The following is a 56,992-nucleotide window of genomic DNA, read 5'->3' as shown; positions in this document are numbered from 1 at the left end:
GCCTGCCGTCGCGCACTATGCACGCGACGTCGGCGCGCAACGGTCGTGAGGTGGCCATGAGCGAGCGGACATTCCCGGACGATGATCTGCAGACAGTCTCCAAATGCTAGCGAAGCAGGGCCGCCGGCCTACTGCAGACCGAGCGGGAAGGTCGTAGCTCACCATCATCTGACCGGATCTGGTACGAAAGAGGCGACCTCTACGCAATCAGGAGAGTGCCCCGACGTGCCCGCCCCTCCTTCGGTGACGGACCCGTCCCCGCCCCAGCACACTCGCACCGGTATCCCGAAGTGGATCCGCACCTTCGCCATCCCGATCATCATCGGCTGGATCGCACTGGTCGCGCTGCTCAGCGTGACGGTGCCACCGCTGGAAGTCGTCGGGCAGATGCGCTCGGTGTCGATGAGTCCGTCGGCCGCGCCGTCGGTGATCGCGATGAAGCGGGTCGGTCAGGTCTTCGACGAGTTCAAGTCCGACAGCTCGGTGATGATCGTGCTCGAAGGCGAGCAGAAGCTCGGCGCCGACGCCCACATCTACTACAACGACATGGTCGCCCGGCTGAAGGCCGACACCAAACACGTCGAGCATGTTCAGGACTTCTGGGGCGACCCGCTCACCGAAGCGGGGGCGCAGAGTCCCGACGGCAAGGCCGCCTACGTGCAGGTCTATCTCGCCGGGAACATGGGCGAGACGCTCGCCAACGAGTCGGTGGAGGGCGCCCAGAAGCTGGTCCGGGCGGTGCCGCCACCACCGGGCGTCAAGGTCTTCGTCACCGGGCCGTCCGCGCTTGCCGCCGACCAACAGATCGCCGGTGATCGCAGCGTCCGGATGATCGAGATGGTCACGTTCGTCGTCATCATCACGATGATGCTGCTGGTGTACCGCTCCATCACGACGGTGCTCATCGTCTTGCTGATGGTGGTGCTGGAGCTTTCGGCCGCCCGCGGTGTGGTGGCATTCCTCGGTTATCACAACCTGATCGGGCTCTCGACCTTCGCGACACAGTTGCTGGTGACCTTGGCGATCGCGGCATCGACGGACTACGCCATCTTCCTGATCGGCCGGTATCAGGAAGCCCGCAGCCTGGGCGAGGACAAGGAATCGGCGTACTACACGATGTTCCACGGCACGGCGCATGTGGTGCTGGCTTCCGGCCTGACCATCGCCGGGGCCATGCTGTGCCTGCATTTCACCAAGCTGCCCTACTTCCAGACCCTGGGCATCCCGATGGCGGTCGGCATGGTGGTCGCCGTCCTAGCCGCTCTGACGCTGGGCCCTGCGGTGATCACCGTGGCCAGCCGGTTCCGCAAGCTGCTCGAGCCCAAACGCACCATGCGGATCCGGGGCTGGCGCCGCCTCGGGGCGATCGTGGTGCGCTGGCCCGGTCCGGTGCTGATGGCGACGATCGCGCTGTCCCTCGTCGGTCTGCTCACCCTCCCGGGCTATCGCACCAACTACAACGACCGCAACTACCTGCCCACGGACCTGCCTGCCAACGAGGGTTACGCGGCCGCCGAACGTCATTTCTCGGTGGCCCGGATGAACCCCGAGTTGCTGCTCATCGAGTCCGACCACGACCTGCGCAATTCGGCGGACTTCCTGGTGATCGACAAGATCGCCAAGGCGATCTTCCGGGTACCAGGGATCGGCAGCGTGCAGGCGATCACCCGGCCCGACGGAAAGCCACTGAAATTCAGCACCATTCCCGCTCAGATGAGCATGGGCGGGACATCGCAGCAGATGAACGAGAAGTACATGGAAGACATGTTCGCCGACATGCTTAAGCAGGCCGGCGACATGGGCACCACCATCAACACGATGAACCGGATGATCGCGCTGATGACGGAGATGAGCGCGACCACCCACAGCATGGTGGGCAAGAGCACCGACATGGCCGTCGACATCGCCGAATTGCGGGACCACATCGCCGATTTCGATGACTTCCTGCGACCCATCCGTAATTATCTGTACTGGGAGCCGCACTGCTTCGACATCCCGGTGTGCTCGTCCATGCGCTCGGTGTTCGATGCCCTGGACGGGATCGACACGACCACGGATGCGTTCCAGAATCTGCTGCCCGATCTGCAGCGGCTCGATCAGCTGATGCCGCAGATGCTGGAGACGCTGCCCGCGCAGATCTCCACGATGGAATCCTCGCGCGACATGATGCTGCGGATGTACCAGACCCAGAAGGGCATCCAGGACCAGACCAACGAGATGCAGGCCAACCAGTCCGCCATGGGTGACGCCTTCAACGACTCGAAGAACGACGACACCTTCTATCTGCCGCCGGACACCTTCAACAACGCCGACTTCAAACGCGGGATGAAGAGCTTCATCTCCCCCGACGGGAAGTCGGTGCGGTTCATCATCTCTCATGACGGTGACCCGCTGACCGCCGACGGGATCAAACTGGTCGACGACATCAAGGCGGCCGCCAAGGAGGCCGTCAAGGGCACCCCGCTCGAGGGTTCCAAGATCTACCTCGGCGGTATCGCGGCGGCGTTCAAAGACATGCAGGAAGGCAACAACTACGACCTGTTGATCGCCGGCATCGCCGCGTTGACCCTCATCTTCGTCATCATGCTGATCATCACTCGCAGCCTCATCGCCGCGGCAGTCATCGTCGGCACCGTGGTGATATCGCTCGGCACATCATTCGGGCTGTCAATCCTGTTGTGGCAGCACATCCTCGGCATCGAACTGCACTTCATGGTGATGGCCATGACGGTGATCGTGCTGCTCGCCGTCGGTGCGGACTACAACCTGCTGCTGGTGGCGCGGATGAAGGAGGAACTGCACGGCGGGGTCAAGACGGGCATCATCCGGGCCATGGGCGGCAGCGGTTCGGTGGTGACCGCCGCGGGTTTGGTGTTCGCGTTCACCATGATGTCGATGGTGGCCAGCGAAATGACGGTGGTGGCTCAGATCGGTTCGACGATCGGCTTGGGCCTGCTCTTCGACACGTTGGTGATCCGCGCATTCATGACGCCGTCCATCGCCGCCCTGATGGGCAAGTGGTTCTGGTGGCCACAGGTGGTGCGGCAACGCCCGGCGCGCAGCATGCCGGCGTGGAAGAACCGCCACGATCGGGAATCCGAGTCGGTGTGAGCCTCAGGCGTGTTCGGCGATGCGTTTGATCGCCGCGAGCGTGGCCGGGATTCCGGCGGTGGCCGCCGCGACCTGTTCCTCGATCAAGGCGTCGGCGTGTTTCCCGAAACGCTCACGAAAGCCCTCGATGCCCGCCGGCCGGAACTCCCACGATTCGGTCAGCCGGGTGCCGTCGCCCTCGGGTTCCAGCGTGTACTGCCAGAACACCCAGCCGTTGTTCACCTCCCAGGCGAAAGCGCGCCCGGGATCGGCGGCCACCACCTGACTTCGCGTCTCCCAGGCGCGTTCTGGCGTTTCGTTGCGCCCGGTGAACCATGCACCGGCCTGCGGCCCGCCGCCCTCGTCCCACCAGCAGCCGCGGCACACCGGACTCCATTCGCCGGTGCGGGTCACGTCGGACACCAGCGCGTAGACCGCGGCGGGAGCGGCAGCGATCTCGATCGAGTCGGTGAACGTCAGATCTGACACGAAAGTCAGTGTGCCATGGAGTTCCGCGTTGATCGCCCGAGTCTCGTGGGTAGGACCGCCACCTCGGCAAGTGGCCAAAAGCGCGCGGTAAGCGTCCGTCGGGCCCACAATGAGCACTGCCGACCCTCATACGCATGTGGGACTGCCCCAACAGAAGGAGCGCGCCATGAGCCGACGGACCACCTCGCTGCTGTTCGCGGCGGGTCTCGCCACGGCAGCCACCCTCACACCGCTGCTCACCGCGCCCGTCTCCGGTGCCGACGTCTGCGCCGGTGCCGATGGCAGGCATTTCGCGGCGGGCGGCTGCACCGATATCGCCGGTGATGTCGCAACCGGCGCGGCAATCGCCGCGATGCATGTCCCCTACGTCCCCGGCGAGGTGCCCTGTTACACCGTCGAGGGCGTGCCGTACTTCACCCCGCCCGGGGACCCGTGCTGACGAAGACCCCGTCCAGCACGCGCCGTCGACCGGCGGCCTCGGCCGTCTTACGTGAGGCCGTGTTCAGCCGGTCGATGGTGCCGATCAAGAACTGACGGCCGTCGCGGCCCCGCTCGGCCGCCCAGGCGGCCTGTCCCGCGGCGGCATAGCCGTGGCCGTGGTGCGCCAGGTCGACCACCTCTTCGTTGATCACATCGCCGGTGATCCAGTCGATGGTGCCCGGCGCCACCGCAAGCAGTCCCACGACACCGTCGGCGGTACCGATGGCGCGCAATTGTCGGCGCGAATGCCATTGCCGCACATCGGCGGGACTCGCGGCGGAGACGTTGCGCGCCAAAGCGGGATCGAGCCTGCCGTAACGTGCGGCGACCATGGCCTCGGCGTCGGCAACGTGCGCGAAGTCTTCCAGCCAGACTCGCGCGGACGCGGGGTGCATATCGCAGTAGCGGGCCAGATAGACGCTCACGTCGAGCAGTACATCCGCACCGGCCAGCCGGCCGGGCTTGGTCCGCACCCGGAGAAACTGCGCATTGAACATCGCCCACTCCCGGGCGACACAGTCCCGCAATCGGCCGAGGTCGCCGAAGCTGTGGGCCACCACCTCCACGAACGGCCGGCTGATATCGCGGCCGTAGAAACGGATTCCGCCCAGCAGCGCTCCGGCGGAAGTGCTGATGCGGCGGTGCAGGTAGTCGTCGGTCCGCACCCCGGGCAGGTCGATGCGATCGGAGAACTCTCGGGCGAAACTCGCGTCGTGGGTGCGGGCTATCTGGCGGGCGAACCACTCCTCGACCAGCCCACGGCCGGCCCGGTCGTAGAGGCCTTGGGCGAGATCGAATTCATCGGTGAGCGAGGGCCAATCGGCGGAAAGTGGCATCGAAGCCAGTGAAGCCGACCGCGGCGCGGATGTTCAACCGGTTTTCCACGGATGTTTGCCGTCGACAGCGAAAAGCCATGGGCTACGCGCCCGGTCGCCATCTCGGTGACCGGGCGCGTGCGCGGAGCATTTCAGAATCGGGCGATGAACTTCAGTACGGTGTCGGCCACCTCGCGCCAGCCGTTGTCGACCACCAAAGAGTGCCCACGCCCGGCGAACTGGACGAACTCGGTGACATTCGGATTCTTCTTGTACAGCTTGTAGGAGGCCTTCGCGATGGCCGGCGGCACGGTGTGGTCCAACTCGCCGGAAATGACCAGCAGCGGCCCCCGGCCGGGGTTCTTGGTGTCGACCTTCGTCGCCGACGCCGGGTTGAAATTGGCGACTGCCGCCTGAAACAACGGCCGGCCCGGGCCGGCAACCGAGTACCGCTCATAGAGCCGGTTGGATTCGTCCTCGGATACCGCATTGCCGAAGGCGAACCGGAACTGCTTGGGTGTCAGTGCAATCGAACGGCTGAAGTTCAGCGGATTGCCGAGCACGGGGAACGACGATCGCAGAGCCGCCAAGGGCAGTGGCAACACCCCGCGGAACGGAGCCGGGTCGATGGCAACCGAGGCCTTGGCCAGGCCCAGTCCGGCGAGCTTCTGGGTGAGCAGTCCACCGAACGAGTGTCCGATGATGATCGGTTTGCGATCCAGTGCCCCGATGACGTCGAGGTAGTGGTCGGTGATCTCGGCGATGCCCTTGCCTGCGAACACCGACGGGTCACGACGGGCCTCGGCGGTGGTGTCCGGGTCATCGGGCCAACCGGGTGCCAGGGTGATGAAACCCTGTTCCTCGAACAGCGCCCGCCAGGGTTCCCAGCTGTCGGGCAGCAGCCACAGCCCGTGTACGAACACGACGGGCTGAGCCCCCGATTGGTTGGCGCGGTCGATCTCGGCCTTCTCGCGGGCGGTGATGGTGGACATCGGCTTCTCCTCAGGTAGAAAGAACGATCATTCTGCTGGTGTAACCACCCGTCCCGCATATCTGTTCCCGATACCAGAAAGAACGTTCTGGCCGCAGGTATCGTCGGTGGCATGGCCTCCAGCCCCGCCGCGTCGCAGCCGCGTGAGCGGTTACTCCGGACCGCCACCGAGCTGTTCTATCGGGAAGGCATTCATTCCGTCGGGGTCGATCGCATCCTTGCCGAAGCCGGGGTCACTCGCGCCACCATGTACCGGCACTTCAAGGGCAAAGAAGACCTGGTCACGGCGTATCTTGCCGCGGAGGACGCGACGATCCGCGGCTACTTCGCCTCAGCCGAAGCTGCCGCAGGCCCCGAGTCCGACATGCTCGAACTCGTCATCGACGGCATCGCCGAAGACATCGCGCGCTACCACACCCGGGGCTGTCCCTTCATCAATGCCGCCGCCGAGTACCCCGACCCTGACAGCCCCATCCGCAGGTTGATCTCGGCGCACCGAAGCTGGTTCCGCAGCGCCCTCGAGCAAGCCGCCACCGGCCGTGACAAACCGGCGGAGATCGCCGCCTCGCTGGCGCTGCTGCGGGACGCCGCGCTGGTCGGCGGCTATCTCGATGGGATCGAGCACACCAAACCCGCGTTCGTGCGGTCCGCCCGGCAGGTAGCCGGGCTGACGTCGCCGGACCGCTAGCCCGGGTGTGAGAAGACCGCTGATCGGGTATGCGAACTGTGTCGGTATAAGAACGTCGGTATAAGAACCTCGTGCCACAACATGTTTGAGGGATGTCATGGGCTATCCGTTCTCCCCCTGGGACCAGCGCACTACTCGGCAGTGGGGCGGTCGGCCGGTCCGGCATCGGCCGCTCGCCCGGTTGTGGGTCGCGCTCGGGTTCACGGTGGCCGTCGTGGTGGCGCTCGGGCTCGTCGTGCTGACCTGACCTGTCCGTCGCTCATACTGGTCTCGTGACGACACCAGCCGCGAGACAACGTTGAACACCGTCGTCAGTGCGGCGATCATCGCCGTGGCGTGCGCCGGCCTGATTACGTTGACCGTGCTGCTGATCGTGGCACGAAGGCAGCTCAACGGCGCCCGGCGCGAACTGGAACGGCTGCGCCGCGAAAGTCCCCGCCGGCGCAAGCCCCGCGGACTCGCGCCCGTCGCGATCAAGACCGTCTGGCAGGCCGCGGACTCACTGATCAACAAGGGTGTCCGTGCCACCGTGCGCAATTCGATCGAGGACCTGGCCGGGTGGGCCCGGGTGGAGCGCCCCGACCTGGCCAGGCTGACCGCCGACGGCCAGGCGGTCATCGTGTTCTCCGATATCGAGCGCTCCACCGAACTCAACGATGCACTCGGGGACCGGGAGTGGGTGAAACTCCTTGAGCGGCATAACAAACTGTTCTATGCGCAGGTAGAAAAGCACGGTGGGCACGTGGTCAAGAACCAGGGCGACGGCTTCATGCTCGCTTTTGCCGATCCCCGTCAGGCGCTGCGCTGCAGCCTCGACGTGCAGCAGGCTCTGTCCGTCAATCCGGAGCGCTGGGACGATATCCGGGTCCGCATGGGAATCCACATGGGCTCATCGGTCCGGCGCGGCGACGATCTCTTCGGGCGCAACGTGGCCATGGCGGCGAGGGTGGCCGGCCTCGCCGAAGGTGGCGAGGTCCTCGTCAGCGAGGCTGTATACCACGCCGTCGGCAAGATGGCGGGCGCGGAATTCGGCCTGCCGCGCGACGTCGAATTGAAGGGCCTGCAGGGCCGCCACACGGTGTACGCCGTGCGGACCGACAACCGGAGTCTGGAAGCGATTCGGTCCAAATCACCCGAAGGCGGTGGCCTCGCGCGCTGACGGATGCGGCGCGGCGGCGCCTGAGGCACCCATGCCCGCACCTATGTGCAGCACGCGCGTAACCGCGCCGCACGCCGGCCGGAAATTGCAATCTCTGGCGATGTGGCGCAGCGCATTCCGGTCGAGATATCGCGGTGCCATCATGCCCACCGCAGTTGGTTACCCGTGAGCACTCGTCTCATTCAAATCTCAAGCGAACCGAAGTGCGCCCATCGAAATCGGCGATGAAGCGATCGCCGGGCCGTGCGTCGACCGCGCGCAGACAGGAACCGGGCAATACAAGATCGCCGGCTTTGAGCTGCACACCGAAGCGATCGGCCTCTTCAGCGAGCCAGGCCACCGCCGCCAACGGACTCCCGAGCACGGCATCACTGCGCCCCCTCGCGACGACCTCACCGTTGCGCTCAAGCGTCAAATCGATCGATTTGATATCGACATCGTCGGGCAAGAGCCGGTCTTCGCCGAGCACCCATCCCCCGGACGAGGCGTTATCCGCGATCGTGTCACACAGCGTGATCTGCCAGTCCTTGATGCGGCTGTCGATTATCTCGATCGCAGGCACAAAAGCGGCGGTCGCCGAGAGCACGTCTTCCTGAGTGCATCCCTTTCCGGAGAGATCACGGGCAAGGATTACCCCGATCTCAACCTCTACGCGTGGCGACAAGAATCGGCCGGCCTTGACCGGAGCCTCTTCGAGAACCTTCGTATCGTCGAGCAGATGCCCGAAATCGGGCTCGTCAACGCCCATCATCTCTTGCATGGCCACACTGGACAGACCGACCTTGTATCCGACGACCCAAGTGCCTCCCGCAATCCGTCGCCGGATGTTGATCATCTGAATCTCATAGGCATCCTCGACATCGAGGTCGGCATGCCTGTCGCTCAATGACACCGCCGGAATTCCGATGCGTTCGGCCCGCAAGAGATCGGACGCGAGGTCGCGCCGCTTGGCTTCGGTCAGCACGGGGACCTCCGCACGTCGCAGCCAGGGCGGGATACCCGCCGACCCGCGCAAAGTACTGACCTATCGGATCTCTGGTTCACGTACCCCCCTTTGGCCGAGCGCAAGCTCGTCCAGCACGTCGACTATACGACAATGGTCATTGATTATGTAACAAGTTGCGAGCGCGACCGCACGTCGGCCAGCCGGCGTGATGCGCCAGCTGGCCGACCAGTGCGGCTTGCCAACTACCCCCCGACGATGGCCTTGACCTTTGCGGCAACGTCGAGCAGCGACGCATTCGCCTGGATCACAGCGCCATCGGCCGGATTGATCAGGTCGATACGGGTCCGGGTCAGCTTTGAAGTCTTGACCACCCATTTGCCGTTGGTCTTCACATAGGTGTCGTTGTAGTGACCGTATCCGTGCACTCCGAGTGTCCCACCGAAAACAAGGACGTCCTCAAGCGTCCACAGTCCCGATGCCGTTGTGGCAGAGTTTATTTTGATGTGCGGGTCGGTGCCTTGATGATGCGTGGTAGCTCCGCCCAGGGTGAGCTTGAGGAATGCGATGAACGAATCCCTGCCGTAGAAGATCGGACCTGCACTACAGGTGGTGTCCTCCACGACGTTCGGGTCGAGCAAAGTGCTCAAGCCGTCCCAATTCTTGGCATCGATATTGGAGAAGTAGGTCGCCTTGAGTTGCTTGATGGCGTCGACCTCAACACCCGAATCGTCACCAGGCGAAGAAAAGCCACACAGACTGGGCAGCGGCAGGACCGGGTCCGCGCTGGAGACCGGGGCGCCTACCCCTCCCAGCATCATGGCCGCCGCTCCGACAGCCACAGCACCGCGAACCAGGTGTTGCCGAAGGCCCGTGTGAGCTATCAGGTTGGTCAATTTTACGGGCATATTTATACTCTTCCTTGAGTTTTGAAGTGGTCAAGCAGGTCGTGTGCCCGCAATGTGGAGACGGTGCTGCTTGTCGGCGAGCACCGACATCCTGGTACGTCAGCTTGAAGCTTGTGCGGATCGCACCTTCAAGCCTCAAACATTTATTCAACTTTTTGAGTCGAATATTTGAAGGCTAGGCACGCGCTCCGGTGGCGTCAAGTGTCAATGCGCGGCGTGTCGGCACCAAACCCTGTGGACGTGACATTATCCAAATCGCTTAATTAGAAACGTATTTGGGTGGCGGCACGCCCGGTGGGTACCAGTCAGTTCGATTGCGCCGCGAAGAACTCAGCGGCTTCACGTATCGCGATATCGACGCCGCTGGGCTCCCAGCCGAGCTCTCGGGTGGCTTTGCCATGGTCCAGCGCGGACATGAGTTCTGCCATTCGTATACCGACGACGGCGAAAGGCAGGTCGCGCTTGAGAAGGCGACTGGCCAGATCGTTGATATGTGCGGCCAGGTAGAGCAGCCATAGCGGAACACTCATACGAGGTGGCCGCCTGCCCACTGCGGTGGCCGCGATGGTGTGAACTTCGCGGGTGCTCAGATAGCGGTCGGAAATGATGTAACGCTCCCCGACCTTGCCGCGTTCGGCCGCGAGCAGCATTGCGCGTGCGGCATCTTTGATACCGACGACCTCCGACGAGAAATCAAGATAGAAAGGGAATCTGCCGGCGGCGACACGCGCGATGAGCGAACCGTGCGGCGTCGGCTGCCAATCGCCGGGACCGTATGTGGTCGATATGCACAACGCGACGCCGGGCAGTTTCTTCTCACGAGAATAGTGCAGCAACAGGTTCTCGGCCTGTACCCGACTGTCGATGTACGCCCCGCCGTCGGTCCAGTTGTGGGCATCGTCCTCGGTCACCAGCTTGCTATCGCTGATGGCGAGGGTGCCGGTGGTGCTGGTGAACACAAACCTGTGTAGGTCTGCGCCCACGGCGGCATCGAGAACGTGCCGCAAGCCCTCGACATTGGTGCGATACAACGGAGCCGGCTGGCGTAGCCACATCCGGGCATCGACCACGCAGTAGAAGACGACATCGCATCCGGTCATCGCGGCGGCCAGCGCGGCATCGTCGAAGACATCCCCGTAACAGCGCTCAACCGCAAGGTCATCGATGCCTCGGGTGTCACTGGTACCGCGAAGCATGACACGGACATCGTGGCCCGCTTCGACAAGCTGTCGGGTGACATGCGAGCCAAGGAATCCACTGGCCCCGATCACCAGCTTCTTCGGCGACGTGGCGGCACCGCCGTTGCGCTCAGTCATCCCGCCACCACCCACGGATCGAGCCCTCGACGGCGGCGCGACCGTCGCTAGTGAAGGCGATTATCCAACTTACGAACTTGAATATATGAAATTAGCGCAGTGCACATTCCGCGTCAACGAGCCGAGGCGAGGGTTGTCATGAGGCCTGTGCGGTGATTGCGTCGGCCTGGAGCCGCAGGCGACGTCCGATCTGTTCTATCTTGCGTGCAGAAAGGTCGGCAAAAGGGTGCACGCCGATGTTGTGGGTGACACGGCCACCTGAATTGAAGACCGGCGCGGTGATGGAACCGACGTAGTGGCGCTGTCGACCACTGGCGGTGGCGGGAGGCTTTGGGCCGCCGGTCATCTCAAGTAGGACTTGGTCGAGATGGTCCCGCATGGAATCAGAAAGTGCCTCGGCCTGCAGCTTGGTCATCGCTGGAAGCGCCGACACCATCTCCGGGCTCGAGTGTTCCACGCTGTAACCCTGAGCATGGGTCTCATCCAGAAACTGCTCGAGTTGAGCGTGAAATGCCGGGCTGTTCACTCCGCTGCGCTGGATCCAGGCCTGACGTTCGTCCGCCGGTTCCCACGCAGCGAATGCGGGCCCGAACGGTGCGGCGAAGGGTATTCGGTCTCCGGCCTCGGGGTCCCATCGCTGATCGGGCCCATTGGCTCCGGTCACGAACGCGATGATCACCAGCTGGTTGCCCGCGCGTTCCGACACGGACGTCGCATAGCCGGTATCGGCAGTAGCAGCGTGTGCGGCGGCATTCAGGCTCGAACCGTACTGATCCATCTGCTTGATCAGGCCGACCAGCGCTCCACCGATCGCATAGGTCTTGGTGACGGGATCGCGCGACACCCAGCCCGCGTCGACGAGCTCCTTCATGATGGCGAAGGCGGTCGCCTGGTTGAGATCCAGTGCTTTCACGATATCGCTGAGCCGGGTGGACAGATCACGTCGTTCGGTCAGCAGTTCAATGATCTCGACGACCCGACGGGTCGGCGGGGACGAACTGGCCACTTGAACTCCTGCTGCGCGGTTGTCGATTATCCAAATAGTACTGGTAGATGGGTACGTCGAGCGAGCCCTCATCTACCTAGCCTGGGGTCTTCGTTGTCCCCACCGAACCCTCGGCGCCGATCGAGAACACGTCGTGGTCGCGCAAACCGTGTTCGGGTTGGAACAGCCACTGCACGGCGGTCCAATTTGTGTCCAGGCGACGGGTCTCGATCGCTTCACGCCTGCTGTCGGCCTCGGTCTACCGGTCGATCGCCGCCAGGGTCAGCGCCCGCACCACACTATGACGGCCCAGGTCGACCTTGAATTCGTTCTGATCGAGGGGTTGCGCGCCGGACATGGCGAGCTGCGCGGCGGCGTGAAACGCCTCCGCAGACGGCCGCTTACCGATAAGGCTTGCTTCGGCGTCGTGCAGCCGCCACGGGGTGGCGGCCACCCCACCAAGCGCAAGGGCGGCAGCGGTGATGACTTCGCCGTCGATCTGTAGTCCTGCGGCAACGGAGACGAGCGCGAATGCATAACTGTGCCGGTCACGAACCTTCAGGTACCAGGAGTGATCGGCGAACAGGGATGGCGGAAGTTCGATCCCCACTATGAGGTCGTGCGGTCGCAGGGTGTTGTCGATATGAGGGGTCTGGCCGGGCAGAGAGAAGAATTCATCGATCGGGATGGTCCGTCGGCCGGAGGTGCCCTGCACATGGATGACGGCCTCCAGTATCGCCAGGGCGACTGCCATGTCCGACGGATGGATCGCCACGCATTCTTCGCTGGCCCCGAAGATGGCGTGCTCGCGGTGGAATCCGTGGCGTGCGGCGCATCCACTTCCCGGGTTGCGCTTGTTGCATTCCGCGAAGACGGTTTGCATGAAGTAGGGGCATCGCGTGCGTTGCAACAGGTTTCCACCTGTGGTGGCCATATTTCGCAACTGCGTGGTGGCGCCGCTGAGAATGGCATGCGACAGCACCGGGTACTGGGTACGGATGAGTCGGTGGTTGGCCAGCGCGCTGTTGGTGACGCCCGCCTCGACGAACACTCCCCCGGCCTCGGTCTCGGTGATCGACGTCAGGCCGAGTCGCCGGAGATCGACGAGACCGCTTGGCTGTTCGACGCCGCCCTTCATCAGGTCGATCAGGTTGGTTCCGCCGGCGAGGTATTTCGCTCCGTCGGCGGCTGCGCCGATGGCGTCCTCGACGGAGGCAGCGTGCCGGAAGTCGAAGGTCTTCATGCCGACCGGTCTTCGGCCACGGTCTCGATGGCCTCGACGATGTTGGCATATGCGCCGCAGCGACAGATGTTGCCGGCCATGCGTTCTCGGATTTCAGGGCCGCTCAGGCGCGGGCAGCCGGTGATCACGTCCGACCGGGTGCCATCGAAGGTGGCCAGGCTCAGGTCGCCACGCCGGTGTTCGGCCAGCATCGCGTGAGCTGACGAGATCTGCCCCGGTGTGCAGTAGCCGCACTGGAGTCCATCGCAATCGAGGAACGCCTGTTGCAGTGGGTGCAGGTCGTCGCCGTCAGCGATTCCTTCGATAGTCAAGACGTCAGATCCGTCGACGGATACTGCCAGGGTCAGGCAGCTGACCACACGTTCACCGTCCACGGACACCGTGCAGGCGCCGCACAGACCGTGGTCGCAGCCCTTTTTGGTTCCGGTGAGATGCAGCCGCTCGCGCAACAGGTCGAGCAGGGTGGATCGCACGTCGGTCTTCATCTGGTGGACGTCGCCGTTGATGCACAGCTGTACGGTGTGGCTGCCCATCACGACTCGCTACCTGGTGCGCGGTACGGAGTCATCAAGTCCTCCAAGGTAATCGGGAGATGGCGAAGTCGTTTTCCGGTGGCGTGGTGGACGGCGTTGGCAATGGCCGCCGGGACGCCACAGGTACCGATCTCACCGATGCCGCGCACCCCGATCGGATCGAGGCCGTAGTCGGGATGATCCAGAAAGGAGATGTCGAATTCAGGGCGGTCGGCATGGGTGGGAAGGTAGTACTCGCCAATCGGCAAAGCTGTGGCCTGGTCGTAGGGAATCTGTTCGAGCAGCGCCATGCCGAGCCCGAAGGTGATGCCCCCCATCACCTGGTTGCGGGCCAGCTTCGGATTGAGCACGCGGCCACAATCCATGACTGCGACCCAACGGGTGACCGTGGCACGCCCGATGGTTTCGTCGACCTCGACCTCGCAGAAATGCGCTCCGAAGGATTGAAATGCCAGCGCGGTCTGGTCCCCGGCATCGCTGCCGACCGTGAAGCTCAGTCGATCGCGGTATGCGGCAGTGACCGCCGGGCTGCAACCGGCGACGTCGATCGACGCCGAGTCCGCGCCAGAGAAGCCAGAGTCGGGATCGTCGACCAATGCGGCGATGAAACGGCGTTTCCATTCCGCGGCAGCCGCGAAGACCGCGGATCCCACCGTAGCGGTGGTTTGCGACGCGCCACTGTAGGGCGCCGCCGGGAACGTGGAGTCACCCGACAGGAAGCTCACCCGGTCCATCGGAAGCCCGGTGACATCAGCGGCGACCTGCGTCATCACGGTGCGCACTCCGTTGCCTACTTCATGTGTGGCCGAGGAGAATTGCACGAAACCGTGCGAATCGGTGGCGACTCGGCAGCCGGCCGCCATCCGCCGTCCCGGATAGGTCGCGGTGGACATGCCCCAACCGACCTGGGCGCCGCTGCGTTGCAACGATCGAGGCGCGGCAGGGCGGTCGTTCCAGCCGAACCGTCGCGCCCCTTCCTCGTAACACTCCAGCAGGTGCTTTCCCGACCACGGTTTTCCACCGGCCTGGTCGATGTCGGCGTGATTGCGAATCCGAAGTGCCAGCGGATCAAGGTCGGCCCGCTCGGCGAGCTCGTCGATGGCGACCTCCAGCGCGAACAGACCTGGCGCCTCCCCCGGCCCACGCATGAAACAGGGGGTCGGCGCGTTGATTCGGGCCGTGCGGTGTGAGACCACCAGGTGTGGGGAGTTGTACAGGAACCGGCTGGACAGGCCGGCAGGCTCACAGAAGTGGGCCACGGTGGATGTCTCGGTCAACGTGTGGTGTTCGGTACTCAGAATGTGACCGGCATCGTCGGCAAGCAGGGTCACGTCCTGCTCGGTGCGTGGACGGTGACCGGTCGAGGTGAACATCTGATCGCGGGTCAGGACGACCTTGACCGGTCGATTGGTATGCCTCGCAACAACCGCGCACAACACGACGTGCATCCACAGGAAGCTCTTCGATCCGAATGCGCCACCCACCAAAGGGGAAAGGATGCGTATCCGATCTTCTGGGATATCGAGGTATGCAGCCAACGCGGTGCGTTCGCCGGCGATCCATCGGGTGCTGTCATGGACGGTGAGGTGCTCGCCCTCCCACTGCGCGATGGTGGCCGACAACTCGATCGGATAGTGCGCATGCATCGGGGTGGTGTACCGCGAGGCGACGCGGAGCGACGCGTCTTCCGCACTGGGTGGATCCCCGCGCTGGTCCTGCAGTTTCTCCTCCTCCAGTTTGACGAAGTGATCGGGCAGATAACTGCCATGCCGGATTTGACCGTGCGTCCCGTCCGGTGCCGCCGGCTGGTTCAGCACCATTCGAGCGGTCAGTTGCGCAGGCGCCCCCTCGTATTCGAGGGCGAACATCGATGCTGCTGCAGTGGCGTTCTCCAGAGTGTCGGCGACCACCATCGCCATGTGCTGCCCGACGTGTTGAACGGTCAGGTCCGAGAGTGGCGGGCGCCGTTCCAACGGCAGGTCGAAAGTCAGGTCCTCCGGCAGCACGTGGAGCACCGGGCAGTTCAAGGGCGTCAGGACATGCAAGATCCCGGGTGCTGCACCGGCACGGTCGGCACTGTCCCGCAGGGACTTCTCCGTCACGCGGCCGTGTGCGATATCGGCTTGCACCAGGACCGCGTATGCCAGGCCGGGAATCTCGACGTCAGCGGTGTAGCGGGCGCGCCCGGTCACCTTGTCCGCACCTTCGACGCGGCTGACCGGCCGTCCTACGCTGTCTGGTGCCGTCGGCATGTGCGCTGACCTTCCTGTGCGTGTCCCTTCAAGGTTGGACGGCGCCCCGCCTCACGTCATCAGTCATGTGACTGATGACTGCGACTGGTTCAGACTGGGAATGTGTGCGGCGGAGAGGGCTGAGACATGACGGCGAATCCGCACGGCGTTGCTCTCGATCCAGCGGCTGCAGCCTTTGTCGCCGCCGCAGACTCGCAGCGGAACACGAATGACCGGCGGCCGCCGGAAGCGCGGCAGGCGGTGTTCGCCGATGTCCAGCGCGGACTCGCGGACATGTCCGGTGCCGAGGTCACCGAGCGCCGGGTCACGATCGACATCCCAGATCACGGCCCGCTGCCAATCCACCTCGTCGAGCCGGCCGTTGCCGAGCGGCCGTTGCCGGCGATGCTGTATCTGCTTGGTGGCGGCTGGGGCGGCGGCGGTGGGTCGACCCACGACGGGATCGTGGGCGAGTTGGCCACCCGCGCGGGTGTGGCGGTGGTGTTGCCCGAGTACGGACGGGCGCCTGAGGCGGGGTATCCCGTCCCCGTGGAGCAGGCCTACGCGACTGCCTTGTGGATCGCCGAGAATGGCGCCGAGCATGGTTTGGACCCCACCCGGCTGGCCGTCGGCGGCGATTCCGAGGGCGCCACCCTGGCGATCGCCGTGGTCCTGATGTCGCTGCAGCGCAACGGGCCCGGGTTTCGGCAACTGGTCGCATTCACCCCGGTGACCGACGCCGACTTCGCCACACCCTCCTATCTCATGTACGGCGAGGGCTATGGTCTGCGGCGCGACGAGATGCAATCGCGCTGGGACCAATACGCCGCGGACCCGACACTTCGTGACGTGGACACCGTCTGCCCGTTACGCGCCGACGACGGTGATCTGGCAAGGTTCCCGCCGGCATTGGTCATCACGGCGGAGGCTGACGTCGTGCGGGATGAGGGCGAGGCGTTCGCTGCACGCCTGCGATCGTCGGGCGCAGTGTGTGCGGCGGTGCGTTACGAGGGGATGATCCACGACTTTGTGACTCTCGCGGCGTTGAAAAACACCAGTGCGGCCAGGGCGGCCAGGGCACAGGCAGCATCGGTGCTGCGGGCTGCCCTCACCGATCCCCGTGCGGGCGAGGATGTGTCACGGGTCAGGATGTGAACTCGCGCAGTTCATGGCGTCGCGTCACGCCGAGCTTCGGATAGACGTGATAGAGGTGCGACGCGACCGTGCGGGGCGACAGCTTCAACCGGTCGGCGATCTCCCGATTCGTCAGGCCCGAGGCAGCCAGCGAAACGATCTGTCGTTCCTGCGCCGTCAGCATGTGCAGAGCGTCGCGAGGTGCCGGATCCGCGGTGATCACCCCTGCCGCTCGTAGTTCGGCGCGCGCAATCTCGGCCAACGGTTTGGCGCCAAGGCGTTCGAAGATGTCCAAGGCGGCACAGAGCAGTGGTTTGGCCTCGGCGGGACGTCGCGATCGCCGTAGCCATTCGCCGTAGTGAAGCCGTGCCCGGGCACGTTCCAACGGCCACTCCGCACCCGCAGGGTCGAACACCGCAAGCTTGTAGTGGTGTTCGGCGCGATGCCCGGCCGTGGCAAGGGCCATGGCTTGGTGCTGTAGCAGCCGGAGCCGGGTCGGCGGCTTGATCATGACCTGGCGGCCGATCTTGGCGATGAGTGGCTGCACCTCTTCGGCACGCCCGCAGCGGGCCGCGGCCCACGCCATTTCCGCGACCGCGCGGTAGGACACCACGAAATGCGCCGGATCGGCGTTGTCGCAGAACATCGCCCGGAATCGGCGGTAGGCCTCTTCGAAATCACCGGCGGCGATCGCCATCCATCCCGACACTCGCAGAAGCGCGACTTCGGTGGCCTTCGGCGGCGACGCGGCGCCGGGGACCATTCCCTGAGCCCGCTCGAACGCCGCTGCCGCTGCGCCCAAGTCGCCTCGAAATGCATGCAATTGTGCTGTGCACGAATATACTTCGCGGTCGATCAGCGCTGCCGCATGCAGCACGCCGACTGAACCCGCCGTCGCGAGCAGGTTCGTCAACTCATCCCATCTGCCGCTGTCCAGCAACGCCCACGACAGCGGCGCCATGGCCAAGGTGAATCCGCGCAATCCGCCCAGTCTGGTCAAGTTCTCGATCGCGCCCCCGAGTTCCGCGGCGGCGATCGCGGTGTGCTCGGTGGCATAGGCCATGACACCCGCGATGAGTCGCCGCGCTGTATCGCACGACGGGTCCGGTGACGGGCGCAGCCAGGCGCGGTTGAACGCATGCGGCCGAGCGCCGGCCGAGTCCGAGGTCTCGGCATACATCGAGATGTAAGCGCATTGCAGAGCACTCGCGCCGACGGGAAAGGGCAACGAGAACTGGCTGGCCACCGTCGGCGACTCGAGATCCTTCAGCCACCTCCGCAGATCCCGGCGGTGTTCAAGATCCCCCGTATAGAACGCGGCACCCGCCGCGGCGTGCAACAGCGCCAGCCCCAGGTGCGCGTCGGAAGGCCGCCGACCGTCGAGCACGGTGCGCACGGTGTCCATTGCCTCGGCGGGGCGTCCGTCCTGAATGAGGATGGAGGCCCTGATCAGCGCCGCGAATCCGGCGACGTCGGGATCTTCTGACTCGTTGAGGGGGACCTCGGTCAGTGCGAGCGCCCACCCGGGGTCTCCCCCGAAGTTGGCCGCGCTGGCCGCCTGCGCGTAGCGCCGGGCGGCGGCGGCCCGTTCGGGACTCATCTCGGCAGCGCGCTGCAACGCCCGCGCCAACTCCAGTTCCATTCCCAGACGGGATGATTCGATCGCCGATTCTTCCAGCGTCGCGGCGATCGCCTCGTCGGGACCGGGTGCGGCCGCGGCCATATGCCACGCCCACAGGCTGTCCTTCACACCGTGACTGGCAGCCAGCGCGAGATGGGCGGCGCGCTGCTGGCCCAGGTCCCCGTCCGCGAAGGCTGCCGAACGGATGATCGCGTTGGCGAACACCACACGACGGTCGTCGGTGAATTCGACGACACCGGCAGCGCGGGCGGGCTGCCAGTATGTGTAGTCGTCACGGCAGCCCGCGGCCCGGTTGATCGCATCGATGCTCTCGTAGCCTGTCGCGGCGGCAGCCACCAGCAACAGTCTTCGGGTCCTTGCAGGCAGCGCGGCGATCTGATTGACGAAAACCGGGTGAAACGCCGCGAGTTCGTTCATGGTGGCGCCGTGAAAGGTCTTGGTCCGATTGTGACCGTAGGCCCGGGCGAATTCGATCAATGCCAAAGGGTTGCCGCGCGACCAGCGGATGATCTCGCCACGCACGCTGCGGTCGGGTTGAATCGGTTGCGCGGCGAGTAGTTCGGCTGACGCCCCGACAGACAGTGGTGCGACATCGAGCGTGTCGACGGATCTTGCGACACCCGCGAGGACGTCGCGGCGGCGGGCCGTCAGCACCGCCCGCACTCGCGTCCCGCTCAGCTGAGCGGCCACGGCAACCAGAAGTTCCCTTGTCTCGCAATCCAACTGATCGACATCATCGACGACGAGCAGAATCGGGGTGGCCACCCCCTCAAGGAGGGCCACCACCGCGTCGGCGAGCAGCGGCCCATCGCCTGCGGGAGACTCGCCACCGTCGAACAGTCGCCGCAACGAACGTTGCAACCCGGACGGCAGCTCGTCCGCATGTCCACGCAGCGGCCACAAGACACTGGCCAACCGCGGGTGAGCCGGCGACGACGATGCACCGGCAAGCCACAGCACCCGCACGCTGACATCTGCGTCAGCGACGACATGGCGAAGCAACGCGGTCTTTCCGATACCCGCCTGGCCGAAGACGATCAGAGCGGGTGGGGCGCCCGAGGTGGCACCAACCGTCGCCGACAGTCTGGCGATGACGTCGGCCCGGCCGATGAGGTGCGACGTGTGATTCACCGTCGTCATCGTGCCAACGCCTCGGAGAGAAACCAGGCACCCTGCTCGATGGCCGCGCGGGTCGGCGGACTGTCCGCCAGCTGTCTCAGCACGACAAAGTCGTGCACGGTGCCCAGATAGCGGACCGCCGTCACATCCACCCCCGCCTGACGGAGCCTGGCGGCGAAACCCGCTCCCTCGTCGCGAACGACGTCCGCCTCCGCCGTGACCACCATCGTCGGCGGCAGTCCGGCCAGGTCATCGTGCGTCGCGTACAGCGGTGACACGGTGGGGCATTCGACATCACCATCGCAGTACTGATCCCAATACCACGCCTGCTCGGCACTGCTGATCAGTCCGCCCGTGCCGAACGTCCGGTGCGACTCCGATCGACACAGCGCGTCGGTTGGTGGGTAGAACAGGAGTTGGGCCCGAAACCGGGGCCCGCCACGGGATTTGGCCAGCATCGTCACCGCGATCGCCAACGTCGCACCGGCACAGTCGCCGGCGATCGCGAGCCGCTTGGCGTCGAGCGCGAGGTCGGCTGCATGGGCGTGAACCCACAGCAACGCCGCGTAGCACTCCTCCAAAGCGACGGGATAACGAGCTTCGGGCGTGCGGCTGTACTCGGGAACCACCATCGCCACCCGGCAGCTCAGCGCGAATTCGCAGATGACCTCGGCATGCGTGTCGGCATCGCCGAACATCCACCGGCCGCCGTGGGCGTAGAACACCGCCGGCAGCGGACCCCCGACATCGGCCGGCCGCACGATCCAGAATCCAGTCAACCCCGACGGACCCACCTCGGCGGTGTGAAAGTGCGCCACGGTCCCCGGCCGCTCGATGGCGGACTGCTGCGCCTCGCGCAGCGCCAGACGTCCGTCGCCGGGCCCCAAGTCGCGCAGTGTCGGAGGCGTCCGCATTGCTTCGAGCAAGTCTGCGGTCGCGGGGTCCAGGACCACGCCATCAGGTAATCGATCCGAAGTCACGTCGCGCCTCGCCGCCCTGACGCGGCGTGGACCGCCGCGTGATCTGACAGATGATATGCGTCCCGGAATGAAACGGCTTTGCATCGTCAAGCTGTCACCACGACACCTCTACGTCATCAGTCACCCGACTGATGACGCGTGCCCTCAAACAGCCAACACTCAGGGCGAGTCGACGGCATCCGCATTACCGCTACCTGCAACCACGGAGTTACCGCTGGCAGCGCCCCCCGAGTGCCGCCAGCGTCCATGACAAACCGCCGCCCCGTCGACGAGAGTCACTCACGACACATCACAGCAGGAGGTGCAGCATGACCAGTTCCATCACCCGCAGCAGCCACGCGGTGTCACTGCTCAATGGTGAAGTCGTCGAGGAGAACGACCTGGGGTCGATGCGCCGCGTCACGGTCGACAACCTGCCCATCCTGAAGAACCTGTCGATCAAACGGGTTCTCCTCAATCCCGGCGCCATGCGTACCCCGCACTGGCACGCCAATGCCAACGAGCTCACCTACTGCGTATCCGGAACCGCACTGGTGTCGATCCTCGACAACCACAGCCAGTTCTCGACCTTCATCGTGACCGCAGGTCAGATGTTCCACATCGACTCCGGGTCGCTGCACCACATCGAGAACATCGGCACCGACGTCGCCGAATTCATCATCGCCTTCCGCAACGAACGCCCCGAGGACTTCGGATTGGGATCGACATTCGGCGCCTTCACCGACGCCGTCTTGGGCAACACCTATGACCTGCCGTCCTGCGACATGGCCAAGATCCGCCGCTCCACCTCCGACCACAAACTCGCGCCGCGGATCGGTGATCCTGACATTCCCGCGTCGGCCTACTTCAACGATCCCCACAAATTCGACGTCGAAGCACAGGAGCCCGGCCTCAACTACGTGAGCGGCAACGCGCGCTTCGCGCGAGACCAGTTCTGGCCGGCATTGAAGAACATGTCGATGTACTCGCTACGCGTGACCGAAAACGGCATGCGCGAACCGCACTGGCACCCGATCACCGGCGAAATGGGCTACGTCCGCCACGGCGACGCTCGGATGACGGTCATGAATCCCGATGGGACACTGGATACCTGGACTCTCACCACCGGTGACATGTACTTCATCCCGACGGCCTACCCGCATCACATCGAGAACATCGGCACCGACCCCTGGCACTTCCTGATCTTCTTCGACCAGCCGTTTCCAGCCGACATCGGCTATAAGGCCTCGGCGAGCGCCTACACCCGCGAGGTCCTGGCCGCCGCGTTCAACACCCATGTCGACGACCTCCCCACCTTCCCCTTCACTCCCGCCGACCCTCTGGTCGTCAGCCGCATCAACCCGGTCGACGCTCGCGGCATCGGCCCGGCCTGACAACCCCTACAGCGAGGAGCCCGAATCATGGCCACCATCACCACCACCGACGACACCGAGATCTTCTACAAGGACTGGGGCCAGGGTCAGCCCATCGTCTTCAGCCACGGCTGGCCGCTGTCCTCGGACGACTGGGACAACCAGATGCTGTACTTCCTGGCCCGGGGCTACCGTGTCATCGCCCACGACCGCCGCGGCCATGGGCGATCGACCCAGACTCCTGGTGGCCACGATCTCGACCACTATGCCGACGACTTGGCCGCTTTGGTTCACCATCTGGACCTGCGCGACACGATCCACGTGGGACACTCCACCGGCGGCGGCGAAGTAGTCCGCTACCTCGCCCGCCACGGTGAGAGCCGGGCGTCGAAAGCCGCGCTCATCAGCGCCGTGCCGCCGCTCATGGTGCAGACCGAGACAAATCCAGAAGGCCTGCCGAAGAGCGTCTTCGACGGCCTGCAGGCCCAATTGGCAGCGAACCGCTCGGAGTTCTACCGCGCGCTACCGTCGGGCCCTTTCTACAACTTCGACAAACCCGGGGTGACGCCGTCAGAGGCCATCATCGAAAACTGGTGGCGCCAGGGCATGATGGGCGACGCACTGTCGCACTACGACGGCATTGTTGCGTTCTCGCAGACCGATTTCACCGAGGACCTGAAGAAGATCACCGTCCCGACGCTGGTGATGCACAGTAGGGACGACCAGATCGTGCCCTACGTGGCATCGGGCCCGAAATCTGCTGCGCTGCTGAAGAACGGCAGCCTGAAATCTTACGGCGACAACTTCCCGCACGGCATGCCCACCACCCATGCGGACGTCATCAACGCCGACCTTCTCGAATTCCTGACGGCCTGAGGCAACCTGACATGCCACATCTGTTCTCTCCCCTGACGTTGCGGGACATCACCTACTCACACCGCGCCTGGATGTCACCGATGATGCAATTCGCCTCCGTCCCCGAGGGGCCCGACACCGGAACGCCCACAGACTGGCACCTGCAGCACCTCGGATCGCGCGCAGTGGCAGGTGCCGCCCTCGTCATGGTCGAGGCGACCGCAGTCGATCCGTCGGGGCGCAGCAGCCATCACGACCTCGGTCTGTGGAACGACCGGCAAGGTCAGTCGTTCCGCCGCATCACCGACTTCATCAAGACCCAGGGAGCGGTCCCCGGAATTCAGATCGTGCACGCCGGCCGCAAAGGCTCCACGGGCGTTCCTTGGCCTGACGACACACGTCTAGCGCACCGGGGCTGGACCACCGTCGGGCCCAGTGAGAAGCCCTTCGGGCGGCTGCCTGCGCCCACCCAGATGAGCGTCGACGACATCACCGCCACCATTGATGCTTTCGCCGCAGCGGCCCGACGCGCCGCCGCCGCCGGATTCCAGACGCTGGAAATCCATGGTGCACACGGTTATCTGATTCATCAGTTCCTCTCCCCGCACTCCAACCACCGACGCGACGACTACGGCGGACCGCTGGAGCACCGCATGCGATTCGCGCTGCAGGTCGTCGAAGCCGTCCGCGCCAACTGGCCCGAAGAACTACCGCTGTTCTTCCGGGTCTCGGCCACCGACTGGCTGGCCGGCGACACCGATGACCAACGGCCGGGATGGACGTTGGCCGACACCCTCGAACTGGCCGGGCGGCTCAAGGGACTCGGCGTCGATCTGATCGACGTGTCGTCGGGCGGGTCGGCACCCGACGCGGTGATCCCCGTGCGGCCCAGCTACCAGGTCCCGTTCTCAGCCAGGATCCGCAAGGAGATCGAGATCCCCACCGCTGCGGTCGGACTCATCACCGTGCCCGAGCAGGCCGACACCATAGTCGCCGACGGGGAGGCCGACGCCGTGTTCCTGGCCCGCGTCCTGCTGCGCAACCCCGCCTGGATACGCCACGCCGCCGACGAGCTCGGCCACGAGCTCCCCCACCCGGTGCGCTACACACGGGCGTTCCGCTGACATGCACGCCCTCGTCATAGGCGGATCGCTCGGCGGTCTCGCGTGCGCCCACGAAATGCGGTTCGCAGGAGCCGATGTCGCGGTGTACGAACGCTCGGTGGACCGGACCCAACCGCGTGGCGCAGGCATCGTCATGCAGCAGGAGGTCGCCGAGCTGCTCGCCCGGCTGGGCCGCTCGGTGCCCTCGGTCAGCGTGGCCTTGGCCGAACGCCAACAGCTACACCGTCACGGCGATCCCCACCGCTACCCGGCCCCACAGTGGATGACCGCCTGGGACACCCTCTACCACGCGCTGCGCGAGCCGCTCGAAGACAACTGCATGCGCCTGGACAGCACCCTGACCGACCTGAACCGCGACGATGCCGGGGTCACCGCGACATTCGGTGACGGTTACGCCGCCACGGGTGACTTCGTGGTCGGCGCCGACGGGATCGGGTCGACCACCCGACGCCTGTTGACCGGCCGTGACGATCTGACCTATAGCGGGTACGTCGCGTTCCGCGGCCTGGAACCTGAAGCCGACCTCCCCGAGCACCTGGTGGGGCTGCTGGCCGAACGCTTCAGCATGTTCGCCGTTCCCGGCCTGCAGATGCTGTGCTATCTGGTCCCGGGGCCAACCGGGATTCGGACGCCTGGTCAGCGACGGGTGAATTGGGTCTGGTACGTCAATACAGCGCAGTCGCGGCTCGACGGCCTGATGACCGGCCGAGGGGGCCAGCGGTTCGACCAGTTCCTGCCACCAGGCGAGCTCACCCACGACTCACTGTCGGTCCTGCTCGGACTCGCCGAGCGGGAACTCCCTGGGCCATTCGTCGAACTGATCCACGCCTCAAAGGTTTTCCTGCAACCGGTGTTCGATCTCATCCCCACCCGGATGGTCGCCGACCATGTCGCCCTGATCGGCGATGCGGCCGGCACGGTGCGACCGCACACTGCCTCGGGAACGTCCAAGGCACTCGGAGACGCCGCCGGACTGGCCGCGGCTCTCACCGGCTGGCACGGTGGCACCGCCCTTCCGGTCGACGACCTTCGCCGCTGGGAACGGACGCGGCTGTCGCATCTGCAGGCAGTGGCGGCCTCCGGGATCGGATTGGCGCAACGGTCCGGCCTCGGTCCGAGGGGTCCGCAGTACCTGCAGCCCGACCCATCCGAAAAACCCGCCGTCACTGCCGAACATCGATGACGTCGCCCCGTCAACGAGAGGAACCGGTGGCCGGACACGTAGAGCCGGTAGAACTCGACCCCGCAGCGCGCATGTTGTTGGCCGCGGGCGGCAACGTTGAGGCGCCCGCCGCGGCCTCGACCGTCGCTGCCACGGACTCCGATCACGAAGAGTGGACGGTCGTCGATTGCGAGCACGCCGGGATCGTCAGGGTACGGGTCGTACGGCCCACGGCGATCACCGATCCCGTTCCGGCGATCGTCTACGTCGGCGGGGCAGACCTGTTGTCCGGCGCTGTCGTCACCCGTGCTCGATTGGTACAGCATCTGGTCCAGCACACCGGTGCCGTCGTTGTCTGTCCCGACTACACCTCAGCCGGCGACGACCGACATCGTGCGAGCGTCGATCGCCTCTACGCGGTGTGCCGGTGGGTGAAGACCCATGGTGCCGATCACGGCATTGACCCCGCACGGATGGCGATCGCCGGTGATTCGACAGGCGCCACACTGGCCACCTCCGTGGCGGTGATGTCACTGCATCGCAACGATTTCGAATTGCGCTATCTGGTGGCGTTCTGCCCGCTCGCCGACCCCACCATGGACACGGCATCACAGCAGATGTTCGCCGACGGGTTCCTGCTGTCGGGCGATGCGGTGCGACGGTGGTGGCACCGGCACACCGGCGGCACCGTCTCCGCGATGGACGAGGCATCCTTGGTGGGCGCGGGCCACGAGCGTTTCGTCGGTATGCCACCATCCCTGATCGTCACCGCCGAAGCCGATCCGGTCCGCGACGAAGGCGAGGCACTGGCCCGTCTGCTGCGGCAGGCGGGCGTGCCGACCACCTCGGTGCGCTACGGCGGCACAATTCACGACTTCGTCGCGCTCGACGCACTGGCCGATACCACCTCTGCGACAGCAGCGTTGCGCCAGGCCACGTCTTCCTTGGCCGAGGCGCTGGACTGCTCGGCGCGATCCGGCGACAACCCGGCCGCCCCGATTCTCACCGACGATCAATGGAAACAACTGACCACCTACGGGTCTCGTCATCGCGTCGAAGCCGGTGCTCCGCTGTTCGATGCGGGCCAGGCCGGGTGCGACATGATCGTCGTGGAGAGCGGCACCATCGAGGTCGTCCGTCGCGCCACCCCCGACACCGCTGAAACGGTGGTCGCCCACTACGGGCCGCGGCAGTTCAGCGGGGAGTTGAATCTGTTGACCGGACAAGCAACCTACTTCGACGGGCGGGTGTCCACCGCGGGCGCGATCCTGCGCATCGATCCGCTCGAATTCCGTCAGTTGATGGACGAACAACCGGATCTTTCCGATGTGATCCTGAGGGCCCTGGTCGCCCGCCGGCAGAACTTGCTGACCCGCCAGGCCAGCACCATCGAGGTGCTCGCGAGCACGCCCTCATCTCGCACGTTGGCGCTGCACACCTATCTCGACCGGTTACAACTACCGTTCACCTGGACCGACTACCACTCGGAAGCCGGGATTCGGCTAGCCCGTGAAGCCGGCCTCACCGCGACCGATCTGCCCGCAGTCGTGACGGCCGAAACTGTGCTCCGTCGCGCCACACCTGCACAATTGGCCGACACGTTCGGGTTCATCCGAAGCGAGATCGACGACTCCGACCTCGACGTCGTGGTGATCGGCGCCGGACCGGCAGGTCTGGGAGCCGCTGTCTACGGGGCCTCCGAGGGTTTGCGCACGCTCGTGCTGGAGTCCGTCGCGCCTGGCGGTCAAGCGGCGCGCAGTTCACGTATCGAGAACTACCTGGGATTCACCTCCGGTCTCAGCGGTGCCGACCTTACCGGCCGGGCGACCATCCAGGCGCAGAAGTTCGGGGCCCGCATCGACTCGCCGCGCCGCGCCGCCGGTATCAGCCCCGCTGGGGACCGGATCCATGTCCAATTGTCCGACGGCGCCGTCATCACCACTCGCGCGGTGGTGATCGCCACCGGCGCACACTACCGTGGCCTGCCGTTGCAGCGCTGGATCGATTTCGAAGGCGCCGGAATCTACTACGCAGCAACCGAACTGGAGGCACGAAGGTGTGCCGCTGCGCCGGTGACCGTCGTCGGCGGAGCGAATTCGGCCGGCCAGGCCGCCCTGTTCCTCGCCGATCGAGGCAGCACCGTCGATCTCTGCGTGCGCCAGTCGTCGCTGACGGCGGGGATGTCGGCCTATCTCGCGGACCGGATCCTGGCCCATCCCAGGATCACCACACGCACCCGCACCGAGGTGACCGGTCTCGACGGCGACGAACACCTCACCACGATCACCACTGCCACCGCCGCTGACGGCGGCGACATCGTCACCGCCAGGCGCGAATGCGTGGGCCTGTTCTGCTTCATCGGTGCCGCGCCGGCCACTGACTGGCTCGCCGGCGTGCGCCTCGACGATCATGGCTTCATCCTCACCGACGCCCAGATACCTGATGATGCACTGGGTCCCGAGTGGGCGGCACTCGGGCGCCGACCGCTGCCTTTCGAGACGAGCGTGCCGGCGATCATGGCGGTCGGCGACGTGCGGTCCGGCTCGATCAAGCGGGTCGCCGCTGCGGTCGGCGAGGGATCCAGCGCCATCAGTTCCGTCCACGCCGCCATGCCCGCCAGGCGGTGATCATCCGATGGAGGTGACGTCCTGCACCGTGAGCGCCGCGCTGAAGCCGACCACCACCGTCGGGTCACCGAAGTCGACGCCGCACAGTGTCTCGATACGCCGGATCCGTTGCGTGACAGTATTGGGATGAACGTGCAGGACGCCCGCAGTGGCATTGCGATCGAGCTTGCAGGCGAAGTATCTGCGCAACGTCGTGACGAGATCGGTGTGATGGGCGGCGTCATACGCCGTCACCGGGCCGAGGGTCCGGTCGGCGAAGGCTGTCAGTTGCGCTGGGTCGTCCAATTGCAGCAACAGTCCTACGACGCCCAGATCGCCCAGTCGGACAACGGTATTCGTTCGGCCCGCACGCACCGCGATGTCCAGAGCCCCCTTCGCCGTACGGTACGACTCACCGTAGGTGGCAGAACCGGGTGGCGACACCGCCAGCGTTGCGGCGGTGCCGGGTGCGGCAGCGGCCATGGCCCGCCGGACCGCAGCCGCCGCGTCCTCGACTGTGCTGTCGCCGAGAGGCCACATCGTGACGACATCGCCGCGATGCATGGCCGACAATGGGCGGGGGCGCTGTGCCGTCGCGAGTTCGGTGACCGCCGACAATGCCCGCTGGTGCAGCCGGTTGTCGGCAGACTCACCCGCGACCGTCAGGGCTCCCACCATCGCGGCATGCGGCCTTCTCAGATCGTGGCCGAGCCGATCGGCCCGCTGCAACAACTGCTCGGACAGCACCGACCCGGTGGCCAACAGATCCGCCAGCAATTCGCCTCGCAGCCGGTGTTCGACCTCGACGGCGGTGCGCATCCGCAACAACTCCAGCGAGATGACGATCGACGCGTGCTCGACCGCGCGCACACCGACCGGATCGAGCTTCGAATCACGTTGCGGAAACCAGATTCTGGCTGCGACATCGTCATCGAGTCGGGCGACCGCGACGAAGCACCGGGACGGCTCCTCGGCATCAGAGCTCACCAGCACCGGAGTGGATGCGGTGGCGGACGCTATGGCCGCGGCGGCGCGCCACTGCGCATCCGGCAGTTCGCCGGTGTCACCCGATGTTGCCAGGACGGCCTGATCGGTGTCGTCGATGAGTACGGGGCGACTGATCAATTCGGCGAGCACCGCGGCGATTCCGCTGAGGCCACCGGAGCGCAGCGTGACCGCGAGCAAGCGCTCATGGATCTGCTCGGAACGTGTCAGGGCATCTCGCTGGTCGCGCAGCGATTCATTGAGTTGCCGCAACTGGTCGAGGCGGCTGGCCGAAGTCAGCGCGATCGCGGCGTGATTGGCCAGCAGCGTCAGCCGCTCGATCTCGAAGCCGGTGAAGGTGTGCACGGGCGTGTAGTAGCCGTTGATGGTGCCGAGGACTTCCTCGCCGGCCACCAACGGAACGCAGATGATCGCGCGGTATCCCTGTTCCAGGGCAACACCGCCCCACGGTGTGAATTCCGGTTCATGCGCGATGTCGCGCAACGCCACCGGCCGGGCGGTACGAAACGCCTGACTCGACGGCGAGCCGCTGGCCAGGCCGATCGGTCGATCACTGTTGACGCGTTCCACGTAGTCCGCCGACAACCCGCTCCAACCGGTGATGAGCAGGTTTGCACCGGCCGCGTCGGGCGTCAGTACCCCGACGAAGTCGAACCCCAGCAGGCTGCGAGCGGTTTCCGCAACCAAGTCCAGAACATGGCGCAGATCGGTCGCCGACGTGGAGACCGCGCTGAGTTCACGCAGCGCACTCAGCCACGTCACGAGCTCCGAACTCGGCCGACCAGCCGCGTCTACTCCAGCCATGTGGACAGAATGCCATCGATATGTAGCTCACAACACGTGATCTCAATAATCATGTGTCCACTGACATTGAGCCCGTGGGTCCGTGTGACCACACTCATAACATGACCGAAACCATCCACGACATCACCCGGCCCGACGAAGCGCCGTCGAGGTCAAGCGTGCGATCGATCGTCAATCCCGCCACGGGATCGACGATCCGCACCGTGCCCGAACAGGGGGCCGCCGGCATCGACGCCGCCGTCGCCGCGGCCCTGGCCGCTTTCGAGTCCGGGCCTTGGCCGTCGATGGTGAGAAGCGAACGCGCACGTCTTCTGCTGCGCATCGCCGATGCGATCGAGTCCGCGTCCGAACGGCTTTACACGCTCGAAGCAGTCAACAACGGCCGACCGATCACCGAAACCCGCGCTCAGCTGTCCCGGGTACCGGAGTGGTTCCGCTACAACGCGGGCCTGCTGGCGGCGCAACGCTCAGCAGTTCTCCCCGGCGACGGGCCCTACCTGACCTACCAGCAGCGGCTCCCCCTCGGCGTGTGCGGAATCATCACCCCGTTCAACCATCCCCTGCTCATCCTGGCCCGCAGCGTGTCCGCCGCCCTGGCCAACGGCAACACGGTCGTCGTCAAACCCTCAGAACTGACTCCACTGACCACCCTCGCGCTGGCCGACATCATGTCCGATGCGGGCTTGCCCGACGGCGTGGTCAACGTGGTCACAGGTGCCCGGGAGGCCGGCGCCCGGCTGACTCAGCATCCCGACGTCGCCAAGATCACGCTGACCGGCGGAACCGAGGCGGGCCGCGCCGCAGCACAAGCCACCGCGGCCCGATTCGCCAGAGTGACAGCCGAACTCGGGGGTAAGACCCCGGTGATCGTCTTCGACGACGTCGATCCCGTCGACGCTGCCGAAGGCGCGGCGTTCGCCGCGTTCGTCGCCGCGGGCCAATCCTGCGTCGCCGGTTCACGGTTCCTGGTGCAACGCCGCATCTACGACGAGTTCGTCGACGCACTGGCCGACCGGGCCACCAACATCCGAATCGGTGACCCCACCCTTGCCGATACTCAAATGGGGCCATTGATCAGCGCACGCCAACGCGACAAGGTCAAGGACCTGATCGACGTGGGAGTGGCCGAGGGCGTCCGACTCGCGGCAGGCGGCGGTGTGCCAGATGTTCCGAAGCCGTTGCGCGACGGATTCTTCCTGCAACCCACGGTGCTCGCCGATGCCACCATCGACATGACCGTCGCCCAGCAGGAGATCTTCGGGCCCGTCGCGGTGATCATCCCGTTCGACGACGAAGACGATGCGGTCGCGATGGCCAACGACAACCGGTACGGCCTAGGCGCCGGGGTGTGGACGCGCGACATCGCACGAGGGCACCGGGTAGCGTCGCGCATCTGCGCAGGCATGGTCTGGATCAACGACCACCACCGCCTGGAACCCTCCCTGCCCTGGGGCGGGGTCAAGGAATCCGGCATGGGCAAGGACGCGGGAACCGAGTCCTTCGACGACTTCTCGTGGATCAAGACCGTCGTCACGCGCATCGCCGATACCCCCGTCGACTGGTACGGCGGACGCGAAGACGGGCGGCTCAACTAATGAATTCCGCACTGCCCGAACGTGGAAGGGCCAATCCGATGACACCTGACACATCTCGGGGTTGGCGCAGCGAAATCACCCGAACCCAGTGGCTGGTGCTGGCCGGGACGACGCTGGGATGGGGTCTGGACGGCTTCGCCGGGAGCCTCTACATCCTGGTCCTCGGACCTGCCATGACCGAACTGCTGCCCAACACCGGAGTGCAGGCCGGTCCGGCTGCCATCGGCTACTACGGCGGATTGACCGTTGCACTCTTCCTCATCGGATGGGCGACCGGCGGCATCCTGTTCGGGCTGCTCGCCGACTACTTCGGCCGCACCCGGGTGCTCTCGATCGGCATCCTTACCTACGCCGTGTTCAGCGCACTGGCCGCATTCGCCGACACCTGGTGGCAGCTGGGCCTGCTGCGCTTCGTCGCGGGCCTGGGTTCAGGTGTCGAGGCTCCGGTCGGGGCCGCGCTGATCGCGGAGACGTGGCGTAACCGGCACCGTGCCCGTGCCTGCGGGATCATGATGTCCGGCTATGCAGCCGGGTTCTTCGCCGCCGCAGCGGCGTACGCTCTGCTCGGCAACCACGGCTGGCGGCCCATGCTGTTCCTCGCCGGCGTTCCCGCGTTACTGGTGTGGTTCATCCGCAGGTATGTGCCCGAGCCTCCCGAGATCGAATCGCACATGGCCGCGCGCCGCGAGCGTAAACGTCTGGGCACCAGCACCACCGAGGATCGATTCGCGTTACGCAGATTGATCGCGCCTCCTCTGCTGCGGCCCATGCTTGTTTGCACGGCGCTGGCGACCGGGGCATTGATCGCCTTCTGGAGCGTCACCACCTGGTACCCCCAAATCCTGCGCCAGATCAGTACGGCCGAGGGACTGCCACGCGAGGTGGCGGATCATCGGGTGGCCATGGCCGCCATGTTGTTCAACGCCGGCGGCATCATCGGCTACGCATCCTGGGGATTCATCGCCGACTGGATCGGGCGGCGCTGGGCATTCCTGCTGAGCTTCGCGGTGTCTGCCGTCACCGTCGCGTGGACATTTCCCTTCGACCGCGACTACGCCGAGTTCCTGCTCGCGATGCCTTTCCTCGGTTTCGGGCTCTTCGGCGCCCTCTCCGGAACCTTCATCTATGCCCCCGAACTTTTCCCACCCAGCGTGCGCGCGACGGCTCTGGCCGTGTGCAACAGCGTCGGTCGATACATCACCGCACTGGGCCCGCTCACCGCCGGCGCCATCGCGACCTCGTGGTTCGACGGCGACCTCGGCCTGGCCACCGCGTCCGTGGCCGCCCTCGGCCTCGTCGCCGTCATCGGACTCGCCTTCGCAAGCGAAACCCGCGGCCATGCACTGCCAACCGACCCAACCCCCCAACCGACCATCCCCCAACGCGCCGAGAAGAGCACATCATGACCCACTACACCGAAGCGTCGGCGATCGTCGTCGGCGGCTCCATCGGCGGCCTGACCACCGCACTGCTGCTGCGGGACCTGGGATTCACCGTCGACGTCTACGAACGCACCCCCGCCGCCCTCGACGGCCGTGGCAGCGGCATCGTGTTGCAGCCCGACACCGTCCGCTGGTTCACCGAACGCAGCACACAGGACCTCGCTGACCTGAGTACGGCGACCAACTACGTGCAATACCTCGACCGCTCAGGGGAGCTGCTCTACCGCGAAGAATGCGTCTGGACCTACACGTCCTGGGGCACGTTCTACCGCGCTCTGCTGGCCGACTTCGGCACCGAGCACTACCACTACGGTGAATTCGCCTGCGGATTCAGCCAGGACGAGCACAGCGCCACAGTCCGCTTCGTCAGTGGCAGAACAGAATCCGCCGACCTGATCGTGTTCGCCGACGGCGTGACCTCCGTGGCACGCCAGCGATTCGACCCCCAGGCAGCGCTGCGTTACGCCGGCTACATCGGCTGGCGCGGCACCGTGCCGTTGCGCGACCTCGAGCCCGCCACCCAGTCGGTTCTGCAGGACGCCATCACCTACGACGTGATCCCGCACTCGCACATCACCATGTACCCCATCCCCGGCGAGAACGGGCTCGGTCTGGAAGATCGCCTGATCAACTACGTCTGGTATCGCAACGCTCCCGCCGGACCCGATCTGAACGAAATGCTCATCGACAAGCGCGGCTTTCCCGGATCTGTGTCGGTACACCCCGGGCAGGTCCAGGACAGCTACGTCAGGGAGATGAAAACAGCCGCTGCCGAGGCTCTGGCGCCGCAGGTCGCCGAAGTGGTGGCCGCCACCGAAACGCCCTACCTTCAAGTGCTTTCCGATGTCCGCTCCGCTCGGATGGCCCAGGGTCGAGTCGCGCTCATCGGCGATGCTGCCTGTGCGGCCCGGCCGCACGCGGCAGCCGGTACAGCAAAGGCTGCCGCAGACGGCTGGGCGCTGGCGGCAGCGCTGAGCGATGCGGGCGGGGACATCGCCGCCGCCCTCACCAAGTGGGAGCCCGCTCAGCTGCAACTGAGCGATGCGCTGCTGCGTCGCGTCATTGCCATGGGCGAGCGTTCCCAATTCACCAACACCTGGACGCCCGGCGACCCGGATCTCCGCTTCGGCCTGTACGGGCCGGGACTCTGACACCACACCATCAAAGGCAAGGAAACCCGATGACCGATAACAGTTTTCTGACCGATCTCCCGCTGGCCGGCGACCTTGTCGCCACCGGTTTCGACAGCTGGCCCGACTGGCTCAAGGACGAATTCGGCCAACACGCCCACGACGGTGAGGTGGGATCGCGCCTCCTCAGCGAGGATTCCCGCGTACGCGTGTGGGAGATCCGGCTGGCCCCAGGCGAACGCTGGCATGCGCACCGTCACGTCCTGGACTACTTCTGGACCGCCATCAACGCGGGCAGCAGTCGCCAACACACCCATGACGGAACGACCCGCGAGGTCAGCTACGTTGCCGGGGAAACACGCCACTTCCACTTCGGGCCGGGCGAATACCTGCTTCACGATATCGAGAACATCGGTGACAGTGAGCTGATCTTCACCACCGTCGAACACCTCGACAGCGCCAACGCCGCTCTGCCGATTGCGAACCCCAGCGCATGATCACCCGTCCCCTGCAACCCGGCGTCATCGACGTCCATGCCCACTGGTTGCCCCGTGACCTGTTCGAGTTGCCCGGCACCGGACCCCACGGCACCATGCACGACCGCGACGGACAGCTCTACCTCGGCGACCTTCCGTTGTCCATTGCGACCAGCTCAATGAGTGACGTCGACGCCATCCTCGCCGACATGCGCCGCGCCGATGTCGGCGTACGGGTCCTGTCCGCGCCGCCCTTCGCCTTCCCGCTCGAACCCGGCGCGGATGCCGACGCCTACGTCGACAGCTTCAACAGAGCGCTGGCCGACGTGGTCACCGACGGCGCGGGCGCCCTCCTCGGACTCGGCATCGTCACCCTCGCCGACCCCGAGGCAGCCACCACGCAGATGCAGGCCCTCGCTGAGACGGAAGGCATCGTCGGCATCGCGATTCCCCCGCTGGCCCACGGTCAGTCGCTCGACGGACCGATGCTGAGTCACGTGCTGCGCGAGGCGCAGCGCCTCGAACTCGCGGTCCTCGTGCACCCGATGCAGCTGCCCCGCCCCGAATGGGCGAGCTACTACCTGACCAACCTGATCGGCAACCCGGTTGAATCCGCCACCGCCGTGGCCTCGCTGATCCTCAGCGGCATCAAGGATGAACTACCCGGCTTGCGCATCTGCTTCGTCCACGGGGGTGGCTGTGCCCCAGGTCTTCTCGGGCGCTGGAATCATGGCTGGACGATGCGTGCCGACGTCCGTTCCGCCCTGAGCAGGCCGCCTCGGGAGCCGTTCGCCGAACTGTTCTTCGACACCGTCACCCATGACACGCACGAGCTCGAATTACTCTGCGCGCTCGCAGGGCCCCACCGTGTCGTGTGTGGCAGCGACTACCCCTTCGACATGGCAGAAGCCGATCCGGCCCGCTTCGCCGTCGAACACGGCCCGGGGCGCGCAGCGCTCCGCCGCGCCGCAATGGACTATCTCGGAATGCCGTCCGAATAGCCGTCGAGTCGATTCGACCTAGACAGAGGTCAGCCGCCTTCGGCTTGTCGTACCTGAGCATCAATGGACTCAGAAGACAATGCGGCAGAAAGGAATGACTGCGACCGGGGCAGGCTGAGGTGAACATCGTTGGCCGTGTCGATGTGCACGGTGCCTGACTCAAGAGTGAAGTCCAAGGCGTGCCCGCCGCGACGCTCATCGGCGGACAGGAAGTGCAGGTGATATCCCGCTACGGAGATGCCCTGCTCATAATCCGGGGTGAGATACCCCGCCAGCGTGCCGCTGACGCCGGTGAACTCCGCTTCGGCCTGACCCATGGTGGCCTCGGTCAACGGCGGATACGGTACCTGCTGCCGGGCCACCGTGCGCGTCCGCATATGGGAGAAGCGCCCGCTGACCTTGATGGCGTGAATCACGTTGACGCTTGTGATGTTTGCGGTGATCAAGTCCCCGAGTTCGGCGCGGGTGGCAGGGCGATCGACGGTGATTGATGCCTGCGGGCGAAACCACGTCACTACCGCGAACGGGGTGAGATCGTCCGATCGGGCGCGCGTCGCAGTACCGTCTGAGCGTAGGCGATGGCAGACGCCGTCCAGCACGATCATCTCGCCATCGAGTTGATTGAACGTGCCCAGTCCGAAGTCCCCGTGGCTGATCAGTTCGGCGATGGTGACATCGCCGTCGTACACGCCCGCCAGCAGCGCCGCCATGGTGGAGGTTTGAAAGACGCTGTGCGGCTGACGATGCCGGGCCCCAATGTGGGCGTGAACCTCCTCGGCCAGGCGCATCAGCCCGCCACGGGATCCGCGATGTTCGTTGTCAGACATGACCGCAGCCCTCCTGTCGGGTCGTCAGTGAAATGGATCGGCGGGCAGGTGCGCAGCGAGCTCGAGGTTATGGCTGTAGTCGACACCGACGTCGATGATGGACACGCCTTCCTCGTCCGTCGCTCGCTGCAGCGCTTCGACGAAGCCCTCCATTGTGGACACCCGGTAGCCCCGCGCACCGAACGCTGCGGCGAACCGCTCGGTGTCGTAGTCGCCGAGCTGCACCCCGGACTTACGGCCATACTTGAGCACCTCCTGAAAGCCCACCATGTCGTAGGTGTTGTCGCGCAGGATGATGTGGGTGAATGACAAGCCCAACCGATGAGCAGTCTCCAATTCCTGCGCCGAGAACAGGAATCCACCGTCGCCCGACACGGACACGATCTGGGTGCGGGGGCGGACCAGGGCCGCGGCCATCGCCCACGGCAGTGCCACGCCCAACGTCTGCTGGCCGTTCGAGAACAGCAGGTGACGAGGCCGGTACACCCGAAAGTGGCGGGCCATGTAGATGTACACGGAGCCGATGTCGCAGGTGATGGTCGCGTCGTCGTCGAGGTGCTCGCGCAGTGCGAGCACGATCGCCGCCGGCGCCAGTCCGTTGTCAGAGGGTTCCTTGCGGCGCGCCTGCTCATCGATGCTGTCGAGGCGCTGCCGCTGCTCATCGATGTCGGCCCGGACGGCGGTGCCCAGTGACAAGCCGCCCAACGCCGGTTTGAGGGCACGCAGGGTCGCCGGGATGTCGCCCCACAACTCGACAGCCGGTCGGTAGTGATTGTCGATATCGGCGATGACCGAATCGATGTGGATGATCGGGCGCGCCGGATCGGGGTTCCACAAGACCGGGTCGTACTCGACCGGGTCGTAGCCGATCGCCACCACCACGTCGGCGCGGGCGATCACCACGTCACCGGGTTGGTTGCGAAAGAGCCCGACCCGACCCAGATAGTGCCGCTCCAGTTCGCGCGAGATGACGCCGGCGGCCTGAAACGTCTCGACCACCGGGAGATCAGAGCCCGCGATGACCTCGTGCAGCGCCGCGCACGCGGCGGGCGAAGCGCCCCGTGCGCCGACCAGCAGCACGGGGCACGTTGCCCGCGCGAGTATTTCGGCAGCCTGCTCGATGTCCTCCGAGCGAGCCGGCCCCTGCACGGGCACGTTCGTCACCGCGCCAATATGCGCCGTAGTGCTTTGCGCCGCGACATCGGCGGGCAGCACGAGCGCGGCGGCGCCACACGGTTCGGCCGCGGCCGCCCGAAATGCATTCACCAGCGCCTCTGGCACGTTGTCGGCGGCAGTGACCTCCCCGGTGTGCTTGGTCACCGCTGCGAGCAGGTCGGCGGCGTCCAGCGACTGGTGCGTGCGCTTCAAGCGATCGGCGCGCGGCACCGCTCCGCAGATCGCCACCATTGGGTCCTGCTCAGTCGTCGCGGTCAACAATCCCGTGGCCAGGTTGCTGGTTCCGGGCCCCGACGTCACCAGCACGACACCGGGTACGCCTGTCAACCGGCCGACCGCCGCAGCCATGAACGCGGCATTCTGTTCATGGCGGCAGACGACGATCTCGGGGGTGCCGTCGACCAACGCGTCGAATACCGCGTCGATCTTCGCCCCGGGCACACCGAATACGTAATCCACGCCGACGGCTTCGAGAATCTCGACGACGCGCTGCGCCGCGCGAACCGGCGGCGATCCCGTGTTCGAGCGGATGCCGTCGCCCGCAGGATTCAGAGTATCGGGGATACCCGCTGCGCCGTTGTGCCCCAACATGCGCAGAACTCTGCCGACGTACGGTGCGAGGGCGCATCAGTCGAGTGACTGACGATCTCGGACGTGTACCGCTCGCCGCGCGTGCTCGGTCGTGTGGCTGCACCGTTCCACGATGCGCATGACACCGGCGCCGAGTCGGCTGGGAGGTCAACGCCTGAATTGAATCCTTCAACGGCAGGCTCGGTGATGAACTGCTCAACCTGTGGCGCTTCGACTCGCTGCTGGAAGCCCGGGTGATCATCGAGGACTGGCGTCGCGATTACGACGCCAACCGGCCCCACTCCACCCATGGCGAGCTCACCTCAGCCGAGTTCGCTCTACAGTGGACCACGACCCATCAACCCCAAGTCGCATGGCGACTGGACCACCAAACGGGTCCACCTCAGGTGCAGCGATGACGAAATCTCGCGTCCGCCACAGTCCACCGTTCGCCGTTGGACCTCAGCCACCCGCCCAGCAAGACGGCAGACCGATGGGACGCGTCAGCAAACTGCTCGCACGGGACAGGTCCGCCCGCGACGAGCCCCCTCAGCTACATTCCCAAAGCTTCCCTCACGAGCACTTGCGTGGGGCACGGACCTTGAGTTCAGTCGTCAGCCGGACCGCATCCGTTAGATGCATCGGAAGTCAAGAGGGCAGAGTCGAGTAGTTGGCTACTTGCGCAGCGCCCACGTCCTCGACTGATCCTGGATATACGGAATCCATTACGGTGCCAAGGAGCAGTCCATGAGACACGACACCCAACTCGACGTCGGCGAGCTGCTATGCCCAATCCCCTGGTGGTGGATCGACCTGGTTCATCCACACCGCCGACTGGATGACCTCATCCGCGACGCACACATCCCAGTACTTCACGGTGACTACGTCCCGCCGCGCGATGATCCACGCCCGCCCCCACTGGGCGTGGAAGTAGCCCTGGCAGTCCGCAGGCACATCGCCGTCGCCACCAGTCTCGCCGCTGCCGAATCTGAGGTCGAGCGCGGATACGCCATGATCCGCTCCCTCAGTACCCAGGAAGGGGCCCAGCGCTTTACGAGCATCAACGGGCTCACAGCCCAACCGCTGGAGCCAGGAGAGCAGCCTCGCGGGCCGAGGTGGCGCCGGCCCATCCAGAAGCTCATTGCCGCGGAACTCTTTGCCGCTAGCCTCGCGACTGTTGACACTGACTTTGCGCAGCTTCTCCGTGCCACCGCTGATGCGGCGGCCGATCTTGCACTACAGGAAACCCCATAACGTAGTGGGTCAAGAACGCCGGAAATCTTAGCTGGATTGGTGTCGTCTGTTCGTCTGACATTCGCTGCCATTCGCCGCCATAAAGGTTCAGCCGATCTACCGTGAGGCCTGCGTCATTTGGCCAGTACGGCTGCCTACGCCGTGGAAGCCATCCGCGTGTTCGAACATCTCAACTTCCGCAACCGCATGCGCAACGCCGCCCGCAGGAAGAAGGCCACAGCGGCCAGAGAGCCCCCGCTGCTCCTAGAGAAGCCGACCGTCATCTCCGGACCTCAGCAGACATCTGATGCGGACACGACACCGGCCGATGCGACCGATCCATCAACCCCTCAAGCCCCTCGGCCTCATACCGGGCCAACCACGCATGCAACGCCTGCCGCGACACCCCTACCTTCGCCGCGACCTGCGAAATCGACAATCCATCGCTGATCACTGCCAACACAGCCTGATACCGCTGCTCAGCCACGCTCAACTCCCTCATCAAGGGAGTCAACCGAAGCAACTGCCAAGCATCAGCCGAAACAACGTCAACCATCAGCCGGAGTAGAAAAGTCACCCATCAACCGAGGTAATACACCTCTGAAGTGGGGCGGGCGGGGCTCGAACCCGCGACCAAGGGATTATGAGTGAGCGACTCCCCCGAAAATCTGGCCGATCTGGAGTCACAGCAGAACGCTAGCAAGGTTCAACTGATAGCAATGAATCCGCAGGTCACTGTATGTTCTGAGTTCAATCTGAGCATTCAAAACTGATTGCACAATCAACATCGCAGGCCAGGGCCACCAAGGCGGGGGTGCGTAAGACTTGCGTAACGCTTTCCCTGCAGACGGGTTTGCTAGCCGGATCGCGAATTGAATGGTCGCCACTGCAGTACCACGAAACGGCAGGACACGCAGAATCCGCGTAGATGGACGCGTCACGACGACCAACCGTGCAAATATGTCTGCATGGAGATTCGTCACCAGGTTTTCGTCAGTTCCACATACGTAGACCTAATCGAAGAGCGGCAGGCAATCATCCAGGCATTATTGGAGCTTGAGTGTATTCCCGCGGGAATGGAACTCTTTGTTGCTACAGACCAGGATCAATGGGACCTCATCAAGGGTGTCATAGATTTAAGTGACTACTACTTGCTAATTATTGGCGCACGCTACGGCCATGTCACCGATGAGAATATTAGCTATACCGAAAAGGAATACAACTACGCAGTGGAGTGCGACAAACCTATTATTGCATTCGTTCACGCAAATCCCGACAGCGTGCCGCAGGGCGTAACTGATAAAGATATCGAAAAAGCTAAAAAGCTAGACGAATTCCGTGCGCGGGTGAGAAACGGATCAGACGGTAAGCGTCGAAATGTCGGAGAATTTAAAACAGCCGATGAACTGGCAGCCAAGGTATCGCGCGCAATTAGCAATGCAATGCGCAAATATCCGGGCGTCGGTTGGGTGCGTGGGGATCAAGCAATGACTGTTGAAAAACAGCAAGAAATTATAGATCTCAAACAAAGAATCACTACTCTTGAAACAGAAAAACTAGCGGCAGAAAAATCTCTAGTTGAAGATGTGGAAGAATTAGCGCAAGGCCCAGGCGAAATCACCCTTAGGCTCTATGTGAGTGACACTAGTTTCCCTGCAAAGGAACGTGCCGAGACTTTCTACGTGAAAGCTCGAACCACATGGGACGCACTATTTAAGAGCGTCGGCCCGCTGATGATAGACGAAGCTACCGAATTAGAAGTAAGGAAGCGCCTCAGGCGACATCTTTGGAGCACAAATTGTCTAAGCGATGAAGATGTCGAGACCATCAGAGGCTTGGACTACTCCATGGACTACGACGTCTTGGAGAATAGTTGGGACTTAGTACAGCTACAGCTGCGATCCCTAAACTTGGTCGACACTGGAGTAAAGCGACGAGAACTAAAAGACTATAATAAATACCTAGGGCTCACGCAAAAGGGTCAACGTCACCTAATGCGGTTGCGTGCCGTCAGAAAAGGCGTAGACCCGGGCGCGGACAACTACGTAAGCGAAGACCGGGAGGGCGAAGAAGACCCCGATGATGAATAACGCGGTTAAGATTGGTCAGGCGCAGAGCCGATGAGTCCTGATAATCGAAAGTTCCTGACCGAGGCGCTCTACGGAGTAACGGTATATGTTGACTATATTTCTCGGCCTCAGCAGCTATCCGAGCTTCAAAGTGTGACCTATGAAAGACCTCCGCACCTATATCTCATCACCCGGTTGCCGCTAATGAAATTAAACACTGAAACTGCCGCAATTAATGAGGAATTCATTGAGGGCAGCATAAAAATACAGCACGAAGATACTTTCACTGAATATCCATTCCACGCACCTCACCCGTTCGGCGCGGACAGACAAATTGTCAGTCACTGGCCGTATGACGAGTTTGTTGTTCATGACAGTGAAGGGCAGGAAATCGGCGGCGGCACCGTGGCGAATCTCGGTTTAATGTCAACGATTAATGTACCCGTCGCCGCAATGGACTATGAGGTACTGTACGTTGGCCAAGCCTATGGCGAAAACGGCGAACGAATAGCACCACACCGGCTCTCATCTCATGAAACTCTCCAGAAAGCGCTGGCCGAGAATCCACACGATAAACAGATATGGTTGATGGTTGCTTCCGTCAGTGATGAGAACTTCTTCCTAGAAATCGACCCGCGACCTCTAGCATCCAAGTCAAACGACGAAGACAATGATCACATCAGGGAACTTCTCGACGCAATTGACGATCCGCCGTTCGATGAGTCGATTGCGGTATCCATTGCGGAAGCCGGACTTATCCGCTATTTTCAACCGCAATATAATAAGATATTCAAGAACACATTTCCCACCTCGAACCAGAAGATGTTGGAAACCCTGCGGGAACTCGATTTACTTGGAATTGTGGTAGAGCTTCAAAGCCACGGAATACCGGTACTCTTAAGTTCAAATCGAGTGAAGCCACATGTATACCACGAAGCCAAATATTATATCCACTTGGACGGCGAGAATCGAGTTAGTGATTGGGCGATGCGCGATTGGCTGACCCCCCGAAAAATAAGTGCTCCACGCTTGGACCCATTACATACCAGCCGATTGACGGGTGAGTGCAATCACGTTTGTCTGCACTGCAACAGGTCGTGCCATACCGGCGGGTTGTGAAACGTCCTCGTTGATGTAGTCGCCGTAAACGTCCAGTGTGAGGGTGAAGGTGCTGTGTCCCAGCCACTTCGACACCCGCTTAAAATCGACTGCTGGACTGGCGCTGAGCAAGTTTACCGCGAATGAATGCCGCAGATCGTGCAAGCGTGCCGCTGGCAGAGTCAACGCGGTCTCCCCCGGCTGCATGAACCGCTTGTAGAAGTTGGATGGATCGATCGGTTCTGACCAATCGAACCGGTCAGCCGTGTTCTTCACGTTTCGGCCCGCAGCTTTGGCAGCCTTCAAATCCAATCGACCAGGGAACAAAGGCGCATTGGGATCATCGCTGCGTGGATGGCTCGCTAGGTAGGCGCGCAAATCATCGGCTAACCACGCTTCTAGCGGCACCGTACGCCGAGACTCATCCGTCTTGGGCGGTTCGGTATGCCATGAGACAACGCCGGTCGATTCATCGCGGCGCTTCGTTTTCGTCCGATCAACACGGACAGCGCCAGCTGTGCCAGCAAGGTCGCTGAGCGTCAGGTCGCGGATTTCTAGACCGGCTAGCTCTGCGGCACGTAGACCGGTGAACCCTGCGAACAGGATGAACAGCCCGTAGGTGGCCAATCCCTTGTTTCTGGTCACGTAGTCAGCCAGAGCCGCGATCTGATCAGGACGCAGCGGCGTGTGAGTGAACCGATTGCGGGCATTGCGCTTGCTTGAGGTGGAGAGCTTCACCAGGGCGGGGTTGGCAGTGATCGCGCCATCTAGGACGGCGACATTGCAGATCCGCCTCAGAACGCCAAGAGCCTGTTTTGCCGTCTTTGGGCTCCGCTTGGCCAACTGACGTTCTTCGCCGGGGGCGCTCCCTACGACGTACCTTGTGGACTCCCCCGACAACAGCGACGAGAACCACGCCGAAACGTCACTAGGCATGATCGAGCCGACAGGCCTTGATCCGAACACGTCCGCTATGTGTACCCGGTAGATGTCTCGGTAGCGGTCATGGGTCACTTTTCCGATGGTTGACTCGCTGGCATCAAAGTACCGCGATGCGTAGTTGCCCAACGGCAACGCGGCCTTGTCCCGCTTGGACGAAGGATCGGTGCCCGATTCAATCTCAGTCTCTATCGCTACTCTGCGACGTTCGGCAGCCTTGGCGCTGTCAACGGTCTCCGAGCGCTGTACGTACTGACCTTTGATCGGTGCGCCAAAATCATCGGTGGCGTGCTCACGCCATAGAACCCGGAACTTGCCATTGGGAAGCTCACGAACGTACGCCATGACTATCTGCCCTTCACTACTGACTGAATGGTGCTGACCTGCCAACTTCGCCCACCGCGTGCTGTCGGCACGTTGTCAGCGGTCAGACCTGCGGCGATTGCCCGAAGCGACCTACCGGCTTGGCGCTCTTTGCGTATGCGTTTGATGACCGCCGAATCAATCTCGACAGGACGGCCAAGGGTCACGCCCTGGGCTCGTTTGACGGCCAGAGCTTCACGGGTTCGTTCGCTGATGCGGTCACGTTCAAACTGAGACACGCTCGCGAACAGCGACAGTTGAAGCTTTCCGGCAGCAGTAGACGTATCAATGTCTAAGTCTCCGAACACGATTGACCAACCACGAACCGTTGCGGCCCTATCTATCTGGACCGCCACGACGACATCACGTGCCAATCGATCAAGTTTGGCGACAATCAGCCGGTCAGCTCGATTCGCATCAAGTTCCGCGATGGCACCCGACAACGCAGGCCGCGCAATCAATTCCTTTGTCCCGCTGACATTCTCATCTACGTACTCACCCACAACGACTAACCCACGAGCTTTCGCAATCGAATCGATTGCAGCCCTCTGAGCTTCAATACCGGTGCTCTGGTCATCGGTACTCACTCGTAGATACGCAACGGCTCTGTTGCCGTCCCTGATCCCCGGTGCCGTCATTTCCGCCTCTGATTGTGTACGTGATTCGACGGATTCTTGTACTGTCCGCGCTTCGCGTTGAACTTTCCGACCGGGAGCGGAAGATATCCACGATCGATAAGCTTCCGCGCGCGTTCGATGAACTCCGTTTGCGAAAGCGGTTGTGGTTCAGTCACTGTGGGCCTACCATCGAGATATCTACCTTCCGTTGCAAGCGATGCGTGGATGCCTGAGAGCCCCTAAGCGGTCCATCCCACCTGCTTAGGGGTTTCTCTTGTCCGGGCTTAATTGCTGGGTCAGTAGTCGCGATCCCAAAGGTCATCGAAAAAGTCACGTTTGCGAAACCTCTCGCGGTCAGGGTCTGAGAACCAACCGACGCACGCGGTGCACGCCTTGAAGATGCAGACGAATTCACCTTGCTTGATCGGCAGAATCTCTACGGCGTTGGTCTGTTCGCATTGGATGGATACGTCAACATCGCAGACGTGGTAACGGGTAAGGTAGCGCTCTGCCACATGCTTCCAGGTGAATTGCTCAGATAGCGGGAACAACACCGCTGTGTCAACTGCAAGCAACGCATACAAGCGATTCATCATTGATGGCTTTGACGGATCATATTGCAGACCAGCGTGTTCGCCCATCGCCGTCTCTGAGCCCACCATGAGGTTCAGACCCGCCCGGTAGCACTTTCGGATGGTCTCTAGTGCCAAGGCTCGACCTTCGGGGTCACGTTCTAACAGACCAACTCTCACCATCGAGTTGTCGGCCATCGTTTCTGCCATTGCGTCGATCTCCGGCCAGTCCAGAACAGCCGGTGCTCCCGCTTGACTGAGCGTCTGGTTGATCCGTTGGTGACTCTCGCGATTCGGTTCGTAGTGCTTGAACGGGTCGTAAGTGTTTGGATCGAAAATCGCGGTCATTCATTCCTCCCAGTTTGTTCGCAGGATCATCGATTGCGTTGTCATCCAACGACTCCAATTCACGCTCAGTTGGCGTAGTCATCAGAAGCTCTCGTTGAGCCACGCGTCGAGCGCCGACGTCGGCCAGTAAGCCTTGTGATCACGAATGATTGGACGCGCCAGCGTCTTCTTCTTGTAGACATGGTGAGTGATCGTGTCCACAGTGATGTGAGGGAACCGCTTCTGGCAATACTCGGCGGCTTGATCCTTTCTCAGCAAAATGTCTGGCACAGAGTCGATTTCGAGAACTGAATTTGCCATCACCAAAGAACCCTTCCAATTGATCGGGTGAACGGCCTGAACCGGCCTAGATCAGATCATTATCTCACGAAATACACTGGTGCACAATGGCACAAGTCGATCAACGCTTGACGCCGGGTCGCCGGTCAGGTGACAATGGCAGCACGGGCCACCCCCTAGGCAAGACCGCGAGCAGTGAAGCGTGAGCCGCCGTCCACCTGCGGACTGCCTACCTAGCCGGGACCACAGGGCCGCAGGTGTTCAGACGGTCAACCCGTACTCTTGCGAAAGGCGTTGATATGACTGTCTCGACTCATGAAGTCTCGAATGCTGTTGATTTCCTGCATCTCTGGAAGGTTCTACCCTATGGTTCCAGCGGTGGGTTCAATGTTGAATCTGACGCACTGCCGCGCGTAACCCACACCGCAGACGGGATCTTGCTGGAAGCAGTCTGGAATGAGCTTCAACAAGCCGTGACGGTCTGGAACGACCACCGATCCGCACTGAGTTCTCTACTGTCCTACTACACAACGCTTTCCGCCGACGCAATCCCTCAGAGCACGACTCAGGATCACTTTGAGCTCAGTACTGAGTTCGGAGAGCCCGAAGCGCTGCGAGCACCAAATGACTACCTACTCACCGGCTACAGCTTCAACGACTACGACAAGGCCAGCCGCTTCACTTGGCGCGCACTGCGATCCATGACCCAAGAACAGATCAGGGCTACTTTCAACTACGCGCTTGAGGCCGACAGTCGGTTGGTCAACGGAATGATCCTGCTGCGTCTGTTTTCTCCCGATCAGATCGAGAACGAGTTTGGAACCCCGGTCTATGGCCTCTACAACGCGGATAGTTTCCGCCCACCCGCGTATCTGGGCAAGACGTTCGGAACGAACCACCAGCACTATTTGGTGTCCGGTTCTACCCGCGTTGACTCTGGTGACCTCGACACCCTGATCAAAAGCGTACAAGAGCACGGCTACGGAGTGGACGCACAGTCTCAGTTGGTCCTGCTGTGCAACCCCGAAGAGGCAGAGGTCATCTCCACGTTTCGCGTAGGGACCGAATCGGCGACCGGTGTCTATCCGGCGCATGACTTTGTGCCGTCGGAAGGTGCGCCGGCCTTCTACTCGCCAAGTGAGATCGTGGGTCAGCGGGCACCGGAGAAGTTCAACCGCCTGCGCGTCTGGGGGTCCTATGGGCCTGTGTACGTCATCCCTGACGATTTGATCCCCGCTGGCTACCTCGCATGCGTGGCCACCTACGGCGAGAACAGCCCTTCGAATCTCCTGGCCGTCCGGGAGCACGAGAACCCGCTCTACAGGGGTTTTCGCCAGATTCCGGGCAACACGAACGGTTACCCGCTCATTGAATCGTTCTTCACCCGTTCGTTCGGAACTGGGGTGCGCCGACGTGGTGCCGCAGCGGTCATGCAGATCAAAGCCGCTGGTGAGTACGAAGCACCCGCTATTGCAGGTCTGAGCCCCGATGTGGTCCTGGTGTAGCCGATGACCAAATATGGCCGCAGCGGTGCCCAGGGGATCGGTAGCTCCTATGACCTCCCGCCGATTGGTTCGGCGGAGATTGCCGCCGCAGATGACGAACCAAGCGAGTTCGGACTACCAGAGGGCTACGTCGAACCTGACCAGTACCACGGCATGACGCCACCAATGAACCCGTAACGTGCGCGTAGACAGCGATTGGCGGGTCTGAGTTATCATTCTCCTAGTGAACGATTCTCCGCTTCTCCTGAATCGTCAGACACTTTGGCTTGGCTTCGAACGTCACCGGGAATTCCTCCGAACGCGTCCATAAGCTCTGTCGATATCCGAAGTTGACCCTTAGGTACCTTGTCAGATGGTGCGGTATGTGCACGCAGAATTTCCATTATTGCGGACAGTTTGTGCATTCTAGATAGACCTGCGTGATCGTTATCTCGGTCGCTATCGGTATCATTAAAATGTCCGGCATTGATTCCCACTAGAAATGACTTGTGGAAGTTTGGTGTCACTATCGTACCGGCCTGTTGCGGCGGCCCACCTGCCGAAGGCATTAGTTTCAGATCAATCGGCGCGAGGCCGCGTTGCGCCACGAAAACGGGGCTCCCAGAGTTTCCGCTGGTTGAAAACGCATCAAACAGGATTTGTTGGTTCCCGTCCAGGTTTGTAGTTGCGCCTGCACGTTTCCGGTAACTCCTCTGCGGATCGCTTGCGAGCATGCCCGAGCGGAAGATCGGCCGGGTCTCCAACCGGTCATACCAGACTGGATAGCCAGGGAAAACAACGAGTTCGCCCGGTTGGAGTTTATGCCAGAGTTGCTCACCGTCAACCATATGAGCCCAAGGGATGGCATGATTGAATGTAAATCCTTTCTCTAGCGAATTAGCGGGGAATATCTTATCGATACTGTTATATGGATAGCCCACTAAGTCTATATCGTCATCTATTCCAAAAGGCAGTATGGAAATATCGATTGATAGGTCGTCATGAGCTAATATTCGCGGATTCTTGATATTGAACTCGACTCTGAGGTCCTCAGAAATCCACAATACAACGTGGACCGTCTCTAATGTTGTTCCATCGTACTTCGAATCCACCCACGCCCTGTCGGTTAGATGGCGATTTGTAACAAGTCCAAATCGTGGGTCGCCAGGCGGGAATTGGACAATGAACCCGGTGCCGAATCCCTGATAGCGACAGTCTCCCAAGGCATAGTAATAGCTCATTGTAAGTTTGCAGGCCGCATAGAGTTGATCCGCGTTGAATCCCGTGTCCAATGGTTGCGCCCCGTCCGGATTCGTGTACTGGGTCAGTCAGTACACAATCTGCCATAGACCACCGGCATGGAGATGGTTTCCCGGGGATCAGAAGGTATCGGGTCGCAGACCCATTCCGCAGTTCAGGCGATGTTTGCCGAACTACCATTGTCTCAGACTTTGTAGCGTTCGATTGCGTAAGACTTGCGTAAATTCGACGCGCTTCCGAGCAGATCCAGTACGGACACGCCCGTTTCCGCAATCAAGATGCTGACCATCAAACAGGGCATATGCGTCTCATAGCTAATGTGGGGCGGGCGGGGCTCGAACCCGCGACCAAGGGATTATGAGTCCCCGGCTCTAACCAACTGAGCTACCGCCCCTTGCCGCGCATCGCGCGCCAGGCATCTTCCCACGGATGCCCGCGCAGGGGCGGGAGCGGGTGCGCGGTCTGCCGCACCGAGACCGGTACCCGGTTCCTTCTGCGTGCGATCGGATGAATTCCGGTTAACGCAGGACACTCCCAGAAACCCTGGCTAGCGCCAATGCCCTGGGCATTCCAGCAATCTTCTGAAGGCCCGTCAGCCCGAGTGCTGTATACAATTTTTATAGATCGTATCCGAGGAGCGGGCATGAGCAACGAGAACGCCGCAGGGCGGGTGGCAACGGTGTTGCGGGCAGAGATCTTGCAGGGCGACCTCGCTCCGGGCACCAGACTGTCCCAGCAGTGCACCGCCGAGAGGTTCGGCGTCAGCCGCATCCCCGTACGCGACGCACTGGCGATCCTCGCCGGCGAGGGACTTGTGCATCCGACCGCCAACGCCACCGCCGTGGTGACCGGGATGTCCGTCGCCGAACTTCAGGAACTCTACGAACTACGCCAGGCCATCGAACCGCTGGCCACCCAACTCGCCGTACCGAATGTGGGCCGGGCGGAAATTCTTTCGATGCGCCAGCACCTGGAGGTCATGAGAACACAGCCCGATGCCCGGCTGTGGCTCACCGCGAACGCGGCCTTCCATGCAGCCGTGTACCGCCGGGCGAACCGTCCACGCATGATTGAACTCGTCGAACAACTCCGCCGGCTGACCGACCGCTATATGTACGTCCATCTGGAAGTCATCGGACAGACCGAGCACCTCGACGCCGAACATTTGGCCATCCTCGACGCTGTCGAACGGGGCGACGCGGCGTTGGCGGCCGACCTCACCCGCGACCACTTGGCCACGTCACACGACTTCATCCTGACCTACATGCTCGAAACGCCGGGCTCCGTGGGCGTCAGCGCCGGATCGTCGACCGTCCGCGGCCGCTTGAGCTAGTCGGTGATCTCCATTCACATGGTTGGCGTCACCGCCGACAATTCCGCATCCGGGCCGGACCGCGACGCGGTCCTGACGGCCCTGAAGTCGTTGCAGCCCACGCATCGTCACCTGATCCGCCGGGCATACTACGAGGGCAGCACCACCCATCAACTGGCCGCCGAACTGAACATTCCCGAAGTCGTCGTCAAGTCCGAGTTGCATTGTGCGTTGCGGAATATGCGCAAGCTGATGGGTTAGGTCTTCAGGAAAGTCGAGCGCGGCGGCGTCGCGCCTCGGTGACCACCAGCCACACCGCGGCGATCAGGAAGTAGAACGCACCGAAGCCCGCATAGGGCGCAATGGCGGTGATGTGGGGCGGCTCAACGGCATTCGCCTGCACCAGAAACCCGGCACCTGCCGCTGCCGATTGAACTCCACTGAGGATCATCGGCCACTGCCCGCCGTGGCTTCGCCTCCGGCGGACGGCGGTGGCCAGCTGAAGCAGTCCCGATAGCGCCGCCCATACGCCGAACACACCGAGCACGGCATTCATGCCTGCTGTCAGCGCCACTGCGACGGCGACGGTGGTCAGCGTGCTGACCGCGGCGTTGACCGCCTGCGTGAGATTACCTCGAAGCCCACCATTGCGTTGCGCATCAACGAGGTTGGCGAGGGCATCCCATGCCGGGTAGATCAGCAACAGCGCGGAGACGACGGACGTTGCACTGTTGGCCAAACCGAACGCGGCACCCACCCACACGAGGGAGAACGTCGCCCGGGTGAAGTAGTAACGCATGAGCCAGGCGTCATTGCGCTTGGCACCGCGAACGTCGTCGATCATCCCTGTCATATCCATACTCCTGTCGTCGCCGAATGATGGCGTGAGCGACCCGCACGTGACGGGTCAGCCGAAGCCGCGGCTATGCGGCTTCGGCGCTTGTGACTACCTACTAAGAGGTAGGTTTTATGGGTTGCTGTTGGCAGCGGACGGGTGCGATCGCAGCCTGTCGATAGCAGGTCGGGTGATTGTGGCGAACACCTGCGGGTCGCCGTAGGCACGGGCGGATGCCATGGCACCGTGCACCGCGGCCATCAGCACTTCGGCCTCGGATCGGGCGTCACCCATCAGAGTGATGACGCCTAGGCGCGCGCCGCGTTCCAGCACCGATGTCAGCCACGCCGACAGCGCGCGGAAGTAGGCCCGAATCTCGAACGCGATCTCGTCGGGAAGAATGGGGATTTGCGTGGCGAGCAATGCGCATAGGCAATAGCTTGTTTCGGGATTGCCGATGCAGGACTCCCAGTACCCGGTGTAGGCACGAAGCTGCTCAAGCGGATCGGTGACGTGGCGCTCGATCTCGGCGACACCCGCCTCGGCCTCGGCGCGGTACTGCGTCACCAACGTCCGTACCAGGTCGACCTTAGTGGGAAAGTGATGATGCACACTTGCCTTCCGGATACCCACGACCGCGGCGATGTCGGCATAACTGAAGCCGCTGTAGCCCGCGGTGATGATCGCCGCACGCGCGCTCTGCAGGATCGCCTCAGCGGTAGGAGTAGCGGTGGTCATGCGAACCACCCTACCTTCTAGTAGGTAGGGCTGTCCAGAGTGTGCCCGGGTCGGTGCCGGAGCGAGCAAGCAGCGAACCGACCGGAGAGGTCAGGCAACGAACGGGATGCGGTGAAAGACAACGCTTTCCACCCGGCGCACCGCCGTCAGAGGCTGGCCAGCCTACGCAGCCGCTCGGCGATCACCCGCTGAGACACCGGCGCCTCCGGCGCGAACGCCTCGAAACCATGCGGGCACCCCGGCAGCACGTGAAGTTCGGTGGGCACACCGGCGTCCATCAGCCGGCGCGCATAGTCGATGTTCTCCTCGCGGAAGATATCCAGGTCGCCGACATCGAGGTAGGTGTCCGGTAGGCCGGCCAGATCGACCGCCCGCGCCGGCGCCGCATACGGCGAGACGCCCTCCCCAGCCGCCGAATCCCCCAGTAGCGCACCCCATCCCGTGCGATTGTCGTCGTAGTTCCACACCAGGTAGTCCGGCGGCAGCTGCGGATCCGGGTTGACCGTCCGATCATCGAGCATCGGATAGATCAGGATCTGCTGAGCCAGCGCCGGCCCGCCTCGATCCCGGGCCAGCAGCGCGACGGCCGCGGCCAATCCACCCCCGGCGCTGTCACCCATCACCGCGATGCGGCTCGGGTCGATACCGAGTTCATCGCTGTGCTCGGCAAGCCAGACCAGCCCCGCGTAGCAGTCCTCGACGGGCGTGGGATGCGGGTGTTCGGGGGCTACGCGGTAGTCCACCAGTAACATCGACACCCCACTGGCTGCCGAGTATCCGCGCACGATCGGGTCATAGAGCGGCAGCATCGGCAAGATCATCCCGCCGCCGTGAAGGTAGACCACGGCCGCGCCGGTCGCCTCGGCGCCGGTGAACCACGACAATCCGACGTCGGCGCCGTCATACCCGGTGGTGGTGTACTCGGTGCGTTCGACGCCGGGCACGGGCGGCCGGGATTGAGCAAGCCGTTCGAACAACTCGAAGCTGTTGGCTCGCCGGGTGGCGACATCACCCACCGGCGGAGACACGGCATCCGCACGGGCGTATCGGCTGAGGCCTGCCAGAACATGAGGATCGATCGTCAGCGCCATCCGGCCATCCTAGTCGGTGGGCGGGCCCCTGCTCGTACGACCCGGCATCTGCGCTTCACGCCCAACCATCAACTACACCAACCGAACTGCGAACGTCTTCGGCCGGTCGTCACAACTGGTTTCGTTTCAGCGTTATGAGCTGCCCGCACCCGGACCAAGGGGCTAGGCTGCTGTCTCATGAGCGCGCCAAACGGCGACGAGCCCTCCAGCGCGGCGGAGCTCGCCGCATCCACCCACCAACCGCGGCGCCCTACCCGCCGGGTGTCCATCTCCGTGGCGGTCGCCCTCGGACTGTTGATCGTTGCCGGCGCAGCGATCCTCGGCGCCCGATGGACGCAGCACCACTCGGCGACGGAGTCGGCTCCGAGCTCCTCGGCGATTCCGTCGACGAGTGCAGTGGCATCGATGCCGGCACCGCCGCCACCGGAAACCGAGCCGCCCGCCGGCGGGCTCTCCCCCGCCGCACTGGCCGCGTACGACCAGAAGCTGATCGCCAGCTTGCGATCCCAGCATCTGGCGATCGCCGACCCTCAGATGACGGCTCACGACGCGCATCTCGTCTGCGCACGCCTCCAGAACGGGCAATCGGTCGCGCAGGTGAAACGCGACTACGCGAAGGTGTCCCACGGTGATCCCGACGTCGCGGACGTGTTCGTCTCCACGGTGATGAGGACCTACCCGAGCTGCCCGTGACCGCGCCGCGCGCCCGTATCTTCCGTTGCACCACAAGGTAATTGGATCGGACGGCGATAGCGCGGCGTCACCAGGTCGCTTGCGGCCTCGCATCCCGTAACCTATTTACAGTCACTACTGATTGCTTCTTGCCGTTCTTTGCGTTACCTTGCCACCATGGCATCCGCTGTCGCCTCGACTCGTCGCTCACAAGCCAGCCGCAGCGCCAACAGTCGTTCCGTCATCCTGGATGCCGCCGTCGACCTGCTCGTGGAACGCGGATACTGCGGAACGACGACCATTGCCGTCCAAGAACGCGCCGGCGTCACCCGCGGCAGGCTGCTGCACCACTTCCCATCGCGCGACGCCATGCTGGTCGCCGCGGCGAAACGCCTCGCCGATCAGCGCATCGTCGAGATGGAGCGGTGGTTCGACCGTGCCGAGGACCTCAAACCCGCCGGCACAGAGCGGGTGGATCATGCAGTCACGCAGCTGTGGAGCACCTTTCAGCAGCCATACTTCTGGGCCGCGATGGAGCTATGGTCGGCGGCACGAACCGACGCCGCTCTGCGGGACGAACTCGCCTCATCCGAACGCCGACTGGGGCGGGCCATCACACACGTCATCGCCACCATGTTCGGACCGGTCCACAGCAGCCATCCCGCATTCGACGAAGTCCGTGACCTGCTGTTCAGCAGCATGCGCGGAGTAGCGCTCACCTACTCGATCGTGGAGCGTGATCCGGCGACCGAGCCCCATCTCGAAATCTGGTGTTCAATGGCCCGCCGGATGCTCGACGTCGAATCTGACGAGAATACTTAACAGTCATTACTGACCGTCAATCCATTATCGAGCAGAGGTGCACCTTGCCCGCCAACACCTACCCGCCGCAACCCTCGGCGCCGCGAACCCAAGACCGCATGACACACGACATCTGGCTGCCGGACGAGATCATCGAACTGCGCGGCGAAGCCAGAGCCGCCGTGGCGAAACGCCTGGTACCACATGCGCGCGAAATCGGTCAGCGCGAGGAAGCCGCCGACAGCTTTCCCTGGGAGGCATTCCGAGGGCTCGCCGACGAGGGCCTGTTCGCCGTCCCGTTCGGGGCCGAATTCGGCCGCGGGCTGAAGCACCCGATGTTGGGTACCTGCACCGTCACCGAGGAAATCGCGTATCACTCCTCCTCCATGGCGGGCGTGTACGACGGCCAGTGCATTCTGGTTCCCCAAACGCTCACCTACGCCAGTGACGACCTACGCAGACGTCTGATTCCGGAGTTGATCAGCGGACAGACCGCGTTCGCCTTCGCCACCACCGAGCCCGACACCAGTTCGGATCTCACCGCCGAACGAATGCATACCGTCGCCGAGGAGACGCCCGACGGCTTCGTGGTGAACGGGCGCAAACGCTGGATCACCAACAGCATCGTCGCCGGCTGGGTGTCGGTGTTGGTGCGGGCGGGCGCCGGCAGCAATCGGGCGACAATGCTGCTGGTCGACCTGTCCTCACCGGGAGTGCAAATCGGTGCGCCAGACCTGAAAATGGGGCACCGCGGCCAGATCACCGCCGACATCGTCTTCACCGACGTCCGCGTTCCGCGCGGTAATCTGCTCGGCGCGGCGGGAGACGGGCTCGGTGTCGCATTGTCCGCTCTCGTTCGCGGCCGCATCGGTATCGGGGCCGCCGGCGTCGGCGTCGCCCAGGCCGCGCTGGATCTCGCGGTCCAACGGCTGCGGACACGGCATGTCTTCGGCGCCCCGCTCGGTGCTATGCAGCACTGGCAGTTCACCATGGCTCAGCGCGCCACCGAAATCGAATGTGCCCGTTCGCTGTATCAAAAGGCAGCCACCCTGCTCGATCGCGGGGACCGCAACGCGGAACCCGAAGCGGCGATGGCCAAGGCCTTCGGCACCCGACTGGCCAACGACATAGTGCGCGAAGCCATTCAGATCCACGGTGCTCTGGGCTTTGCGCGTCGAGTCGCCGAGACGGGGGAATCGGTCAGGCTCGAAGAAATGTACCGCGACGCGAAGATCCTCGAGATCTTCGAAGGCGCCAACGAACTCCAGCAATGGATCGTCGCCCGTCAGCTCATCGGACGTGATGTCACGGGATAAGGACGGCCGGCGCGACAGCAGACTGCTGCAGGCACACACCTGATGACAAGCACCAGCAGATGTCGAGATGCACCTTCGCGCGATGTGAACGTGCCCCGGTCAAGATCATGATCCGGCACTTCGCGACAGGCACTTTTGGCGGACGCTTCTGCAGCGGTGAGCTTTTCAGTCCTCCATTGGCGAGCTGTTCGACACTATGCGGTGGCGGCGCGCCTACGTGGCACGGCCGAGCGGGGCGGCCGTGAACGCATGTGGTCGCGTGCGGTTTCCATCATGTCACCCAGGACGCGGACGTCGTTGTCATCGAGAGAAGAGAACAGCAGCTCATGCACGACGCTGATGTGCCCGGGCAGGACCTTGGCAACCCGGGCACGACCCTCGTCGGTGATATCGACGACGGTGGCACGCTGATCATCCGGTGATGTCGCGCGGGTGATGAGACCCGCCTTCTCGAGCAATCCTGCCTGATGGGTCAGCCCGGACCGGCTGTACACCACGCCGTCGGCAAGGTCGGTCATGGTCAACGGTTGATCGGTATGGGCGAGTTTGGCCAGGATCTCGAATTGCACGTAACTCAACCCGCCTTCGGCTTGCAGCTGCTGTCGCACGGCGTACTGCAACAGGCTGACCGCTTCGGTCAAGGCGAAGTAGGCCCGCAGCTGAGCAGGGTCCAGAGAATCGGCCATGCTGCCAGCATAGTGTTTCGATATCGAAGTGCCTCCATACGCCAAGCGGGGGCAGGTGACCTCGCAGACGTGACGTCGACGCCGGACGCGCGTCGATCACCTGCCGGTAAGACGACCCAACCAGACCGGAGCGTTGGGGGATTTCGATGTTCGTGCTCATCCCCCAATCTGGTTCAAATCGGCGATGTCGCGGTCGGTGAGCACGCATGCCGCGCCGGTGATGTTCTCGTGTAAATGGGCAGTCGAGGATGTGCCGGGGATGAGCAGGATGTTCGGTGAGCGCTGCAGCAGCCAGGCCAACGCGATCGACAGCGGCGTGGCTTCATGCCTTGCCGCGACGGTCGAAAGTGCCTGGGACTGCAGTGGGCTGAAGCCGCCGAGGGGGAAGAACGGCACGTAGGCGATGTCGTCGGCGGCTAGGCGGTCGACGAGGGCGTCGTCGTTCCGGTGAGCCAGGTTGTACATGTTCTGCACGCACACGATGGGGGCGATGGCCCGCGCCTCGGCGAGCTGTTCCTCGGTGACGTTGCTGACCCCGAGGTGGCGGATCACGCCCTGCTGTTGGAGATCGACGAGAGTTCCGAAGGCCTCGGCCATCGATCCAGGTTGTGTGCCATTGGCGTCGCCCATGCGCATGTTGACCAGATCGAGTGCGTCCACACCCAGGGCGTCGAGGTTGTCGTGCACTTGTCGGCGCAGGTCTTCGGGTCGCCGTGCGGTGGGCCAGCCGCCCTGAGCGTCCCGGTCGGCCCCGACCTTCGTCGCGATGAACAGCGACTCAGGGTACGGGTGCAACGCCTCCCGAATGAGCTCGTTGGTGATGCGTGGGCCGTAGGCTCCGCTGGTGTCGATGTGCGTGATGCCCGCCTCGACTGCCGCGCGCAGGACCGCGACGGCGCCGTCGCGGTCGGCGGGTGGTCCCATCACCCACGGTCCGGCCAGTTGCATTGCGCCGTAGCCGAACCGGGTGACGGGCGAGTCGCCGAGGGTCCAACCGGCGCCTGGCAGTGTCTTCGTCGATGCGTCGCCCATGGGTTATTTCCTTTCGCGAAGGGGTGGTGTGTCCAGCCTGTCTAGACCATCATGAGAGACCTACTTCCTATTCGGAAGTAGGCACTTGCAGGTGCGTAACATCCTGAAAGGTTGGTGACAACGGTGACGACCAAGGCCGCCGCTAGGCGCGCGAAAGCGAAGATGGAATACAACGCCTTCTTGGCGGTGTGCCCGAGCCGCCAACTGCTGGACCGGATCTCCGATAAGTGGGTGGTGCTGATCCTGTGCGCGCTCGGTGGTGAGGCAGCTGGTGACCCCGGCTCCCCTGTCGTCCCGCAACCGATGCGGTACTCGGAGATCTCTCGTGTGTTGGCCGGGGTCAGCCAGAAGATGCTCACCCAGACTCTGCGATCGC

The 56,992-nt window shown here is 63.6% G+C and carries 52 protein-coding genes, 1 tRNA gene and 2 pseudogenes (1 of these 55 cut by a window edge); 28 read left to right on the top strand and 27 right to left on the bottom strand.

What is annotated here, in order from left to right:
• Positions 1-225 precede the first annotated feature (225 nt).
• On the top strand, positions 226-3,111 hold the full coding sequence (locus ACXPWS_RS11725) for an MMPL/RND family transporter (RefSeq protein ID WP_458712593.1): 2,886 nt from the start codon (positions 226-228) through the stop codon (positions 3,109-3,111).
• A gap of 3 nt (positions 3,112-3,114) precedes the next feature.
• On the opposite strand, the gene ACXPWS_RS11720 is transcribed toward ACXPWS_RS11725, so the two are convergent.
• Entirely contained in the window at positions 3,115-3,579 is a 465-nt protein-coding gene (locus ACXPWS_RS11720) for an SRPBCC family protein (protein WP_458712592.1), read from the bottom strand.
• A gap of 166 nt (positions 3,580-3,745) precedes the next feature.
• Between ACXPWS_RS11720 and ACXPWS_RS11715 the strand changes: the two genes are divergently transcribed.
• Positions 3,746-4,018: a hypothetical protein gene (locus tag ACXPWS_RS11715; protein ID WP_458712591.1), complete on the top strand. Its 273-nt coding sequence runs from the start codon at positions 3,746-3,748 to the stop codon at positions 4,016-4,018.
• Here ACXPWS_RS11715 and ACXPWS_RS11710 read toward each other — a convergent pair.
• Positions 3,993-4,895: a hypothetical protein gene (locus ACXPWS_RS11710; RefSeq protein ID WP_458712590.1), complete on the bottom strand. Its 903-nt coding sequence runs from the start codon at positions 4,893-4,895 to the stop codon at positions 3,993-3,995. The genes ACXPWS_RS11715 and ACXPWS_RS11710 overlap by 26 nt on opposite strands.
• Before the next feature lie 131 nt (positions 4,896-5,026).
• Positions 5,027-5,866 (bottom strand): alpha/beta hydrolase, encoded by an 840-nt coding sequence (locus ACXPWS_RS11705; RefSeq protein ID WP_458712589.1) that lies wholly within the window; start codon positions 5,864-5,866, stop codon positions 5,027-5,029.
• A 111-nt stretch (positions 5,867-5,977) separates the two neighbouring features.
• Between ACXPWS_RS11705 and ACXPWS_RS11700 the strand changes: the two genes are divergently transcribed.
• The 3 genes from ACXPWS_RS11700 (at position 5,978) to ACXPWS_RS11690 (ending at position 7,712) form a co-directional block, all read left to right on the top strand.
• Positions 5,978-6,553 carry a TetR/AcrR family transcriptional regulator gene (locus ACXPWS_RS11700; RefSeq protein ID WP_458712588.1) on the top strand — a complete coding sequence of 192 codons (576 nt, stop codon included), beginning with the start codon at positions 5,978-5,980 and terminating at the stop codon, positions 6,551-6,553.
• Positions 6,554-6,650: 97 nt separating this feature from the next.
• Complete coding sequence (locus ACXPWS_RS11695) at positions 6,651-6,800, top strand: hypothetical protein (RefSeq protein WP_458712587.1); 150 nt, start codon at positions 6,651-6,653, stop codon at positions 6,798-6,800.
• 51 nt (positions 6,801-6,851) lie between these two features.
• On the top strand, positions 6,852-7,712 hold the full coding sequence (locus tag ACXPWS_RS11690) for an adenylate/guanylate cyclase domain-containing protein (RefSeq protein ID WP_458712586.1): 861 nt from the start codon (positions 6,852-6,854) through the stop codon (positions 7,710-7,712).
• 178 nt (positions 7,713-7,890) lie between these two features.
• On the opposite strand, the gene ACXPWS_RS11685 is transcribed toward ACXPWS_RS11690, so the two are convergent.
• From ACXPWS_RS11685 to ACXPWS_RS11655, 7 genes are all read right to left on the bottom strand, one after another.
• Positions 7,891-8,676 (bottom strand): 2-keto-4-pentenoate hydratase, encoded by a 786-nt coding sequence (locus tag ACXPWS_RS11685; RefSeq protein ID WP_458712585.1) that lies wholly within the window; start codon positions 8,674-8,676, stop codon positions 7,891-7,893.
• Positions 8,677-8,900: 224 nt separating this feature from the next.
• Positions 8,901-9,563 (bottom strand): nuclear transport factor 2 family protein, encoded by a 663-nt coding sequence (locus ACXPWS_RS11680; protein WP_458712584.1) that lies wholly within the window; start codon positions 9,561-9,563, stop codon positions 8,901-8,903.
• Positions 9,564-9,868: 305 nt separating this feature from the next.
• Entirely contained in the window at positions 9,869-10,879 is a 1,011-nt protein-coding gene (locus ACXPWS_RS11675) for an NAD-dependent epimerase/dehydratase family protein (RefSeq protein ID WP_458713499.1), read from the bottom strand.
• A 136-nt stretch (positions 10,880-11,015) separates the two neighbouring features.
• Positions 11,016-11,885 (bottom strand): helix-turn-helix domain-containing protein, encoded by an 870-nt coding sequence (locus ACXPWS_RS11670; RefSeq protein ID WP_458712583.1) that lies wholly within the window; start codon positions 11,883-11,885, stop codon positions 11,016-11,018.
• 238 nt (positions 11,886-12,123) lie between these two features.
• The gene (locus ACXPWS_RS11665; RefSeq protein ID WP_458712582.1) at positions 12,124-13,107 is read right to left on the bottom strand and encodes an FAD binding domain-containing protein; all 984 of its coding nucleotides are present in this window, start codon (positions 13,105-13,107) and stop codon (positions 12,124-12,126) included.
• Positions 13,104-13,640: a 2Fe-2S iron-sulfur cluster-binding protein gene (locus tag ACXPWS_RS11660; protein ID WP_458712581.1), complete on the bottom strand. Its 537-nt coding sequence runs from the start codon at positions 13,638-13,640 to the stop codon at positions 13,104-13,106. The genes ACXPWS_RS11665 and ACXPWS_RS11660 overlap by 4 nt, the downstream gene beginning before the upstream one ends.
• Positions 13,640-15,892, bottom strand: a complete 2,253-nt coding sequence (locus ACXPWS_RS11655; RefSeq protein ID WP_458712580.1) for a xanthine dehydrogenase family protein molybdopterin-binding subunit — start codon at positions 15,890-15,892, stop codon at positions 13,640-13,642. The genes ACXPWS_RS11660 and ACXPWS_RS11655 overlap by 1 nt, the downstream gene beginning before the upstream one ends.
• A gap of 126 nt (positions 15,893-16,018) precedes the next feature.
• On the opposite strand from ACXPWS_RS11655, the gene ACXPWS_RS11650 reads away from it, so the two are divergent.
• Positions 16,019-17,026, top strand: a complete 1,008-nt coding sequence (locus ACXPWS_RS11650; RefSeq protein WP_458712579.1) for an alpha/beta hydrolase — start codon at positions 16,019-16,021, stop codon at positions 17,024-17,026.
• Here ACXPWS_RS11650 and ACXPWS_RS11645 read toward each other — a convergent pair.
• Complete coding sequence (locus ACXPWS_RS11645; protein ID WP_458712578.1) at positions 17,016-19,778, bottom strand: helix-turn-helix transcriptional regulator; 2,763 nt, start codon at positions 19,776-19,778, stop codon at positions 17,016-17,018. The genes ACXPWS_RS11650 and ACXPWS_RS11645 overlap by 11 nt on opposite strands.
• A 5-nt stretch (positions 19,779-19,783) precedes the next feature.
• Positions 19,784-20,680: an alpha/beta hydrolase gene (locus tag ACXPWS_RS11640; RefSeq protein WP_458712577.1), complete on the bottom strand. Its 897-nt coding sequence runs from the start codon at positions 20,678-20,680 to the stop codon at positions 19,784-19,786.
• Positions 20,681-21,054: 374 nt separating this feature from the next.
• Between ACXPWS_RS11640 and ACXPWS_RS11635 the strand changes: the two genes are divergently transcribed.
• The 5 genes from ACXPWS_RS11635 to ACXPWS_RS11615 are packed head-to-tail and all read left to right on the top strand — an operon-like array spanning position 21,055 to position 27,866.
• A complete protein-coding gene (locus ACXPWS_RS11635; RefSeq protein WP_458712576.1) occupies positions 21,055-22,119 on the top strand; it encodes a cupin domain-containing protein in 1,065 nt (354 codons plus the stop codon).
• 27 nt (positions 22,120-22,146) lie between these two features.
• On the top strand, positions 22,147-22,974 hold the full coding sequence (locus tag ACXPWS_RS11630; protein ID WP_458712575.1) for an alpha/beta fold hydrolase: 828 nt from the start codon (positions 22,147-22,149) through the stop codon (positions 22,972-22,974).
• Between the two features lie 11 nt (positions 22,975-22,985).
• On the top strand, positions 22,986-24,077 hold the full coding sequence (locus ACXPWS_RS11625; protein ID WP_458712574.1) for an NADH:flavin oxidoreductase/NADH oxidase: 1,092 nt from the start codon (positions 22,986-22,988) through the stop codon (positions 24,075-24,077).
• Positions 24,078-24,132: 55 nt separating this feature from the next.
• Complete coding sequence (locus ACXPWS_RS11620; protein WP_458712573.1) at positions 24,133-25,260, top strand: FAD binding domain-containing protein; 1,128 nt, start codon at positions 24,133-24,135, stop codon at positions 25,258-25,260.
• Between the two features lie 26 nt (positions 25,261-25,286).
• Positions 25,287-27,866, top strand: a complete 2,580-nt coding sequence (locus ACXPWS_RS11615) for an alpha/beta hydrolase fold domain-containing protein (protein ID WP_458712572.1) — start codon at positions 25,287-25,289, stop codon at positions 27,864-27,866.
• Here ACXPWS_RS11615 and ACXPWS_RS11610 read toward each other — a convergent pair whose 3' ends face one another.
• A complete protein-coding gene (locus tag ACXPWS_RS11610) occupies positions 27,867-29,612 on the bottom strand; it encodes a helix-turn-helix domain-containing protein (RefSeq protein ID WP_458712571.1) in 1,746 nt (581 codons plus the stop codon).
• A gap of 143 nt (positions 29,613-29,755) precedes the next feature.
• Between ACXPWS_RS11610 and ACXPWS_RS11605 the strand changes: the two genes are divergently transcribed.
• From ACXPWS_RS11605 to ACXPWS_RS11585, 5 genes are read left to right on the top strand one after another with little or no spacing between them, the layout of a single operon-like run.
• Positions 29,756-31,249 carry an aldehyde dehydrogenase family protein gene (locus ACXPWS_RS11605; protein ID WP_458712570.1) on the top strand — a complete coding sequence of 498 codons (1,494 nt, stop codon included), beginning with the start codon at positions 29,756-29,758 and terminating at the stop codon, positions 31,247-31,249.
• A gap of 38 nt (positions 31,250-31,287) precedes the next feature.
• On the top strand, positions 31,288-32,655 hold the full coding sequence (locus ACXPWS_RS11600) for an MFS transporter (RefSeq protein ID WP_458712569.1): 1,368 nt from the start codon (positions 31,288-31,290) through the stop codon (positions 32,653-32,655).
• Positions 32,652-33,842, top strand: a complete 1,191-nt coding sequence (locus ACXPWS_RS11595; RefSeq protein WP_458712568.1) for an FAD binding domain-containing protein — start codon at positions 32,652-32,654, stop codon at positions 33,840-33,842. Before ACXPWS_RS11600 ends, ACXPWS_RS11595 begins: the two co-directional genes overlap by 4 nt.
• A gap of 29 nt (positions 33,843-33,871) precedes the next feature.
• Positions 33,872-34,318 (top strand): cupin domain-containing protein, encoded by a 447-nt coding sequence (locus tag ACXPWS_RS11590; protein WP_458712567.1) that lies wholly within the window; start codon positions 33,872-33,874, stop codon positions 34,316-34,318.
• Positions 34,315-35,298 (top strand): amidohydrolase family protein, encoded by a 984-nt coding sequence (locus ACXPWS_RS11585; protein ID WP_458712566.1) that lies wholly within the window; start codon positions 34,315-34,317, stop codon positions 35,296-35,298. The genes ACXPWS_RS11590 and ACXPWS_RS11585 overlap by 4 nt, the downstream gene beginning before the upstream one ends.
• Before the next feature lie 29 nt (positions 35,299-35,327).
• Here ACXPWS_RS11585 and budA read toward each other — a convergent pair whose 3' ends face one another.
• Both budA and alsS read right to left on the bottom strand, forming a co-directional pair.
• Positions 35,328-36,125, bottom strand: a complete 798-nt coding sequence (budA, locus tag ACXPWS_RS11580) for an acetolactate decarboxylase (protein WP_458712565.1) — start codon at positions 36,123-36,125, stop codon at positions 35,328-35,330.
• Between the two features lie 24 nt (positions 36,126-36,149).
• The gene (gene alsS, locus ACXPWS_RS11575; RefSeq protein WP_458712564.1) at positions 36,150-37,892 is read right to left on the bottom strand and encodes an acetolactate synthase AlsS; all 1,743 of its coding nucleotides are present in this window, start codon (positions 37,890-37,892) and stop codon (positions 36,150-36,152) included.
• Positions 37,893-38,050: 158 nt separating this feature from the next.
• On the opposite strand from alsS, the pseudogene ACXPWS_RS11570 reads away from it, so the two are divergent.
• Positions 38,051-38,290, top strand: a pseudogene (locus ACXPWS_RS11570) (integrase core domain-containing protein); the annotation flags it as partial.
• Between the two features lie 328 nt (positions 38,291-38,618).
• Positions 38,619-39,125: a hypothetical protein gene (locus tag ACXPWS_RS11565; protein WP_458712563.1), complete on the top strand. Its 507-nt coding sequence runs from the start codon at positions 38,619-38,621 to the stop codon at positions 39,123-39,125.
• A 268-nt stretch (positions 39,126-39,393) separates the two neighbouring features.
• Here the strand turns inward: ACXPWS_RS11565 and ACXPWS_RS11560 are convergent.
• Positions 39,394-39,606 (bottom strand): annotated as a pseudogene (locus ACXPWS_RS11560) (helix-turn-helix domain-containing protein); the annotation flags it as partial.
• A 466-nt stretch (positions 39,607-40,072) separates the two neighbouring features.
• Between ACXPWS_RS11560 and ACXPWS_RS11555 the strand changes: the two are divergent.
• Both ACXPWS_RS11555 and ACXPWS_RS11550 read left to right on the top strand, forming a co-directional pair.
• Positions 40,073-41,194: a DUF4062 domain-containing protein gene (locus tag ACXPWS_RS11555; protein ID WP_458712562.1), complete on the top strand. Its 1,122-nt coding sequence runs from the start codon at positions 40,073-40,075 to the stop codon at positions 41,192-41,194.
• A gap of 30 nt (positions 41,195-41,224) precedes the next feature.
• The gene (locus ACXPWS_RS11550) at positions 41,225-42,292 is read left to right on the top strand and encodes a hypothetical protein (protein WP_458712561.1); all 1,068 of its coding nucleotides are present in this window, start codon (positions 41,225-41,227) and stop codon (positions 42,290-42,292) included.
• Here the strand turns inward: ACXPWS_RS11550 and ACXPWS_RS11545 are convergent.
• From ACXPWS_RS11545 to ACXPWS_RS11530, 4 genes are all read right to left on the bottom strand, one after another.
• Positions 42,212-43,555 (bottom strand): tyrosine-type recombinase/integrase, encoded by a 1,344-nt coding sequence (locus ACXPWS_RS11545; RefSeq protein ID WP_458712560.1) that lies wholly within the window; start codon positions 43,553-43,555, stop codon positions 42,212-42,214. The two genes, ACXPWS_RS11550 and ACXPWS_RS11545, sit on opposite strands and share 81 nt — an antisense overlap.
• Before the next feature lie 2 nt (positions 43,556-43,557).
• Complete coding sequence (locus ACXPWS_RS11540) at positions 43,558-44,160, bottom strand: recombinase family protein (RefSeq protein WP_458712559.1); 603 nt, start codon at positions 44,158-44,160, stop codon at positions 43,558-43,560.
• Between the two features lie 326 nt (positions 44,161-44,486).
• A complete protein-coding gene (locus ACXPWS_RS11535; RefSeq protein WP_458712558.1) occupies positions 44,487-45,110 on the bottom strand; it encodes a hypothetical protein in 624 nt (207 codons plus the stop codon).
• Between the two features lie 81 nt (positions 45,111-45,191).
• A complete protein-coding gene (locus tag ACXPWS_RS11530; protein ID WP_458712557.1) occupies positions 45,192-45,410 on the bottom strand; it encodes a hypothetical protein in 219 nt (72 codons plus the stop codon).
• 278 nt (positions 45,411-45,688) lie between these two features.
• Here ACXPWS_RS11530 and ACXPWS_RS11525 point away from each other — a divergent pair, with 278 nt between their 5' ends.
• Together ACXPWS_RS11525 and ACXPWS_RS11520 are read left to right on the top strand one after the other, a co-directional pair.
• The gene (locus tag ACXPWS_RS11525; RefSeq protein WP_458712556.1) at positions 45,689-46,894 is read left to right on the top strand and encodes a hypothetical protein; all 1,206 of its coding nucleotides are present in this window, start codon (positions 45,689-45,691) and stop codon (positions 46,892-46,894) included.
• A 3-nt stretch (positions 46,895-46,897) separates the two neighbouring features.
• Entirely contained in the window at positions 46,898-47,071 is a 174-nt protein-coding gene (locus ACXPWS_RS11520) for a hypothetical protein (protein WP_458712555.1), read from the top strand.
• 35 nt (positions 47,072-47,106) lie between these two features.
• Here the strand turns inward: ACXPWS_RS11520 and ACXPWS_RS11515 are convergent, their stop codons facing one another.
• Both ACXPWS_RS11515 and ACXPWS_RS11510 read right to left on the bottom strand, forming a co-directional pair.
• A complete protein-coding gene (locus ACXPWS_RS11515) occupies positions 47,107-47,985 on the bottom strand; it encodes a hypothetical protein (protein ID WP_458712554.1) in 879 nt (292 codons plus the stop codon).
• Positions 47,986-48,453: 468 nt separating this feature from the next.
• Positions 48,454-48,527: transfer RNA gene (locus ACXPWS_RS11510), tRNA-Ile, on the bottom strand.
• Positions 48,528-48,776: 249 nt separating this feature from the next.
• Between ACXPWS_RS11510 and ACXPWS_RS11505 the strand changes: the two genes are divergently transcribed.
• A complete protein-coding gene (locus ACXPWS_RS11505; RefSeq protein WP_458712553.1) occupies positions 48,777-49,466 on the top strand; it encodes a GntR family transcriptional regulator in 690 nt (229 codons plus the stop codon).
• A gap of 18 nt (positions 49,467-49,484) precedes the next feature.
• Positions 49,485-49,706 (top strand): sigma factor-like helix-turn-helix DNA-binding protein, encoded by a 222-nt coding sequence (locus tag ACXPWS_RS11500; RefSeq protein WP_458712552.1) that lies wholly within the window; start codon positions 49,485-49,487, stop codon positions 49,704-49,706.
• Positions 49,707-49,710: 4 nt separating this feature from the next.
• Here ACXPWS_RS11500 and ACXPWS_RS11495 read toward each other — a convergent pair whose 3' ends face one another.
• From ACXPWS_RS11495 to ACXPWS_RS11485, 3 genes are all read right to left on the bottom strand, one after another.
• Complete coding sequence (locus ACXPWS_RS11495; RefSeq protein ID WP_458712551.1) at positions 49,711-50,298, bottom strand: DUF308 domain-containing protein; 588 nt, start codon at positions 50,296-50,298, stop codon at positions 49,711-49,713.
• Between the two features lie 114 nt (positions 50,299-50,412).
• Entirely contained in the window at positions 50,413-51,018 is a 606-nt protein-coding gene (locus ACXPWS_RS11490; RefSeq protein ID WP_458712550.1) for a TetR/AcrR family transcriptional regulator, read from the bottom strand.
• A gap of 146 nt (positions 51,019-51,164) precedes the next feature.
• Positions 51,165-52,109 (bottom strand): alpha/beta hydrolase, encoded by a 945-nt coding sequence (locus tag ACXPWS_RS11485; RefSeq protein WP_458712549.1) that lies wholly within the window; start codon positions 52,107-52,109, stop codon positions 51,165-51,167.
• Positions 52,110-52,286: 177 nt separating this feature from the next.
• On the opposite strand from ACXPWS_RS11485, the gene ACXPWS_RS11480 reads away from it, so the two are divergent.
• The 3 genes from ACXPWS_RS11480 (at position 52,287) to ACXPWS_RS11470 (ending at position 54,898) form a co-directional block, all read left to right on the top strand.
• Positions 52,287-52,802 (top strand): DUF732 domain-containing protein, encoded by a 516-nt coding sequence (locus tag ACXPWS_RS11480; protein WP_458712548.1) that lies wholly within the window; start codon positions 52,287-52,289, stop codon positions 52,800-52,802.
• A 156-nt stretch (positions 52,803-52,958) separates the two neighbouring features.
• On the top strand, positions 52,959-53,603 hold the full coding sequence (locus tag ACXPWS_RS11475; protein ID WP_458712547.1) for a TetR/AcrR family transcriptional regulator: 645 nt from the start codon (positions 52,959-52,961) through the stop codon (positions 53,601-53,603).
• 98 nt (positions 53,604-53,701) lie between these two features.
• Complete coding sequence (locus tag ACXPWS_RS11470) at positions 53,702-54,898, top strand: acyl-CoA dehydrogenase family protein (protein ID WP_458712546.1); 1,197 nt, start codon at positions 53,702-53,704, stop codon at positions 54,896-54,898.
• A 194-nt stretch (positions 54,899-55,092) separates the two neighbouring features.
• Here ACXPWS_RS11470 and ACXPWS_RS11465 read toward each other — a convergent pair whose 3' ends face one another.
• Both ACXPWS_RS11465 and ACXPWS_RS11460 read right to left on the bottom strand, forming a co-directional pair.
• Positions 55,093-55,584, bottom strand: a complete 492-nt coding sequence (locus tag ACXPWS_RS11465) for a MarR family winged helix-turn-helix transcriptional regulator (protein ID WP_458712545.1) — start codon at positions 55,582-55,584, stop codon at positions 55,093-55,095.
• A gap of 156 nt (positions 55,585-55,740) precedes the next feature.
• Positions 55,741-56,616, bottom strand: a complete 876-nt coding sequence (locus ACXPWS_RS11460) for an oxidoreductase (protein WP_458712544.1) — start codon at positions 56,614-56,616, stop codon at positions 55,741-55,743.
• Positions 56,617-56,778: 162 nt separating this feature from the next.
• On the opposite strand from ACXPWS_RS11460, the gene ACXPWS_RS11455 reads away from it, so the two are divergent.
• On the top strand, positions 56,779-56,992 hold the 5' portion of the coding sequence (locus ACXPWS_RS11455) for a winged helix-turn-helix transcriptional regulator (RefSeq protein WP_458713498.1). The gene runs 191 nt beyond the window's last position; 214 of the gene's 405 nt are visible here — the first part of the coding sequence; the start codon lies at positions 56,779-56,781; its stop codon lies off the right edge, out of view.

The organism is Mycobacterium sp. BMJ-28 (assembly GCF_054404835.1).
This window is presented reverse-complemented; position numbering and strand designations above follow the sequence as displayed.

Excerpts from the sequence above, each read along its gene's own strand:
- ACXPWS_RS11470 (WP_458712546.1), top strand. The coding sequence starts at position 53,702 with ATGACACACGACATCTGGCTGCCGGACGAGATCATCGAACTGCGCGGC.
- ACXPWS_RS11625 (WP_458712574.1), top strand. The coding sequence starts at position 22,986 with ATGCCACATCTGTTCTCTCCCCTGACGTTGCGGGACATCACCTACTCA.
- ACXPWS_RS11550 (WP_458712561.1), top strand. The coding sequence starts at position 41,225 with ATGAGTCCTGATAATCGAAAGTTCCTGACCGAGGCGCTCTACGGAGTA.
- ACXPWS_RS11495 (WP_458712551.1), bottom strand. The coding sequence starts at position 50,298 with ATGACAGGGATGATCGACGACGTTCGCGGTGCCAAGCGCAATGACGCC.
- ACXPWS_RS11480 (WP_458712548.1), top strand. The coding sequence starts at position 52,287 with ATGAGCGCGCCAAACGGCGACGAGCCCTCCAGCGCGGCGGAGCTCGCC.
- ACXPWS_RS11650 (WP_458712579.1), top strand. The coding sequence starts at position 16,019 with ATGACGGCGAATCCGCACGGCGTTGCTCTCGATCCAGCGGCTGCAGCC.
- ACXPWS_RS11700 (WP_458712588.1), top strand. The coding sequence starts at position 5,978 with ATGGCCTCCAGCCCCGCCGCGTCGCAGCCGCGTGAGCGGTTACTCCGG.
- ACXPWS_RS11715 (WP_458712591.1), top strand. The coding sequence starts at position 3,746 with ATGAGCCGACGGACCACCTCGCTGCTGTTCGCGGCGGGTCTCGCCACG.
- ACXPWS_RS11640 (WP_458712577.1), bottom strand. The coding sequence starts at position 20,680 with ATGCGGACGCCTCCGACACTGCGCGACTTGGGGCCCGGCGACGGACGT.
- ACXPWS_RS11460 (WP_458712544.1), bottom strand. The coding sequence starts at position 56,616 with ATGGGCGACGCATCGACGAAGACACTGCCAGGCGCCGGTTGGACCCTC.
- ACXPWS_RS11465 (WP_458712545.1), bottom strand. The coding sequence starts at position 55,584 with ATGGCCGATTCTCTGGACCCTGCTCAGCTGCGGGCCTACTTCGCCTTG.
- ACXPWS_RS11530 (WP_458712557.1), bottom strand. The coding sequence starts at position 45,410 with ATGGCAAATTCAGTTCTCGAAATCGACTCTGTGCCAGACATTTTGCTG.
- ACXPWS_RS11635 (WP_458712576.1), top strand. The coding sequence starts at position 21,055 with ATGACCAGTTCCATCACCCGCAGCAGCCACGCGGTGTCACTGCTCAAT.
- ACXPWS_RS11585 (WP_458712566.1), top strand. The coding sequence starts at position 34,315 with ATGATCACCCGTCCCCTGCAACCCGGCGTCATCGACGTCCATGCCCAC.
- ACXPWS_RS11695 (WP_458712587.1), top strand. The coding sequence starts at position 6,651 with ATGGGCTATCCGTTCTCCCCCTGGGACCAGCGCACTACTCGGCAGTGG.
- ACXPWS_RS11620 (WP_458712573.1), top strand. The coding sequence starts at position 24,133 with ATGCGGTTCGCAGGAGCCGATGTCGCGGTGTACGAACGCTCGGTGGAC.
- ACXPWS_RS11555 (WP_458712562.1), top strand. The coding sequence starts at position 40,073 with ATGGAGATTCGTCACCAGGTTTTCGTCAGTTCCACATACGTAGACCTA.
- ACXPWS_RS11630 (WP_458712575.1), top strand. The coding sequence starts at position 22,147 with ATGGCCACCATCACCACCACCGACGACACCGAGATCTTCTACAAGGAC.
- ACXPWS_RS11705 (WP_458712589.1), bottom strand. The coding sequence starts at position 5,866 with ATGTCCACCATCACCGCCCGCGAGAAGGCCGAGATCGACCGCGCCAAC.
- ACXPWS_RS11520 (WP_458712555.1), top strand. The coding sequence starts at position 46,898 with ATGACCAAATATGGCCGCAGCGGTGCCCAGGGGATCGGTAGCTCCTAT.
- ACXPWS_RS11490 (WP_458712550.1), bottom strand. The coding sequence starts at position 51,018 with ATGACCACCGCTACTCCTACCGCTGAGGCGATCCTGCAGAGCGCGCGT.
- ACXPWS_RS11535 (WP_458712558.1), bottom strand. The coding sequence starts at position 45,110 with ATGACCGCGATTTTCGATCCAAACACTTACGACCCGTTCAAGCACTAC.
- ACXPWS_RS11605 (WP_458712570.1), top strand. The coding sequence starts at position 29,756 with ATGACCGAAACCATCCACGACATCACCCGGCCCGACGAAGCGCCGTCG.
- ACXPWS_RS11475 (WP_458712547.1), top strand. The coding sequence starts at position 52,959 with ATGGCATCCGCTGTCGCCTCGACTCGTCGCTCACAAGCCAGCCGCAGC.
- ACXPWS_RS11545 (WP_458712560.1), bottom strand. The coding sequence starts at position 43,555 with ATGGCGTACGTTCGTGAGCTTCCCAATGGCAAGTTCCGGGTTCTATGG.
- ACXPWS_RS11485 (WP_458712549.1), bottom strand. The coding sequence starts at position 52,109 with ATGGCGCTGACGATCGATCCTCATGTTCTGGCAGGCCTCAGCCGATAC.
- ACXPWS_RS11675 (WP_458713499.1), bottom strand. The coding sequence starts at position 10,879 with ATGACTGAGCGCAACGGCGGTGCCGCCACGTCGCCGAAGAAGCTGGTG.
- ACXPWS_RS11680 (WP_458712584.1), bottom strand. The coding sequence starts at position 9,563 with ATGCCCGTAAAATTGACCAACCTGATAGCTCACACGGGCCTTCGGCAA.
- ACXPWS_RS11565 (WP_458712563.1), top strand. The coding sequence starts at position 38,619 with ATGAGACACGACACCCAACTCGACGTCGGCGAGCTGCTATGCCCAATC.
- alsS (WP_458712564.1), bottom strand. The coding sequence starts at position 37,892 with ATGTTGGGGCACAACGGCGCAGCGGGTATCCCCGATACTCTGAATCCT.
- ACXPWS_RS11600 (WP_458712569.1), top strand. The coding sequence starts at position 31,288 with ATGACACCTGACACATCTCGGGGTTGGCGCAGCGAAATCACCCGAACC.
- ACXPWS_RS11665 (WP_458712582.1), bottom strand. The coding sequence starts at position 13,107 with ATGAAGACCTTCGACTTCCGGCACGCTGCCTCCGTCGAGGACGCCATC.
- ACXPWS_RS11655 (WP_458712580.1), bottom strand. The coding sequence starts at position 15,892 with ATGCCGACGGCACCAGACAGCGTAGGACGGCCGGTCAGCCGCGTCGAA.
- ACXPWS_RS11710 (WP_458712590.1), bottom strand. The coding sequence starts at position 4,895 with ATGCCACTTTCCGCCGATTGGCCCTCGCTCACCGATGAATTCGATCTC.
- ACXPWS_RS11595 (WP_458712568.1), top strand. The coding sequence starts at position 32,652 with ATGACCCACTACACCGAAGCGTCGGCGATCGTCGTCGGCGGCTCCATC.
- ACXPWS_RS11660 (WP_458712581.1), bottom strand. The coding sequence starts at position 13,640 with ATGGGCAGCCACACCGTACAGCTGTGCATCAACGGCGACGTCCACCAG.
- ACXPWS_RS11525 (WP_458712556.1), top strand. The coding sequence starts at position 45,689 with ATGACTGTCTCGACTCATGAAGTCTCGAATGCTGTTGATTTCCTGCAT.
- budA (WP_458712565.1), bottom strand. The coding sequence starts at position 36,125 with ATGTCTGACAACGAACATCGCGGATCCCGTGGCGGGCTGATGCGCCTG.
- ACXPWS_RS11590 (WP_458712567.1), top strand. The coding sequence starts at position 33,872 with ATGACCGATAACAGTTTTCTGACCGATCTCCCGCTGGCCGGCGACCTT.
- ACXPWS_RS11500 (WP_458712552.1), top strand. The coding sequence starts at position 49,485 with ATGGTTGGCGTCACCGCCGACAATTCCGCATCCGGGCCGGACCGCGAC.
- ACXPWS_RS11505 (WP_458712553.1), top strand. The coding sequence starts at position 48,777 with ATGAGCAACGAGAACGCCGCAGGGCGGGTGGCAACGGTGTTGCGGGCA.